This is a genomic window from Streptomyces sp. NPDC031340, from assembly GCF_055569945.1.
This window is the reverse complement of the sequence record NZ_JBVIIE010000014.1, coordinates 56,637-112,128: the sequence shown is the minus strand read 5'-3', so window position 1 is coordinate 112,128 and position 55,492 is coordinate 56,637. Positions and strand designations below refer to the sequence as shown.

The following is a 55,492-nucleotide window of genomic DNA, read 5'->3' as shown; positions in this document are numbered from 1 at the left end:
GCGAGGCCGGCCTGGAGGCCGCCGAGGAGACGACCCGGCTGGCCACCGACGACCGGCTGCGCCCCGAGGGCCTGGTCTCCTTCGGCCTCGGCGGGCCCGAGATAGGGGTGCCTCGGCCGCAGTTCAAGCCGTACTTCGACCGGGCGATCGCCGCCGGGCTGCGGTCGGTGCCGCACGCCGGCGAGACCACCGGCCCCCAGACGGTGTGGGACGCGCTGACCCACCTGCGGGCCGAGCGCATCGGGCACGGCACGAACTCCTTCCAGGACCCGGAACTGCTCGCGCACCTGGCCGAGCGGCGGATCCCGCTGGAGGTGTGCCCGACCTCCAACATCGCCACCCGCGCGGTGCGCGACCTGGACGAACACCCGATCAAGGAGTTCGCGAAGGCGGGCGTCCTGGTGACGATCAACTCCGACGACCCGCCGATGTTCGGCACCGACCTGAACAACGAGTACGCGGTCGCCGCCCGCCTGCTGGAGCTCGACGAGCGGGGTCTCGCGGCCCTCGCGAAGAACGCCGTCGACGTCTCCTTCCTCGACGAGGCGGGCAAGGCACGGATCCGGGACGAGATCGACGCGTACACCACCGCGTGGCTCGCCCCCTGATCCCGCCACAATGGGGGTCATGCAGAACGTGACCGCCGTGGCCCACCGCGGCGACCCCTACCGCGTCCGCGAGAACACCGTCGGCTCGCTGCGTTCCGCGCTCGGCCTGGGCGCGGACGCCGTCGAGATCGACGTACGGCTGACGAAGGACGGCGTGCCGGTGCTGCTGCACGACGCGACGCTGAAGCGTCTGTGGGAGCGGGACCGGCCGCTGCGGTCGCTGAAGGCCGACGAGGTGCGCGAGCTGACGGACGGCGGGGTGCCGACGCTGGCGGAGGCGCTGGCCGCGACCGACGGCACCCGGGTGATGCTGGACCTGCCCGGCGAGCCGGACGTGCGGGCGGCCCGCCGGGTGGTGGACGTGGTACGCGAGGCCGGGGCACGGGAGCGGGTGTACTACTGCGCCGGCGCGGCCGCCATGCTCGCCGTCCGCGCGGCCGACCCGTCCGCGGAGATCGCCCTGACCCGCACCACGCTGGCGCCCCCGCGGCCGGTCCTGCTGGAGGCGATCCGCCCGCGCTGGCTCAACTACCGCTTCTCCCTGGTCGACCGCACCCTCGCCGCCCGCGTCCACCGCGACGGCTACCTGCTGTCCGTCTGGACCCCGGACACCCGCCGCTCCATGCGCCGGCTGATCGGCGTCGGCGTGGACTCGATCACCACCAACCGCGTCGACGTGCTCAGTCCCCTGCGCGTCCCGCTGTAGCCGGGGCGCGACGCGACAGGCCCTAGGGGGCGATCCCTGACAACACCCTTGCAGCGGTGGGCACTTGGTCGGAGTTTCCCCGGGGTCGGGCACCCTCCTCGCCGACGATCCGGGCGCGCGCGTGCGGCCGGAGGATGATCACGGACTTCCTCCGGCCTCCTCCGGCCCCCTCCGACGATCCCTGGAGAGTCGATGCGCGCACGCAGCCGCAGCTCCGCCCTCACCGCCTGTCTCGTCCTCACCCTGGCCGCCGGCCCGCCGGCCGCCTCCGCCCTCGCCGCATCGGCCGCAGCAGCCGCGCCGTTACCTGCACCGGCCGTCGGCCATGGCACGGCGTCCTCCGGCGCTCCCGACGCCGACGCGCTGCGCGCCGCGATCGCCGGGCTCCCGGACGAGAACGCGACCGCGGCCCTGGTGCGGGTCGGCGGCAGCGACGGCGCCTGGCGGGGCAGCGCGGGCGTTCACGATCTGGCGAGCGGCCGGGCGGCGGACCCCGACGCCCGCTTCCGGGCCGGCTCGACGACGAAGGTGGTGACGGCGGCCGTCGTGCTCAGGCTGGCGGCCGAGGGCCGGATCGACCTGTCGGCGCCGGTGCAGCGCTACCTCCCCGGCCTGCTCGGCGACGCCTTCGAGCCGGTCACCGTACGGCAGTTGCTGAACCACACCAGCGGCATCCCGGCCGGTGACGGCTTCGGGGACTCCTTCGAGGAGCAGTACGCGCACCGCTTCGACATCATGACGCCGCGTCAGGTCGTCGCGTCGGCGGTGGCGAAGGGCCCGGAGTTCCGCCCCGGCAAGCGGCAGCACTACCTGAACGTCAACTACACGGTCCTCGGCCTGCTCGTGGAGAAGGTGACCGGCCGCGCGTACGCCGACGAGGCCGCCCGGCTCGTCCTGCGCCCCGCCGGCCTGCGCGACACCTACTTCCCCGGCACCGACCCGCGCATCCGCGGCCCGCACAACCACGGCTACCAGGCGGTGCGGAAGCCCGACGGCACGACCGCCTTCGTGGACGTGACCGAGTGGAACCAGGCGGACCGCTGGGCGGCCGGGGACATGATCTCCACGACCGCGGATCTGGAACGCCTGGTCACGGCGCTGTTCACGGGGCGGATCGTGCCCGGACCGCAGTTGCGGGAGATGTTCACGGTCCCGGCGGGCATCGACGGGGCGACCTACAGCGCCGGTCTGCAGCGCTTCGAGTACGGGGGCCGGGTCTACTGGCTCAAGTCGGGGGCGCGGTACGGCTACAGCACCGTGCTCGCCGCGACCCGCGACCTGAGCCGCACCCTCATCTACTGCGTCGGCGCCACCGACGCCAAGGGCGAGTCGACGAACCCGGTCGCGCGGCGGATCGCCCTGGCCGCGCTCAAGTAGCCGCCACCGGAACGCTGTCCGGAGCGAGCGCCGCCAGCCGCTTGATCTTCTCGCGTACGACGTACAGCGGGATCACCCCGAAGACGCCGAACGACATGTCGATGACGGACCACCAGAAGGGGATGCCGCGGACCGGCCCGCACACCAGCGCCAGCGGGATGATCCCGGCGCAGGCGATCATCCCGAACTCGACGACCCAGATGTTGCGGACGGGGTCCCGGTAGGGGCCGTAGAAGGCGACCGCGATCACCAGGTGGGCGAAGGCCAGCCAGTCCGTGCCGTAGAGCAGGAAGGGGTATTCGGCGTCGGCGGTGTCGACTCCGCGCCGCACGCGCTCGATCCAGTCGGTGAGCGCGGGCAGGTGGTCGGACACCGACAGCGACCGCAACAGGTCCTCGGTCCAGCGCAGTTCGTGGACGAGGGGGAAGGCCGTGGCGCCGCTGAGCACCAGGCAGACGATGAAGAGGACCAACCAGACGCGTATGCCCTTCAGCAGGGCGGCTCTGTCGCTCATGACGGCAGCGTAGCCCCGTGTTTGAACGTGTTCAAAAGCGCCCCCAGGCCAGGCCGCGCGGTCCGCGGGGCGGGTCGCTCCGCACCTCGCTCATCCCCGCGCTTCCGCCGCGGAGGATGCGGAGGATGTGAAGGACGCGGAGGAGGGGACGGAGTACCGGCTCCGGGACGCCGACGGTGCGGCGGTACGCGAGGAGAGCGACCCCGTCGAGCGGGTCGAGCCCGTCGCCGCCCCCGTCGATGCCTTCGAGGGTGCCGCCGAGGACGCCCGGGCGGTCGGGCCGGTCGGATCGCCGCGGCCGGCCCGGCGGGTGCGGCCGGACCCATCGGCCGGGGTCGGGGCGAGGGTCCTGGGGCGGGTGGTGGGGTCGGTCGCGGCCGGCCGGGGCGAGTCCGACGGGCTCGGCCCGGTCACCGGACCGCTCGCGGGCGGCGGGGCGAGCGGGACCGCGGGGGGCGCGGGCGTCCCGGGTCCGAAAGACCGCAGCGGCAGCGCCACGAGCACGGCGACGGCGCAGACGGCGCCGGCTCCGGCCGCGGCACGCAGCAGTCGGCGACGCGCCGCACCGCGGCGGATCGCCTCGTAGCGGCCCGGGGGCGGCCCGAGGTGGCCGGCCGGGGGGCGCAGCAGGACGGTCAGCGGGTCGTCGGGGTCGAAGTCCGGACCGTCGTCAGCGTGTGTGATCAAGGCTTCTCCTCAGGTGGGCGCGGAGCAGCTCGCGAGCCGTGTGCAGATCGGCCTTGACGGTCCCTTCCTTGCGCCCGGTCAGCACGGCCACCTCCCGGATCGGCATGTCAGCGTAGTAGTGCAGCAGGATCGGCACCCGCAGCCGGTCCGGCAGGGACTGCACGAGCAGGCGCACCGACGGATCGGCCTGCTCGGCGGGCGGGCGCACCGCGGCCTCGACGGTGGCCCGGCGCACCGCCCGGCGCTCGCGCTCCAGCTTGCGCCAGTGGTCGCGGACCAGGTTGGCGGCGGTCACGTAGAGGAAGCCCTGGGGCTCGGCCACGGCCGTCCAGCGGGCCCATAACCGGGTGAACGCCTCCGAGGCGATCTCGTGGGCCGTCTCGTCGTCGTCGACGAGACGGCGGCACCAGCCGGCGAGGCGCGGATAGAGGGCGGCGAACAGCTCGGACGCCGCCCTCTCACGGGACCGTGTCACCGTTCTCCCGCAGCACTCGACGCCGGTGCGGCGAAGACGATCACGTTGTCGCGGTAACCGTCGCCGCTGCGCGGTCCGCCGCACGTGACGAGACGCAACTCCGGCCGGTCCACGTTCCCGTAGACCTCATCGGTCGGGAAGTCCGCCTTGGCGACGGTGCGTACGGCGGTGACGGCGAACCGCACCGTCCCGCCGTCGGCCAGGCGCACCGCGATCCGGTCACCGCGGCGCACCTCCGCGAGGTGCCGGAACACCCCGTCCCCGTAGGCGCCGACGGTGACATGACCGAGGATCACCGAGGGGCCGGTCTGCCCCGGCGCCGGCGAGTGGCGGTACCAGCCCGCCCGGTCGTGCGCGGTGACCGGGGGGACCTGCACGCTGCCGTCGGGGGCCAGTCCCAGCCGCAGGACGGGGGTGTCGACCCCGATGGCGGGGATGCGCAGCCGCACCGGAGCCGAACGCGCGGGCGCGTGCCCTGATGCGGCGGAGCCCCCGTCGGCGCCGGTCCCGGCGGACTCCCCGGTCCTCTCGGCTCGTCCGGCCCCCTCGGTCCGCTCCGGCGAGACCGCCGCGGTCCCGGGCCCGCCGCAGCCCGCGAGCAGCACCGCCGCCGCCGAGGCGAGGAAGGCGCGCCTGGCCAGCGGGGTCACTCCCCCGTCGCCCGCCGACGCCGTACGAGGAGGACCGCGCCGCCGCCCGCGACGACCGCCGCGGCGGCGCCCCCGCCGATCAGCCCGGCCGCGCCGCCGGACTCCGTGGAAGCGGGCACCCGGCCGGTGTCCGGCGCCCCGCTGGGCACGACGGTGACCTGGTCCGAGGCCCTCCGGGACGGAGCCGGGCTCTTGCGCGTGCGCTCGGCGTCGCTCGGCGCCGTGGTGGGGGCCTCGGTAGGCCGGGTGGAGGGGGCCTCGGTAGGCCGGGTGGAGGGGGCGGTGGTGGCCGGGCGGGGCGTGGGCGAGGAGGTCGCCGCGTCGGTCGCCCCGTCGGCGAACGCGGGCACCACGCCCGCCAGGACGGCGGTGCACGCGAGTACCAGGGCACTGAAGCCGGTTCGGCGCATGGATCGCTCTCTTTCGTCGGTCCGCCCGCCGGTGGTCCGGCGGGGTGGTCATGGATCGAGCGGAGAGACGAGGCGGAGACCGGACGGGTTGTAAAGAGATGGCAAAGCCACGCGGGCCGCGGGACTGCGGGCAAATCGTGCCGACCCTGTGCGCGGGTCTTGAAGGTGTCTTGCGGCGGCTCTTGTCATGACGTAAGTACGTGAATCATGAACCTGTTCACCCGCGCCGCGCCCCCGCGCCGCCCGGCTCCCCCCACGGCACCCCAAGTCCCGGGCCGGTCAGCGGCGTTCACCCGGCCCGACGGGCCCGACCCGGCCCTGGCCGCGCTGACCGGGGAGTGGCTGATCGACCCGGCGCACAGCCGTATCGGCTTCTCCGTCCGCCACGCCATGGTGACGACGGTGCGCGGCGCCTTCATGGAGTACGAGAGCCGCCTCTACTTCGACGGCCGCGACCCTTCCCGCTCGCGGGCCGAGATCGTGCTGAACACCGCGTCCGTCGACACCGGCGTGGAACAACGCGACGCGCACCTGGTCCACCGCGACTTCCTGGACGCGGCGACCTATCCGCGGATGCGCTTCGTCAGTACGGCGGTCCGTCCGGCCGGCGGCGACGTCTACGTCATGACCGGCGACCTCACTGTCAAGAGCACCACCCGCCCCGTCGACCTGGAGCTGACCTACCTGGGCCATGTCATCGACGCGTTCGGCGACGAACGGGTGGGTTTCGACGGAACGACCACCATCAACCGTTCGGAATGGGGCCTGACCTACAACTCGCGGCTGGCGGAGGGCGGCGCCATGGTGAGCGAGAAGGTGCGCCTGCAGTTCGACATCGCCGCCCTCCGCGCGATGCCACGCCGCTGACACCGGCGTGTGACCACGTCCGGGTACGAAGCGCGCGGGCCCCGGACCGGGAATCCCGGTCCGGGGCCCGCGCCCGCGGACGACTACGCGTCCAGCGACGTCATCACGTGCTTGATCCGCGTGTAGTCCTCGAAGCCGTACGCCGACAGGTCCTTGCCGTAGCCGGACTTCTTGAAGCCACCGTGCGGCATCTCGGCGACCAGCGGGATGTGCGTGTTGATCCACACACAGCCGAAGTCCAGCTTCTTCGACATGCGCATCGCGCGGCCGTGGTCCTTGGTCCACACGGAGGAGGCCAGCGCGTACTCGACGCCGTTGGCCCACTCCACCGCCTGGTCCTCGTCCGTGAAGGACTGGACGGTGATGACCGGGCCGAAGACCTCCTTCTGGATGATCTCGTCGTCCTGCTTCAGGCCCGAGACGACGGTCGGGGCGTAGAAGTAGCCCTTGTCGCCGACCTGCCGGCCGCCGGCCTCCACCTTGGCGTGGGCGGGCAGCCGCTCGATGAAGCCGGAGACCTGCTTGAGCTGGTTGGGGTTGTTCAGCGGGCCGAAGAGGACGTCCTCGTCGTCCGGCTGACCGGTCTTCGTCTCGGACGCGGCCTTGGCGAGCGCGGCGACGAACTCGTCGTGGATGGACTCGTGCACGAGGACCCGGGTGGCCGCCGTACAGTCCTGGCCGGCGTTGAAGAAGCCCGCCACCGAGATGTCCTCGACGGCCTTGGCGATATCGGTGTCCTCGAACACCACGACCGGCGCCTTGCCGCCCAGCTCCAGGTGGACGCGCTTGACGTCCTTGGAGGCGGACTCGGCGACCTGCATGCCGGCGCGCACGGAGCCGGTGATGGAGGCCATCGCCGGGGTCGGGTGCTCGACCATCATGCGGCCGGTCTCACGGTCGCCGCAGACGACGTTGAAGACGCCCTTGGGCAGGATCGAGCCGAGGATGTCGGCGATCACCACGGTCGAGGCCGGGGTGGTGTCCGACGGCTTCAGGACGACCGTGTTGCCCGCCGCGATCGCCGGGGCGAACTTCCACACGGCCATCATCATCGGGTAGTTCCACGGCGCCACCTGCGCGCAGACGCCGACCGGCTCGCGGCGGATGATCGAGGTCATCCCGTCCATGTACTCGCCGGCCGAGCGGCCCTCGAGCATCCGGGCCGCGCCCGCGAAGAAGCGGATCTGGTCGACCATCGGCGGGATCTCCTCGGACCGCGTGAGCCCGATCGGCTTGCCCGTGTTCTCCACCTCGGCCGCGATCAGTTCCTCGGCGCGCTCCTCGAACGCGTCCGCGATCTTCAGCAGAGCCTTCTGGCGCTCGGCCGGGGTCGTGTCGCGCCAGCCCGGGAAGGCCGCGGCGGCTGCCGCCATGGCGGCGTCCACGTCCGCCTGACCGGACAGCGGGGCGGTCGCGTACGCCTCGCCCGTCGCGGGGTTGACCACCTCGGTGGTCCGTCCGTCGGCGGCGTCCCGGAACTCACCGTCGATGTAGTTGCGCAGACGACGCAGCTCGGTGCTCACTGCCGGCCTCCTGTCGGGTTTCTGGTGTCCGATTGCTGAGACCCACACACTAATCGGCGGGCCGACGTTTTCAACACCCCCGCTCGCATCATCGCTGCGAAATCCGCAGGTCTCAGACACGTAAACAACGAATTTCATTGCTTCACCCTTGCGGAACTGTCGAGACGTCGTGCACAGTGAGCTGGTGGCCAGTCGAAGCGCAGACCAGAGGGACTCCCGCGAGTCCAGGAACGGCACCCCCCATCTGGATGCCGTCTCGCTCGCCATCGTCGAGCAGCTCCAGGAGGACGGCCGCCGGCCGTACGCCGCGATCGGCAAGGCCGTCGGCCTGTCCGAGGCGGCCGTGCGCCAGCGCGTCCAGAAGCTGCTCGATCAGGGCGTGATGCAGATCGTCGCCGTCACCGACCCGCTCACCGTGGGTTTCCGGCGGCAGGCGATGGTCGGCGTCAACGTCGAGGGCGACGTCGAGTCCGTCGCCGACGCGCTGACCGACATGTCGGAAGTCGAGTACGTGGTGATGACCGCGGGCTCGTTCGACATCCTCGCGGAGATCGTCTGCGAGGACGACGACCACCTGCTGGACGTCATCAACAAACGCATCCGGGCCGTGCCCGGCGTGCGCTCCACCGAGAGCTTCGTCTACCTCAAGCTCAAGAAGCAGACCTATATGTGGGGAACCCGATAACCGTGAGCTCAAAGGACCTCAGCCGCACCGCGTACGACCACCTGTGGATGCACTTCACCCGCATGTCCTCGTACGAGAACTCGCCCGTGCCCACCATCGTGCGCGGCGAGGGCACCTACATCTACGACGACAAGGGCAAGCGCTACCTCGACGGTCTCGCGGGCCTGTTCGTGGTGCAGGCCGGTCACGGCCGCACGGAGCTCGCCGAGACCGCCTTCAAGCAGGCCCAGGAACTGGCCTTCTTCCCGGTGTGGTCCTACGCCCACCCGAAGGCCGTCGAGCTGGCCGAGCGCCTCGCCGACCACGCCCCGGGCGACCTGAACAAGGTGTTCTTCACCACCGGCGGCGGCGAGGCCGTCGAGACCGCGTGGAAGCTCGCCAAGCAGTACTTCAAGCTCGTCGGCAAGCCGACCAAGTACAAGGTCATCTCCCGCGCGGTCGCCTACCACGGCACCCCGCAGGGCGCCCTGTCGATCACCGGCCTGCCGGGCCTGAAGGCCCCCTTCGAGCCGCTCGTGCCGGGTGCGCACAAGGTCCCGAACACCAACATCTACCGCGCCCCGCTCTTCGGCGACGACCCGGAGGCCTTCGGCCGCTGGGCCGCCGACCAGATCGAGCAGCAGATCCTCTTCGAGGGCCCGGACACCGTCGCCGCGGTCTTCCTGGAGCCGGTGCAGAACGCCGGCGGCTGCTTCCCGCCGCCGCCCGGCTACTTCCAGCGGGTGCGCGAGATCTGCGACCAGTACGACGTGCTGCTGGTGTCGGACGAGGTCATCTGCGCCTTCGGCCGCCTGGGCACGATGTTCGCCTGCGACAAGTTCGACTACGTCCCGGACATGATCACCTGCGCCAAGGGCATGACGTCGGGCTACTCCCCGATCGGCGCGTGCATCATCTCCGACCGGCTGGCCGAGCCGTTCTACAAGGGCGACAACACCTTCCTGCACGGCTACACCTTCGGCGGCCACCCGGTCTCCGCCGCGGTCGGCCTCGCCAACCTCGACCTGTTCGAGCGCGAGAACCTCAACCAGCACGTGCTCGACAACGAGGGCGCGTTCCTGTCCACCCTGCAGAAGCTGCACGACCTGCCGATCGTCGGCGACGTCCGCGGCAACGGCTTCTTCTACGGCATCGAGCTCGTGAAGGACAAGGCCACCAAGCAGTCCTTCAACGACGAGGAGACCGAGCGGGTGCTGTACGGCTTCCTGTCGAAGGCCCTCTTCGACAACGGCCTGTACTGCCGCGCCGACGACCGTGGCGACCCGGTCATCCAGCTCGCCCCGCCGCTGATCTCCAACCAGGAGACGTTCGACGAGATCGAGCAGATCCTGCGCGCGACGCTGACGGAGGCGTGGACGAAGCTCTGATCGTCCGCCAAGAAGATCATCTACGGCCCCGGTGCCGCCCGTTCGAGTGAGAAACGGGCGCCCGGGGCCGCGTGCTGTCCGGCCTCCCACCGCGAGCTGCCTAGCGTGCCAGTGACCGATCGGCGCTGTCTTCGTTCCCCCGGACGGGGGATTGGCACGGCAATCACGGATCTGAACCGAGGTGTACGCCCATGGTGGCCCCGCCGGACAACGACGTGCTCTGGGCCCGCGCCCTGCACTACCAGCACAACGACGGCTCGCCCGCGCTCAGCGGTGTCTCGCTCGGCGTCCGGGAGGGCGAGATCCTCGCCCTCAGCGGCCCGCGGGGCAGCGGCAAGACGACCCTGCTGCGCTGCCTGTGCGGCCTGCTTCCGGCGCAGCGCGGCGAGGTGTGGTTCAACAGCACGCCCGTGCACACCATGGGCGCCCTGAGCCGCGAGCGACTGCGCCGGGACCGCTTCGGCTGGATCGACCCCGCTCCCGTCCTGGTGCCCGAGCTGAACGTCTGGGAGAACACCGCGCTGCCTCTGATGCTGCGCGGCACGAGCCGCCGCCGCGCCAAGACGGCCGCCCTGGAGTGGCTGGAACGCCTCGACGTCGGCGCCAAGGCGCGCAAACGGCCGCACGAGCTGCTCCAGGCGGAACGGCAGCGCGTGTGCATCGCGCGGTCGCTGGCCCCGGAGCCCACGGTGCTGTTCGCCGACGAGCCGACCGCTCCCCTGCACCGCGCCGACCGCGTGCACGTGCTGCGCACGCTCACCACCGCCGCCCGCTCGCACGGCATCACCGTGGTGCTGGCCACCGACGACCCGCGGACCGCGGCCCAGGCCGACCGCACGGTGTCGCTGCTGGACGGACGGCGCGTGAAGACCGTGCACCTGCCGCCGGTCACCGAGGCGGAAGGCCGGGCCGCGTGCTCGCTCTCCGTCTGACCCGCGGCGCCCACCCGGCCGTCCAGCTGCGCCGGCTGCTGGTGGCGGTGGCCTCGGCGGGTACGGGCTTCCTCCTGCTGTGCACCCTCGGCCACGCGCTGGGCCACCCGGACACGCCCGGCACCTCGCTGCTGCGCCTCGCCTGGTGCCTGACACCGCTGGCGGCGACCGTGCACTTCGCGGTCGCGGCGGCCCGCACCGACCCGGGCACCCGGCCCCGCCCCGGTCTCTCGGCGATCGGTCTGGGTCCGGCCCGCCTGATGGCGGTCTCGGCGACCACCACGGCCCTGTCCACCGCCCTCGGCTCGGTGCTGGCGCTGCTGGTCTTCCTGCACCTGCGCGGCGACCTCACCGGTCTGCCCTTCGACGGCGCGGCGGCGCGGTCCCTGGCCGCGGACCGGCCGTTGCCGCTGCCGGCCACGCTGACCCTGCTGGCGCTGGTGCCGGGGATCGCCTCGGTGGCCGTGGCGGTGGTGCTCAGGCCGCGGGACCTGCGGCCGCCGGCCGCCCCACCGCGCCGACGGCGACCGCCCCGGAACTCGACGCGGGACTCGACGCCGAGCTCGACGCGAGACTCCGGGCGGAACTTCACACGGCGGCCGACGCAGCGGCCGGCCCGCAGGCCGACGGCGCCCCGCAGGGGCCGGACGGCGCGGCGGGGTCACCGGCACCGGGCATCCACGCCGTCGTCCCCGCCCCGAAGCAGCCGCCCACCGGCCTGCCCTGGGGCGTCGCGGCCCTCGCCGCGGGCCTGGCCGTGGAGGCGTACGCGAGCCGGGACGAGAACACCGCCGCCTCCCTCACCGGCGCCGTGACCGGCTCGGCCCCCGCCGTGCTCGCCGGCTGGGCCCTCACCACCCTCGGCCTCGCCCTCGCCGCCCCGGCCCTCACTCACCTCACCGGCCTGCTCGTGCAGGCCGTCCGCCCCGGCGCGCTGCGTCTCCTGGCCGGCCGGGTCCTCATGGCGGAGGCCACCCGCATCGGCCGCCCCCTCGGCATCGTCTGCGCCGTCGTCTCGGGCTCGTACGCCATGTCGGCCCTGTACGGCGGCACCGGGCCGCTCGTCTTCGGCCCCCTCACCGCCCTCGGCACCGTCCTGGTGGCCGGCTGCGCCTGCGCCACGCTGCTCACCGCGGCCGCCGAGGCCAGGCACGCCCGCACCGAGATCACCGCCACGCTCCTGCGCCTGGGCGCCCCGGCCACGCTGCTGCGCGGCGCGGCGGCGCTGCGCACCGGCGCCCTGCTCGCCCTCTTCGGCCCGCTGACCCTGGCCGTCGCCGAGCTGGCGGCGCTCCCGCCGGCCCGCTGAGAGGTCCCGCGAAAAAAATCCGGGAACGCCGATGAGTTCCGCGACGGCCCCCGGTCCACCCCTGCGAACGGCACGACACCTACGGGAGAGGCCCCATGTACCAGCAGATGATCTTCGTGAACCTGGCCACCGACGACGTCGAGGCATCCAAGAAGTTCTTCACCGAGCTCGGCTACACCATCAACCCGCAGTTCAGCACGGACGACTGCGTCTCCGTGGTGATCAGCGACACGATCATCGCGATGCTGCTCAGCAAGCAGCACTACGCCACCTTCACCAAGAAGGAGATCGCCGACTCCCGGAAGACCAGCGAGGTGCTGGTGTGCCTGAGCGCCGAGAGCCGCGAGAAGGTCGACGAGCTGGTCGACCGGGCGATCGCCGCGGGCGGCAGCATCGCCGGGGAGACGCAGGACCACGGCTTCATGTACGGCCGCTCCTTCGACGACCTCGACGGCCACACCTGGGAGGTCGTGTGGATGGACCCGGCGGCGGTGCAGGGCTGAGGGACGGGGGTGCCTAGCATGGGCCGGTGCAGACGAGCCCGGCCCATGCGGCCCATCACGACCGACACGAGATAGAGACGCTCGAGGACTTCGACGCGGCCGTCGCGGCCCGCGGCACTCTCGCCGGACACCGCTTCCAGGGCGTCGATCTGACGGACCGCACGCGGGAGTTGCTCACCACCGACGCGGCGGGGGCCGTCTTCCTCGACTGCCCGATGCGGCAGGAGGCCGAGGCGAAGGTCCGCGCGGACGGCGCCCTGGTCTTCCCGCCGGTCCCGGATCTGCCCTTCGACCCCTACCGCGGGCGCCTCTACACGGCCGACGAACTGTTCGCCTCGCTGGAGCGGGGGTACGAGCGGACGCCCGACGCCCTGTCCTACGCCTGGTTCCAGCAGACCAGGGCCGACGGAGACATCTTCGCCTCGATGCTGCGCGCCGTGCACGACGACTCCGTCTCCGACGCCCTCGACGAACTCCTGCGCGGCGCCCGGGTGGTGGGCGTGATGGGCGGCCACGCCATGGCGCGCGGGACACGGGAGTACGCCGGTGCCGCCCGGCTGGGCCGCGAGCTGAGCCGCCTCGGGTTCACCGTCGCGACGGGCGGCGGCCCGGGTGCGATGGAGGCGGCGAACCTGGGCGCGTACGCGGCGCCTTACGAGGACGGCATGCTGGACGACGCCTGCGCGCTGCTCGGCAAGGTGCCGTCCTTCACGCCCTCGATCACCGACTGGGCCCGCTGCGCCTTCGAGGTGCGCACCCGCTGGCCGAAGGGCAACCACTCGATCGGCATCCCGACCTGGTTCTACGGCCACGAGCCGCCGAACCCCTTCGCCGCGCACATCGCCAAGTACTTCGCCAACGCCACCCGCGAGGACGGGCTGCTGGCCCGCTGCAACGCGGGTGTGGTCTTCCTGCCGGGCGCCGCGGGGACCGTGCAGGAGATCTTCGACAACGCGACCCCCAACTACTACGAGTCCCGCGGCGAACCGACGCCGATGGTGCTCGTCGACCGCGCCCACTGGACCGAGCGGCTGCCGGCCTGGCCCCTGTTGCAGGCACTCGCCCGGGAACGTTCGATGGAGTCCCGTATCGCCCTGGTTGACCGGATCGAGGAGGCTCCGGAGGCGTTGAAACGTCTCTGCGATTAATAAAAGCGTAAAGCCAACGCGTAGGATGGGCCTACGGATTGACACTCCTTATGGAGCGCTTATAGACCTGTGAGCCTCCTGGGGATTCTGAAGCCTCAGCCGTTGAGGCGTCATGTCTCCGCCACCCCCCGCAGTTGTGCATCCCGTGAAGGGAAAACGTGTCCATAACCCGCCGTACCGCCCGTCGTTCCGCGCGAGCCCTCGGTGTCGCCGCCGCGACCACCGCGCTCGCGCTGGGTGTCGCAGGCAACGCTCTCGCCTGCAACATCAGTGAGTTCTCGGCCGAAGCCAAGTGCGACGGCGCCAAGGGCGTCATCACCGTCACCGACAAGGACCCCTCCGGGGTGCCGGCCGTCATCACCGTGTTCCTGGAGAACAACGGCGCCGACGAGCAGAAGATCGGTGAGCAGGAGGTCAAGGGCTCCCGCGAAGGCACCGTCATCACCTTCGACGAGGACTGGAAGCCGAACGCCGAGTACCGGATCCACGTCACCGCCGGCAAGGGCGAACGCCCGATCGTCGACAAGGACATCCAGCCGAACCTGACGACTCCGTCCGAGGGTTGCTCGAAGGACGAGTCGACGCCGCCGGCCACCCCGTCGCCGTCGGAGTCCGCCTCGACCCCGGCCGAGGAGTCCCCCACCCCGACTTCGACCCCGTCGGCCACGGAGAGCAGCAGCACCGCCCCGGCCGGCACCGCCGACAACGAGCCGTCCCCGGCCACCGGTGACTCCAACCTCGCCGAGACCGGTGCGAACTCCAACACCGGCCTGATCGCCGGCATCGCGGGCGCGCTGGTCGTCATCGGCGGCGGTGCCGTGTTCTTCGGCATGCGCCGCCGCGGAGCCGACAGCAACCGCTGACGCCCCGCCAGGTATCACCGCTGTGGCCCGTCCCCGTATCCGGGGGCGGGCCACAGTCGTCCATCCGGACGTGCTCCTCCGGGCCCGACGGCCCGCGCGGATCACCCGAGCACGACGACTTCCGCCGCGTCGAACCGCACTCCCACCGTGGCCCCGGCCTCCGGCGCCTCCCGCAGCGCGCACGCCGCCTCCAGGCGCGGGGCGTCCCGCGGCTGAAGGTGCAGGGCGACGTGGGTGCCCTTGAAGGTGCGGGCTGCGACCGTGCAGCGCAGCCCCTCGTCGGCCGGCACCAGGCGCACCCCGGCGGGCCGTACCAGCAGGGTCCGGGTGCCCTGCGCAGCGCCCTCGCCCACCGGGACCTTGCCCCACGGCGTGTCCGCGGCCTGACCGCTCACGGCGGCCTCGACGACGTTCTCGAAGCCGAGGAAGCGCGCCACGAAGGCGTCCGCCGGCCGCTGCCACACCTCCAGCGGCGTGCCGGACTGCGCGATGCGCCCGTCGCGCATCACCACGACCCGGTCCGCCAGCGCGAAGGCCTCGCCCTGGTCGTGCGTCACGGCGAGCACGGTCGTGCCCAACACACCGAACAGCTCCCGCAGTTCGACGACCAGGCGCTCCCGCAGCGAGCGGTCGAGCTGGCCGAGCGGCTCGTCGAGCATCAGCAGGCTCGGCCGGGGCGCGAGCGCACGGGCCAGCGCCACGCGCTGCTGCTCGCCGCCGGAGAGCGAGGCCACGGCCCGCCCTGCGGCTCCCGGCAGCCCGACCATGTCGAGCAACTCCCTTACCCGGTCCGACTGTTCCCGCTTCGCGACGCCGTGCATCCGCAGCCCGAAGGCGACGTTGCCGCCCACGTCCCGCTGCGGGAACAGCTGATGGTCCTGGAACATCAGCCCGACCCCGCGCCGGTGCGCGGGCACCCCCGCCTGGTCCCGTCCGCCGAGCAGCACCCGCCCGGCGTCCAGCGGCTGCAGCCCCGCCACCGCCCGCAGCAGCGTCGACTTGCCGCTGCCGCTCGGCCCGAGCACGCACACGGTCTCGTGCTCGGCGACGTCCAGGTCGACCGCGTCGAGCACGGCCCGCGTCCCGAACCGCACGGTCGCGCCCCGCAGGCTCAGCAGCATCTACAACTCCCCCGCCCTCTCGATGCGCAGGCGCTCCAGCACCAGCAGCGCCGCCGCGCACACCACCATGAGAATCGTCGACAGGGCCATCGCCTGCCCGTAGTTGAGGTCGCCCGGCCGGCCCAGCAGCCGCGCCACGGCGACCGGCAGCGTCGGGTTGTCCGGCCGCGCGATGAACACGGTCGCCCCGAACTCCCCCAGCGACACCGCGAACGCGAACCCGGCCGCGACCAGCAGCGCCCGCCGCACCATCGGCAGGTCGACCTCCCGCCACACCCGCCACGGCGACGCCCCGAGCACGGCCGCCGCCTCCCGCAGCCGCGCGTCCACGGCCCGCAGCACCGGCAGCATGGTCCGCACCACGAAGGGGACGCCGACCAGGGCCTGCGCGAGCGGCACCAGGATCCACGAGCCGCGCAGGTCCAGCGGCGGCTCGTCGAGCGCGATCAGGAACCCGAACCCGACGGTCACCGCGGACACCCCGAGCGGCAGCATCAGCAGCGCGTCGAAGCCGCGGACCAGCCGGCCGGCGTCCCGGCGGGCCAGCGCGGCGGCGGCCAGGCCGCCGATCAGCACGGCGATCGCGGTGGCGGCGAGGGCGTACTGGAGGGAGTTGCCGACCGCGTCGATCGGCGGGACCAGGAAGACGTTGCCGGCCTGACCGGTCAGCGCGCGGTAGTAGCCGAAGCCGGGCGCGGTGAGGGAGCGCTGCACCAGGACGGCCGGCGGCAGCACGAGCAGGACGGCGATCGTGGCGAGGACGCCGGCCAGCAGCCCCCACTGCCCGGCGCCGCGCGGCCGCCGCGCGGTCACGGTGGCGTCCACCAGCCGCAGCGCGGTCTCCCGCCGCCGTACGGTCCAGGCGTGCACGGCGAGGATCGCGCCCACCGCCGCGAACTGGACGACGGTGAGGACGGCGGCCGTGGACAGGTCGAAGATCTCGGACGTCTGCCGGTAGATCTCCACTTCGAGGGTGGAGAAGGCCGGACCGCCCAGGATCTGCACCACGCCGAAGGAGGTGAAGGTGAACAGGAACACCATCAGCGCGGCGGCGGCCACCGCGGGCGCCAGCGCCGGCAGGGTGACCCGCCGCCAGGCCGCGAACGGGGAGGCGCCGAGCATCCGCGCCGCCTCCTCCTGCCGGGGGTCGAGCTGCGCCCACAGCCCGCCCACCGTGCGGACGACGACCGCGTAGTTGAAGAAGACGTGCGCGAGCAGGATCGCCCACACCGTGGTGTCCAGCCGCACCCCCCACCACGCGTCGAGCAGTCCGCCGCGCCCGACCAGCGCGAGGAACGCCGTGCCGACGACGACCGTCGGCAGCACGAACGGCACCGTCACCACGGCCCGCAGCACCTGCTTGCCGGGGAAGTCGAGGCGGGCGAAGACGTAGGCGCCGGGGAGCGCGACCGCCAGCGTCAGCGCGGTGGAGGCGAACGCCTGCCAGGTGGTGAACCACAGCACGTGCCGGATGCCGTCCTCCCCGAGCACGTCCGCGATCCGGCCGACGTGCCACACCCCGTCCGTCCTCAGCCCACGGGCGACGATCGCGGCGACGGGGTAGGCGAAGAACAGCGCGAAGAACGCGGCCGGCCCGGCCATCAGCGCGAGCCGCGCCGCGTTCCCCGCACGGGTCCGGCGGACCGCTGCCTCGGAGCGGACCGCTACTTCAGTACGAGCGACGTCCACGACTTGACCCACTGGTCACGGTCGGCGGCGATCTTGCCGGGGGCCAGGGTCTCCGGGTCCGCGGCCGGCTTGCCGTACGCGACGAACTCCGGCGGCACCTGCGCGCCCTTGCGCACCGGGTAGACGAACATGTTCAGCGGCATGTCCTGCTGGAACTCCCGGGTGAGCAGGAAGTCGATGAACGCCTTGCCCCCGGCAGGGTTCTTCGCGTTGCTCAGCAGCCCCGCGTACTCGGTCTGCCGGAAGCAGGTCCCGTACGACACCCCGGTCGGCGCGGTCGTCGGCTTGGGGTCGGCGAAGACGACCTCGGCGGGCGGCGAGGAGGCGTACGACACGACGAGCGGACGGTCGCCGCCCGCCTTCCGTCCGCCGGCCGACCCGGAGAACTCCTCGTTGTAGGCCTGCTCCCAGCCGTCGACGACCTTCACGCCGTTGGACTTGAGCTTCTTCCAGTAACCCTGCCAGCCCCCGTCGCCGTACTCCGCGGCGGTGCCGAGCAGGAAGCCCAGGCCCGGCGAGGAGGTGGCGGCGTTCTCGGTGACCAGGAGGTTCTTGTACGCGGGCTTGACCAGGTCGCCGAACGACGCCGGCGGGGCCAGCTTGTGCTTGCTGAAGTACGCCTTGTCGTAGTTGACGCAGATGTCGCCGTAGTCGACCGGCGTGACCCGGTGCTTGTCCTGGTCGACCCGGTGATCGGGCAGGACCTGGTCGGAGCCCTTGGCCCGGTACGGCTGGAACAGCCCGTTGTCGAGGGCCCGGGAGAGCAGGGTGTTGTCCACGCCGAAGAAGACGTCGCCCTGCGGGTTGTCCTTGGTCAGGACGGCCTTGTTGACGGCCTGGCCGGCGTCGCCGTCCTTGAGGACCCTGACCTGGTAGCCGGAGGACTTCTCGAAGTCCTTCAGCACGCTCTTGGAGACGGCCCACGAGTCATGGCTGACCAGGGTGACGGTCTTGGAGTCCGTCGCGCCCGAACCGCCGGAGCCGCCGGACGATCCGCACGCCGACAGCGCGACGAGACCGAGCCCGGCGGCGACGGCCACGAGGGTCTTGTGGTGCACTGGATTCCTCCTGGGGTTGACCAGGAAGAGACGCGGCCCTGCCCGGGACCCGCGAGGGGTGCCCGGGCAGGGCGCAACAGCTCGAGTGAAGACCGAACTTCCTACCCAGAATGACCTGGGCGAGGTTCAGAGGGTCTGCGGCCCGGTTGCCGCACTCTCAGCGCTGTGGCGCTCCCCTGTCGGAATATGAAGATGTTTTCCTACGAGTCCTTACGGGGTCACACTACCGTTCGGTGGCGGCCAGCTGACCGCACGCCCCGTCGATCTCCTGCCCGCGGGTGTCCCGGATCGTCACCGGCACCCCGTGCGCCGCGATGGCCTCGACGAACGCCTTTTCGTCCGCGGGCCGGGAGGCGGTCCACTTCGAGCCCGGCGTCGGGTTGAGCGGGATCAGGTTGACGTGCACCGGCCTGCCCTTGAGCAGCCGGCCGAGCCGGTCGCCGCGCCAGGCCTGGTCGTTGATGTCGCGGATCAGCGCGTACTCGATGGACAGCCGGCGTCCCGACTTCTCCGCGTACTCGAACCCGGCGTCGAGCACCTCGCGCACCTTCCACCGCGTGTTGACCGGGACGAGGGTGTCGCGCAGTTCGTCGTCGGGGGCGTGCAGCGAGATCGCGAGCCGGCACTTGAAGCCCTCGTCGGAGAACCGGTGGATGGCGGGCACCAGACCGACCGTGGAGACGGTGATCCCGCGCTGCGAAAGCCCGAGCCCGTCCGGCGCGGGGTCGGTGAGCGCCCGGACCGCCTGCACGACCCGCTTGTAGTTGGCGAGGGGCTCGCCCATGCCCATGAAGACGATGTTGGACAGCCGGGCGGGCCCGCCGGGGACCTCCCCGTCCCTGAGCGCCCGCATCCCGTCGACGATCTGGTGCACGATCTCGGCGGTCGACAGGTTCCGGTCCAGCCCCGCCTGCCCGGTCGCGCAGAACGGGCAGTTCATCCCGCACCCCGCCTGCGAGCTGATGCACATGGTCACCCGGTCCGGGTAGCGCATCAGCACCGACTCCACGAGCGTGCCGTCGAACAGCCGCCACAGCGTCTTGCGGGTGGTGCCCTGATCGGTCGACAGGTGCCGGACGACCGTCATCAGCTCGGGAAGCAGCGCCTCCCGCAGCCTGTCCCGCGACCCCGCGGGGATGTCGGTCCACTCCGCCGGATCGTGCGCGTACCGCGCGAAGTAGTGCTGCGAGAGCTGCTTGGCACGGAACGGCTTCTCCCCGATCTCGGCCACCGCCTCCTTGCGCTCGGCAGGCGTGAGATCGGCAAGGTGCCGCGGCGGCTTCTTGGCTCCGCGGGGCGCGACGAAAGTGAGTTCTCCGGGCTTGGGCATGGTGCTACCAGTGTCGCAGATCGGAGTCGGCCCCCCGTCCGGTCCGGAGGTGCGTGACCCCTGCGGGGTCCATGCATCCGGACGGCGCGTGCGCGAAGAAAGGGAAGTGCTGCGGGGCATTTCCCGACTTAAGGGACCAACAGCCCCTTTTCTCCTGCGGGCGGTGCCCGTTTTCTTGAAGTGACGGTTCGTGGTGATGGCGGACATGATGACAACCAGGCGCGGGGGCCGGAGGTGGGCGTAATAATGCGAAAGATCCTCGGCAGGCGGTCGCGCGCCGGCACCCGGAGGGCGCTCGTGCCCCCTGCGGTGGCGATCTCGCTCTTCCCCTTGTTTCTCCTGGTGATCGACGTGCTCAACACGCCCGCCATCCGTCTGGGACCACTGATGGTGGCGGCGCCCACGTTCGCGGCGGCGCTCTGTGCTCCGGCGGGTGTGGTCGGAGTGTCCGCGGTGACGCTGCCGTGCGTGGTCCTGGCCTCCTGGTCCAACCAGCAGCTGAGCACCGAGAACTTCCTGGTCCAGATGATCACCACCGCCCTGATCATCGTGGCCGCCGTGGCCGCCGCCTCCGTGCGGGTGCACAGGGAGCGCCAGCTGGCACGGGCCCGCTGGGTCGCGGAGGTCACCCAGCGGGTGCTGCTGCATCCGCTGCCGCGCCGGGTCGGGTCCTTCGACGTGGCCTCGCTGTACGAGTCGGCGGACGAGGAGGCCGCCGTCGGCGGGGACCTGTACGCGATGGCCCGGCACGGGGACTGTTCCCGGCTCCTGCTCGGCGACGTGCAGGGCAAGGGGCTGGCCTCGCTGGACATGGTCAGCTCGGTGCTGAACGGCTTCCGGCACTCGGTCCGGCACGGCAGTTCGCTCACGACGATGGTGCGGGAGCTGTCGGCGGGGTTCCGCGAGGACGTCCGGGAGCTGTCCGCCGCGGCCGAGGCGTCTCCCTGCGGTCCCGGTGCGTACGCGGAGGAGTCGTTCGTGACCGCTGTCGTGTGCGAGCTGCCCGACAAGGGGCCGATGCGCCTGGTGAATCTGGGGCATCCCGAGCCGCTGCTCCTGCACGACGGAAAGGTCACGGCGCTGGAGCCGACGGTACCGGTGCCGCCGTTGGGCCTCGAGGACCTCAACGGCGGGGAGGTGGTGGTGGACACCGCCGACTTCCCGCCGGGCGCCACCCTGGTGCTCTACACCGACGGCGTGACCGAGGCACGGAACCCGGCCGGCGACTTCTACCCGCTCGCCGACCGGTTGCGGAACTGGACCGATCTGCCCCCGGAAGCCCTGTTGGCCGCGGTCCGCGCCGACCTCCGCCGGTACGTGGACGGACCGCTCACCGACGACGTGGCCATGGTGGCCATCCAGCGCACCCCGGCGCCCGAGCCCACCGCCGGCCGTCCCGCGAGCGCGCGGTCGGACTCGCTCGACGGCGAGCCCGACGCGTCCCCCGTGAGGCGGACCCGGCCGGCGCCCGTCAGCCGGACCCGACGAAGGCCACCATCAGCAGCCACACCACCGGCGCCGTCGGGAGCAGGGAGTCCAGCCGGTCCATGATGCCGCCGTGCCCCGGCAGCAGCGTGCCCATGTCCTTGATGCCCAGGTCCCGCTTGATCATCGACTCGCCGAGGTCGCCCAGGGTCGCGCTGACGGCGACCGCGAGGCCCAGGACCAGGCCCTGCCACCAGGTGCCGTCGTCGATCAGGAACTGCATGCACAGCGCGCCCGCCACCATCGCGAACGACACCGCTCCGAGCAGGCCCTCGCGGGTCTTGCCGGGACTGATCCGCGGGGCCAGCTTGTGCGTGCCGAAACGCCAGCCGACGGCGTACGCGCCGGTGTCGCTGACGACGGTCAGCACCAGGAACGTCAGGACGCGCCACGGCCCGTCGGCGGCGGTCAGCAGCAGCGCGACGAACGACGCCAGGAACGGCACGTAGAACGCGGCGAACACGCCCGCCGTGACGTCCTTGAGATAGCCCTCCGGCGGCTGGGCCATGCGCCAGACCAGGACCGCCAGCGAGGTCAGCGCCATCGCCACCCACGCGCCCTCGGCGCCCCACAGGTACCCGGCGACGACCATCGCCGCGCCGCCGACCGCGAGCGGCACCAGCGGCGCCTTGATCTGCTTGCGTTCCGCCAGCCGGCTCGTCAGTTCCCACAGGCCCACCACGACGGCGGCCGCGATCACACCCACGAAGGCGGCCTTGACGACGAACAGCGACGCGATGATCACCACGCCGAGCCCGACGCCGACGCCTATCGCCGCGCTCAGGTCGCGCCCCGCGCTCTTCTTCTGCCGCCGGGGTGCGGGCTGAGGGGCGTCGGGCATGGGCTCCGGATTCTGCGGCGCCGCCGCTCGCGGCTGCGCCGACGTGGTGTCGTCGCGGAACAAAGGGCCGCTCAGCCGAGCGGCCCCCCGGTCGTCATCCTGGTGTCCGCCATGGGCGGGCAGGTCGGGCACGATGGGCATGGGGCGGGTCTGCTGCGTCTCAGGCGCATCGTACGCGGGCCCCGCCGGGGCGGCCCCCTGGGCAGGTCCCTGCTCAGAGGGCCCCCAGTACCCGGCTTGTGGCGGCGCCCCCCAGGAAGAGTCGTTCATCAGACCTCGAGCAGCTCTGCTTCCTTGTGCTTGAGGAGCTCGTCCACCTGGGCGACGTACTTGTGCGTGGTGTCGTCGAGCTCCTTCTCCGCGCGCCGGCCCTCGTCCTCGCCGATCTCGCCGTCCTTGATCAGCTTGTCGATGGCGTCCTTGGCCTTGCGGCGCACGGAGCGGATGGACACGCGCGCGTCCTCCGCCTTGTGCTTGGCGACCTTGATGTAGTCGCGGCGGCGCTCCTCGGTCAGCTCGGGGAACACCACGCGGATGATGTTGCCGTCGTTGCTGGGGTTGACGCCCAGGTCGGAGTCGCGGATCGCCTGCTCGATGTTGCGCAGCGCGGTCTTGTCGAACGGCGTCACGACCGCCATGCGCGGCTCCGGCACGGAGAACGAAGCCAGCTGGTTGATCGGCGTCGGCGCACCGTAGTAGTCGGCCACGATCTTGTTGAACATCGCCGGGTGCGCACGGCCGGTGCGGATCGCGGCGAAGTCCTCCTTGGCGACCACGACGGCCTTCTCCATCTTCTCCTCGGCCTCGAGGAGGGTCTCTTCGATCACCACTTGCTCCTGCGTGTCTTGAGTAGGCCCGGCTGCGTCCTTGGTGGGGGCGGCGGCCGGCTTCGTCGCGTCTTCTTCTGAACGGTTCCCGACCGGCGGGACATTGTCCATCCCCCGGTCAGGCTCCTCAGCCCTGGCTGCCTTGGTCACCCACCAGCGTGCCGATCTTCTCACCCTTGACGGCGCGGGCGATATTGCCCTCCGCCAGGAGCTCGAAGACGAGGATGGGGAGCTTGTTGTCGCGGCACAGCGTGATGGCGGTGGCGTCGGCGACCTTGAGCTCGCGCGTGATGACCTCGCCGTAGCCGAGGGAGTCGAACTTGACGGCGTCCGGGTTGGTCTTCGGGTCGGAGTCGTAGACCCCGTCCACGCCGTTCTTGCCCATCAGCAGCGCCTCGGCGTCGATCTCCAGGGCGCGCTGGGCGGCGGTGGTGTCGGTGGAGAAGTACGGCATGCCCATGCCGGCGCCGAAGATGACCACGCGGCCCTTCTCCAGGTGGCGCACGGCGCGCAGCGGGATGTACGGCTCGGCGACCTGGCCCATGGTGATGGCGGTCTGCACCCGGCTGTCGATGCCCTCCTTCTCCAGGAAGTCCTGGAGGGCGAGGCAGTTCATCACCGTGCCGAGCATGCCCATGTAGTCCGAGCGGGCCCGGTCCATGCCGCGCTGCTGGAGTTCGGCGCCGCGGAAGAAGTTACCGCCGCCGATGACGACCGCGATCTCCGCGCCGTCGCGCACGACGGCCGCGATCTCGCGGGCGATCTTGTGCACCACGTCGGGGTCGACGCCCAGGCCCCCGCCGCCGGAGAAGGCCTCTCCGGACAGCTTCAGCAGAAACCGGCCGCGTACTTTGCCGTCGTCGCTCTTCTGGGGCTTGGTGGTCATCGAGATCCGCCTCTTTCACGTGTTGCACATACGAAGAAGGCCACTGCCGGTGGGGGTGGTTCGCAACCCTTGCTCGGCAATGGCCTCCTCGTCAGTTCTGCTGTCCGTCACGCACGCGTACCCGACGGCGTACGCGGACGACTGCTACCGACCCTATAGGGATCGAGTACCCGTCGCGGCACGGACTCAGATGCCGACCTTGATGCGCGTGAAGCGCTTCAGGGTGACACCGGCCTCGTCCAGGACCTTCTGGACGGACTTCTTGTTGTCGAGCGCGTACGGCTGGCCGAGCAGCGTGGCGTCCTTGAAGAAGCCGTTGAGGCGACCCTCGACGATCTTGCCGATCGCGGCCTCGGGCTTGCCCTCGGCGCGGGTGGTCTCCTCGGCGATGCGGCGCTCGGACTCGACGACGTCGGCCGGGACGTCCTCCTTGGAGAGGTACTTCGGCGCGAAGGCGGCGATGTGCTGGGCGACGCCCTTGGCGACCTCGGCGTTCTCCTTGTCGAACTCGACGAGGACACCGATCTGCGGGGGCAGGTCAGGCATCGTGCGGTGCATGTACGCCGTCACGTAGCCGTCCGTGAACTGCGCGAAGCGGTCCAGGACGATCTTCTCACCGAGGTTGGCGTTGGCCTCGTCGACGAACGCCTGGACGGTCTTGCCGGCCTCGATCTCGGAGGCGAGCAGGGCCTCGATGTCGGCCGGGGAGGTCTTGGCCACGTGCTCGGCGATGGCCTTGGCCACGGCCTGGAACTTGTCGCCCTTGGCGACGAAGTCCGTCTCGCACTTCAGCTCGACCAGGACGCCGGAGGAGTTGTCGTCGGCGATGATGGAGACCACGGCGCCGTTCTCGGCGGAGCGGCCCTCGCGCTTGGCGACGCCCTTCTGGCCCTTGATGCGCAGCGCCTCGACGGCCTTGTCGACGTTGCCTTCGGCCTCGTCCAGCGCCTTCTTGCAGTCCATCATGCCGGCGCCGGTGAGCTCACGAAGCTTCTTGACGTCGGCGGCGGTGTAGTTCGCCATGAGTCTGAATCTTTCTCGAAGTCTGGAAGATCGAAGATCTGCGGGGTTCGCGGCACTCATCAAGACGGATGCCGTTGACGCTCCGCTGATCCACGGGTGAACGGCGGGGGCGGTCCGCACCACGCCGGGGGCGGTCTTCACCGCCCCGGAGGCGTACCTGATGCGGTACCGCTCCCGCCGTCACCACGGACGCTGACGGGTCAGGCCTGCTCGGCCTCGGCGGCGGGAGCCTCGGCAGCTTCCGCGGCGGGAGCCTCGGCGGCCTCCGCGGCCTCCGCGGCGGGGGCCTCGGCAGCCGGAGCCTCAGCGGCGGCCTCGGCCGGCTTCTCGGCCTCGTCCGCCTTCTTCTCGCCCTCGAGCAGGTCGCGCTCCCACTCGGCGAGCGGCTCGCCCGCGGCCTTCTCGCCCTTGTCACCGGTGGCGACGCCGGAACGGGCGATGAGGCCCTCGGCGACGGCGTCGGCGATCACACGGGTGAGCAGGGTGACGGAGCGGATGGCGTCGTCGTTGCCCGGGATCTTGTAGTCGACCTCGTCGGGGTCGCAGTTGGTGTCGAGGATCGCGACGACCGGGATGTTGAGCTTCCGGGCCTCGCCGACCGCGATGTGCTCCTTCTTGGTGTCCACGATCCAGACGGCGCTGGGCACCTTCTGCATCTCGCGGATACCGCCGAGGGTCTTCTCCAGCTTGGCCTTCTCACGCGAGAGGACCAGGAGCTCCTTCTTGGTCAGACCGGAGGACGCGACGTCCTCGAAGTCGATCTGCTCCAGCTCCTTCAGGCGCTGCAGGCGCTTGTAGACGGTGGAGAAGTTGGTGAGCATGCCGCCCAGCCAGCGCTGGTTGACGAAGGGCATGCCGACGCGGGTGGCCTGCTCGGCGATGGCCTCCTGCGCCTGCTTCTTCGTGCCGACGAACATGACCGTGCCGCCGTGGGCGACGGTCTCCTTGACGAACTCGTAGGCGCGGTCGATGTACGACAGCGACTGGAGCAGGTCGATGATGTAGATGCCGTTGCGCTCGGTGAAGATGAAGCGCTTCATCTTCGGGTTCCAGCGACGGGTCTGGTGACCGAAGTGGACGCCGCTCTCCAGCAGCTCCCGCATCGTGACGACGGCCATGGCCGTATCTCCTTGATTTTCTCGGTTGTGCCGCGGAAGCCGGACGGCTCCCGCGCCTGACGCCCGCGTGCGCCGTGCCGCAAAGGACCGAGGGGCGCTGACTCCGGCTTGTGATCACCAGGTGTCGGGGCGTGCGAAGTCGACCCGGTGACCCGGATCGCCAGAAGAAGTGTACGGGACCGGCGAGGTGCCGGGTGACGCCGCTGTCCACAACCGGGCGGTCGTCCACAGGTTCCGGCCCCGGCGGGCAGGGATGCGGGACGGTTCCGGCATGCGAGCGAAACGAGACGCGGGCCGGGCGGGCGCGGTGCTGCTGGGGGTGGTGTCGGCCGTCCTGGCGCCCTGGGCGTGGGCGGACGCCCCGGTTACGCCGACCGGGTCGGATCCTCCGGTGCCCGCCGCCGCCCGGGTCTGGCCGGTGGGCGGCCGGCCGGCGGTGCTGCGCGGCTGGGAACCCCCGGCCACGGTGTACGGCCCGGGGCACCGGGGCGTGGACCTGGCGGCGCCGGCCGGGACGCCGGTACGGGCGGTGGCGGGGGGCCGGGTGTCCTTCGCGGGCCGGGTGGCGGGCCGGGGCGTGGTCTCGGTGGCGCTGACCGGCACCGGACTGCGGACGACGTACGAGCCGGTGCGGGCGTCGGTGCGGACGGGTGACGACGTGGCGGGGGGCGAGGTGGTGGGCACGGTGGAGCCGGCGGCGCACTGCGCGGTGACGTGCGTGCACTGGGGGCTGCTCCGGGGCGGAACCTACCTCGACCCGCTGTCACTGCTGCCGCCATGGCTGCTGGGCCGGGGACCGTCCCGCCTGCTGCCGGTACTGGGCGTACCGCTGCCGTAGCCCCGGGCGGGGCGCAGCCACTGCCGCTGCCGTAACCCGGGCCGGGGCGCTGCCGCTGCCGCTGCCGCCGGGCGGGCCGTAGCCGCTGCGCGCCACGACGGTGCTCAGTGCCGCACGCCGGGTTCCGCACGCCGCGAAGCTGTCCTGCTGCCGGGAGGTGGCTGAGCCGCCGCCACGGCCGCGACCAGTGGCGAGGGCATGACCGGGCCACGCCGACGTCCGGACCGGGTACCTTCTTCTGCGGCGACCGTGTACGGCTGGTGCGGGGTCAGCCGCGTACGCCTCGCAGGGCCATCGCCACGGCCGCCTCCGTGATCGCCGCCGGGTCCTCGGCCGCCCCCAGCTCGATCCGCCGTACGGCCGCGTCCACGACGCCCTGGAGCAGCATCGCGGCCAGCCGCGGCTCGGCATGCCCCATCTCGCCGAGGGCCTCGACGATCAGCGCGACCAGGCCGCCGTGCGCGGCCCGGATCTTCTCCCGGGCGCCGGCGTCGAGTTCGCTCGCCGAGATCGCGACCACGGCCCGGTGCCGCCGGTCGCCCACCAGCGCCAGCTGCCTGCGCACATACGCCTCGACCTTGGCCTCGGGCGTGCGCTCGAGGTCCATCGCCGCCGAGACCTCCGCCGCCCAGACGGGGAAGTCGACCTCGCACAGCTCCTCGACGACCGCGGCGCGCGAGCGAAAGTACTCGTACACCGACGACCGCGCGAGGCCCGTGCGCTCGGCGAGGGCCGGGAAGGTCAGCGCCTCCGTCCCGCCCGCGGACAACAGGGACCGGGCCGCGTCCAGCAGGGCGGCTCGCTGCATCGACCTGTGCTCGGCCACGGAGGCCGCTCGAATCCTTGGCACGGCGACCACTTTACGGACGCGCCGCCGCTGGCGGGAGTGACGCGTCGTTCAGCGGCCGAAGCCCGCCAGCTTCGCCCGCAGCTGCAGCACCGACTTGGTGTGGATCTGGCTGACCCGGCTCTCGGTGACGCCAAGCACGTTGCCGATCTCGGCGAGCGTGAGCCCCTCGTAGTAGTAGAGCGTGACGACGGTCTTCTCGCGTTCGGGCAGCGTGTTGATCGCCCGCGCCAGAAACCGTCTGAGCTCCCGGTCCTCGGCGACCTCCACGGGGTCGGCGGCGGCGGTGTCCTCCAGCGTGTCCATGACGCTGAGCCCGTCCCCGCCCTCTCCCCCGACGTGCAGCAGCTCCTCCAGGGCCACCACGTTGGCCAGCGACAACTGGCTGAACACCGAATGGAGTTCCTCCACGGTGACGCCCAGTTCGGCGGCCACCTCCCCCTCGCTCGGGGTGCGCCTGAGCCGTGCCTCCAGCGCGGCGTAGGCCCGCTCCACGTTGCGCGCCTTCTGCCGTACCGACCGCGGGATCCAGTCGAGCGCCCGCAGTTCGTCGATCATCGCGCCCCTGATGCGGGTGATCGCGTACGTCTCGAACTTGGTCTCCCGGTCGACGTCGAACTTCTCGATCGCGTCGATGAGCCCGAAGACCCCGGAGGAGACGAAGTCGGCCTGTTCCACGTTGGGCGGCAGACCGACGCTCACCCGGCCCGCCACGTACTTCACCAGGGGCGAGTAGTGCAGGATCAGCTGCTCCCGCAGCCGCTCGTCTCCCGTCGCCTTGTACGACCGCCACAGCTCGTCGAGCGTCGAGGGAGCGGGCGGCCGCACGCTGCCACCGTCGCGGGCGGCTGGGGGGATCGCCGCCCGGTCGGACCCGGAGGTGTGCTGGGGCATTCGTCGCCTTGTGCCGTTCTGCCGTGAAGTGGGGATGCCTGGGGGAGCTGTCGCTTGGGTGTCGAGTGTCGAGATTGCCTGCCATGGCCGGTCTGCGCCGGAATCCTCGTGAGCGTAGCGTGACTGCGGCGTCGCGGTGCGCGAAGGGCGGAGTGCCGCGCCTCCGCAGATACGTTCCGTGAGGCGTCCGCGGGGTCGCGCCGATCGCTCTGGGTGATGACAGCAGGGTGCCAACTGCGGGAATTTCCACAGGTGTCCGGCCTCCCCCGGACGGCCGAACACGCTCGGTCAGCACCGGTCGCGGTCCGCGCGGACCGAGATCATCGCCTGGCGTGTCAACTTCCAGCCATCGCCATGTCGTTCGACGTAACCGAGTGACCGGAGTTCGTACAGTCTCGCGACGGCGTCGTCCTGCGTGGTCTGCGCGCCGCGCGCGATCTCGCCGGGCAGCGCGGCGCCGTGGCCGGGCAGCGCGGCGAGGACACGGCGGGCCGCGGGTTCGAGGAGATCGCGGGGCAGAACCGGGCCGTGGCGTGCGGGCGCCAGTTCTCCCATGTCGCCGACCAGTTCGACGACCTCCGCGACGTCGGTGACCAGGACAGCCTCGGAGCGCAGCAGTTCGTGCACGCCCGCGGAGAGGCTGCTGGTCGCCGGCCCCGGGACGCCCATCGTGTGGCGGCCCAGGCGCTGCGCGGCCCGCGCCGTGGCCAGCGAGCCGCTCCGGCAGGCGGCCTCGACGACCACGGTGCCCCGGGTCAGCGCGGCGATCACCCTGTTGCGCACGATGAACCTGCTCGGCGTCGGATGATCACCGGGCGGCAGCTCCCCGACCACGAGTCCCTGCTCCGCGATCCTGGTGATCAGCGCGGTGTGACCGCGGGGGTAGGGCCGGTCGACCCCGCAGGCGAGGACGGCGACGGTGGCGCCGCCGGCCCCGAGCGCGCCCCGGTGGGCGGCGCCGTCGACTCCGTAGGCACCGCCGGAGACCACCACCCAGCCGCGTTCGGCGAGGCCCGCGGCGAGGTCGGCGGCCATGTGCGCGCCGTACTCGGTGCAGGCGCGGGCGCCCACGACGGCGACCGATCTGAGCGCCCACATCCGCAGGCTGGGCCGCCCCCGGACCCACAGGCCCAGGGGCCGCGCGTCCCCCAGGTCGTCGAGCTGCCCCGGCCACTCCACGTCGCCGGGCGCCACGAACCGCGCTCCCACGTCAGCGGCCAGGGCCAGGTCCTGCCGGGCGTCGGCACGCTCGGCCCGGGCCCGCAGCCCGTCCCACCGCCGCCGGCTGATCCCCGGCAGCGGCGCACGGTCCCCCGCCAGGCGCCGGGCGACCTCGCGGACCCCGTACTCCCGCACCCAGCGCCCCACGGCCTCGTCGCCCGGCTCGGCGACACGGGCGAGGAAGACACGGGCGAGCAGCTCACGGTCGCGGTCGTCGCTGTCCCGGTCGTCGCTCCGCATGTCGCGTTCGCAGTGGTCGCTTTGCCGCACGTCGCTGTCCCGGTTCCGGTCGAGGTCGCGGTTGTCGCTGTCCGGGGCCCGGTCGCGGCCGGTCGGGCTGCCGGCGCCGCCGGTGCTGGTGCCGGTGTTCATGTCAGCGCCCCGATCGCCATCGGCACCCCGCGTGGCACGCCGGTGCGCAGTTGCAGTGCCAGGGCGACGTCCGCCGCGTCGGGCCGGTCGTGGCCGGACAGGTCGGCGACGGTCCAGGCGACCCGCAGTACCCGGTCGATGCCGCGTGCGGTCAGGACGCCCCGCTCCAGGTGGCGTTCCGCCTCGTCCATCGCGCCCGCCGCGGCCCGCCAGCGGCCGCGCAGTTCCCGGCCGGGCACCTCGCCGTTGGTGCGCCACGGGGTGCCCGCGAGCCGGGCCGCGGCCCGCTCCCTGGCCGCCCGCACCCGGTCGGCGACCGTCGCCGTGCTCTCGCCCCGGGCACCGCGCCCGGTGAGCTCGGCGCGGGTGACGCGGTCGACCTCGACCCGCAGGTCGACGCGGTCGAGCAGCGGTCCGGACAGCCGGGCCTGGTAGCGGCGGATCACCGAGGGCGGACACTCGCAGAAGTCGTCGGTCCGCGAGAAGCGGCCGCACGGGCAGGGATTGGCGGCGAGCACCATGAGGAACTTCGCCGGGAACCGCACCACACCGGCGCTGCGGGCGATCACCACATGCCCGGCCTCCAGGGGCTGCCGCAGCGCGTCGAGGGCCTTGCTGCTGAATTCGGGTGTCTCGTCCAAAAACAGGACGCCCCGGTGGGACAGTGACACGGCGCCGGGCCGGGCGGTGTTGGGGCCGCCTCCCACCAGGGACTGCATCGTCGCCGAGTGGTGCGGGGCGCAGTAGGGGGCCACGTCGATCAGGGGTTTGCCCGGCGGCAGCAGCCCGGCCACCGAGTGCACCGCGGTGACCTCCAGGGACTCCTGGCGGGTGAGCGGGGGCAACACGGCGGGCAGCCGCTCCGCCAGCATCGTCTTGCCGGCGCCCGGCGGACCTTCGAGGAACAGGTGGTGGCGGCCCGCCGCGGCCACCTCCACCGCCGTCCTCGCCGAGAGTTGTCCCACCACGTCGGCCAAGTCGTGGCCCTGCTCGTGCGGTGCGGCGCCCGCGGTGTGCCTCCCGGTGGCCGCGCCGGCGCCCGGCACGCGCAGGCCCGCGAGGAGCGGGTCCGGGCGCCCCTGCTCGTCCGGTTCCTCCTCGGGCACGGGTTCGTCGGCCAGGACGGCGATCAGCTGCCGCAGGGTGCGCACTCCGAGCACGGACACGCCGGGCACCAGGGACGCCTCGGCGGCGGCGCACTCCGGCACGACGACCTGCTCGTAGCCGGCGTCGGCCGCGGCGAGCACCGCCGGAAGGATGCCCCGCACCGGACGCACCCGTCCGTCCAGCCCCAGTTCCCCGATCATCACGATGTCGGCGAGCACCCGCGGGTCGATCCGCTCGGCCGCGCCGAGCACCGCGCACGCCACGGCGAGGTCGAAGCCGCTGCCGGCCTTGGGCACCGAAGCCGGGCTGAGTCCGACCGTCAGCTTCTTCTGTGGCCACTCGCCGCCCGAGTTGACCACGGCCGCCCGTACCCGGTCCCGGCTCTCCGACAGGCTCTTGTCCGGCAGCCCCACCAGCGTGAACGCCGCCACGCCCGGTTCCAGATCGGCCTGGACCTCGACCAGCACGCCCTCGACGCCGACCAGCGCCACCGAGCACGTGCGGGCGAACCCCATCACGCCACCCCCCGCGCGTGCTCGACCACGGCGGCGCCGCGGTCGGGGAGCAGGACGCCGATCAGGTCGATGCGGACGCCTCCCGGTGGAGCGCCTCCGTGCTCCTGCGCCCAGCGCTCCGCCAGCCCGCGCAGCCGGTCGGCCTTGACCGGGGTGACGGCGGCCATCGGATGCTGGAAGGAGCCCGCCCGGCGGGTCTTGACCTCGCAGATCACCAGGACGTCGCCGTCCCGGGCGACGATGTCGATCTCACCCGTCCGGCCGCACCACCAGTTGCGTCCCAGAACGGTCATCCCGGCCTCGGCCAGCCGCCGCGCGGCGAGTTCCTCGCCGTACCTGCCGAGCGCGCCTCGTGCGTTCATGTCGGCACCACCTCCGGCGCCAACCGTCACGCATCCGGCCCGACCGTGCTCGGCCCGGTGGACTACTCACCGGTTGTGGACAACTCCGTCACCCGCCGGGGAGCTCCAGGTCGCTCTTGTTCAGCTCCTCGATGTTCACGTCCTTGAACGTGAGTACGCGGACCTGCTTCACGAAACGAGCCGGCCGGTACATGTCCCACACCCAGGCATCCGCCATCGACACCTCGAAGAACACCTCTCCCTGGACCGAGTGCACCTGCATCTCGTAGTCGTTGGTCAGGTAGAAACGCCGCTCGGTCTCGATCACGTATTTGAACAGACCGACGACATCGCGGTACTCCCGGTAGAGCTTCAGCTCCATCTCGGTCTCGTACTTCTCGAGGTCCTCGGCGCTCATGGCATGTTCCCCTTCAGCCGTGCGATCCCACCATTGTGCGCCAGTCCCGCCAGCCCCTAGACGATTTCGGTGTCCAGGGTCACGGGCCCGGCCGGGGGACCTTCGTCGAGCAGCCTGCTCAGCAGCTCGGCGAGTCTGGTCGGATACACCGTCTCATGTGCCCGGGTCAGTTCCTGACACGTCCACCAGCGCGCTCCGGCGACGCTGCGCCGTTCCAGCTCCGTGAGGCCCGCGGCCTCGGTCACGGTCTGGCTCGTACGGGCCAGGTAGTACCACTCGTCCTGGTCCCAGCGGCGGCCCGCGAACGGGAACGAGCACGTCCGCCGCCACAGCACCGGACCGAGTTCCACCTCCGTGATGCCGGTCTCCTCGGCGAGTTCCCTGAGGGCGGCCTCCTCACGAGTCTCGGCGCCCTCCAGACCGCCGCCGGGCGTGAACCACCAGTCGTCGGCCGGATCGTCCGGCTCGTGGCCGTGCAGCAGCAGGATCCGGTCGTGCGGATCGAGCAGGACCACGCGTGCCACCCTGCGCAGCCCGTCCGGGCCGGGTTCCTCAGCGGGCACCCACGGGCTCCGTTCCGGTACGGGAGCGACGGCCCCCCAGCCGGTCGGCGACGGGCCCGTACGCGCCGCCGCCGAGCACGAGCACCGCGCCGACGACGATCAGGGTGACGATCGTGCGCAGCGGACCCGGCGAGGACAGCGCGCCGAGCGCCTCGAACCCGGTCGGCTTCTTCAGCATGCCGTCCATCGGCCAGACGACGGCGTCCACGCGGGCCGTCACGGCACCGCGCGCGACCGTGCCGTTGGCCGCGTCCGTGAGGTGGGCGGTGGAGTCGAGGGAACCCTGCCGCTCGTCGCCGAGCAGGAACAGCCGGCCCTTGGGGACGGTGACGCTGGGGAAGTTCTTGATCTCGGCCAGGCTGCCCTCGGGCAGGTACGGCTCGTCGATCTGCTTGCCGTTGACGGTCAGCTTGCCGTCCGTGCAGCAGGACACCCGGTCGCCGCCGACCGCGACCACGCGCTTGACCACGGCGGCGTTGGTGACCCAGCTCTTGTCCTTGAAGACGACGACGTCGCCCCGGCGGACCTCGCCGCCGTCGACCCGCTGCGCCAGCACCCGGTCCCCGGCGTCGATCGTCGGCGACATCGAACTGGTGGGCACCGTGTACGGGCGGTAGACCACCGCTCCCCAGGCGAACCCTCCGAGGAACAGCACAATGCCCAGCGCGACGGCCAGTCCGGACAGTCGCTGTCCGGTCCTGCCGCCCACCGGGCCGGTGCCTGTGCCGCCGCTGCGCGGGGCCGTACGCGTCGTGCTCTCGCCACCCATGGGTCCGCACCCTACCCGGCGGTACCTGACCCGGTCAGCCCTTCCGGAGCGAGCACGGTCACATGCTCCACCGGCGTTTCACACGGCGGCCCGCACCGCTGCCCGGGCGCGCCCCCGGCGGGCCTCAGCCGTTCTCGGCCGCCACACCGCGCCGGCGCCGCCACAGCACCACCGGCACCGCACCGGCCAGCGCCAGCGCGTCCGGGGCCGCCGTCAGGGCGGCGGACGCCGACGACCGGTCGTTCAGGCCCGGCTGGTCGAAGGTGTCCGGGACCGGGAGGGTGTCCCAGCGGTTGATCGGCCAGGCGATGACGACGGCACGTCCGACGACCTTGCTCACCGGGACCATGCCGTTGTGCTTGTCGTCCCGGTTGTAGCGGGAGTCACGCGAGTTCTGCCGGTGGTCGCCCATGACCCAGATGTAGCCCTTGGGGACCTTCACCGTGAACTGGCCGCCCTGGTCGTCGACGCTGCAGGGCGTGTTGCCCGCGTAGACGAACGACGTCTCGTTCAGCGCCTTGCCGTTGACCTTCACCGGGCCGCTGCCCTTGCAGGAGATCGTGTCGCCGCCGACGCCGATGACGCGCTTGATGAGGTCCTTCTCCTCGGCGGACGGCATCAGGCCGATCCAACTGAGCACCTTCTGCAGCGCGTTCGGGTTGGGCGTGGGCTCGCCCGCCAGCCAGTTGTCGGGGTCGTGGAAGACGACGACCTCGCCGCGCTCGGGCTCGGAACCGAACCAGGGCGTCAGCTTGTCGACGAGGACCCGGTCACCCTGCTGGAGGGTGTTCTGCATCGAGTCGGACGGGATCGAGAACGCCTGCACCAGGAAGGTCTTGATCAGCAGCGCCAGCACCAGCGCGATGCCGATCAGGATGGGCAGTTCCTTCCAGAAGGAACGCTGCTTGCGCTGCTTGGGGGTCGAGTCGCCCGGTCCGTCGTCCCGCGGCCCGGGGTTCTGCTCGCGGGCGTGCTCGTCCGTGGGGCCGTCCCCGGCCGCCCCGGCGTCACTCCCGGAGGTCACGGCGCCGTCCGCGGCCGGGGCGGCTGATTCCGCGGGGCGTCCGCGGTGCTCCTCGCCGTCGTGCCCGGACCGTGCGCCAACCGCCACATCCCCCACGCCAACTCCTTACTCTCGGCCGCTGCCTGCTCCATGCGCGGTGCAGGCCCACTACTCCCATAACGAGCGGGAGTTCCGCAGGGCTCGGGAGTCGGATCGTTCCGTTCGGTTCCTCGGAGGCAACCCTATGCGACAGCCGCGAGGACGCGGTCGTCCCCGACACTGAGTCGGACACCGAGGCGAAAGTTTTAGGTTCTTTCAAGGTGGTCCAGTGACCGAACGGCCAGGCGATGACCATGGCCCGGCCCACCACCGAGTCCTCGGAGACCGTGCCGCCGTAGTCGGTGTTCTGGTGCGCCCGGGAGTCCGCCGAATTGGCCCGGTGGTCGCCCATCACCCACAGCCGCCCCTGCGGGACGGTGATGTCGAACTGCTGGTCGGACGGGGTGTTCCCGGGGTACAGGTAGGCGCCCTCGTTCAGCGGCACGCCGTTGACGGTGACGCGTCCCTGGCTGTCGCAGCACTTGACGTGGTCGCCGCCCACGCCGACGACCCGCTTGATGAGGTCCTTGTCGTCAGCGGACGGCAGCAGGCCGATGAAGGTCAGCCCTTCCTTGACCTGCTTGACGACGACGGGGTCGTTCTTCTTCGTCGTGGTCTGCTCGTCCTGGAGCCAGCCGCCGGGGTCCTTGAAGACGACGACGTCCCCGCGCTCGGGCTTGGAGCCGAACCATGGCGTGAACTTGTCGACCAGGACGCGGTCGCCGATGCGGATCGTCTGCTCCATGGAGCCGGACGGGATCACGAACGCCTGGACCAGGAAGGTCTTCAGGACCAGTGCGATGAGGACGGCGACGCCGACGAGCAGCGGTATCTCCTTGACCGCGCCGCGCCTGCGCTTTCGTTTCACCTTGCGCTGCAGTTTGCGCCGCTCGGCGCGGCTACGGCCGCCGACGGACGGGGCGGAGGTACGGCGGGAGCCGGTGGGCAGCAGGTCCTCGGTGCCGAAAGGGCTGGTCGGCCCCGTGCGGCGCGGTTTGCCGCGGTTACCCATGGGCACCGCCCGGCGCGGGCACGCGCGCGTAGGCGCTGGGGCGGTGCAGCCGGACCCAGTGGGCGGACGGCCACACGATCCAGTCCGCCCGGCCGACGACCCGGCCGACCGGGATCATGCCGCCGCCGGGCGAGCCCAGGTGGTCGCGGGAGTCGGCGGAGTCGCTGCGGTGGTCGCCGAGGACGAAGAGGGTGCCGTTCGGCACGACGACGTCGAAGGGCACCGTGGACGGACTGTCACCGGGGTACAGGAAGGTCGACTCGTCGACCGGCCGGCCGTTCACCTCGATCCTGCCCTCCTCGTCGCAGCAGACCACGTGGTCTCCCCCCACACCCACAACGCGCTTGATGTAGTCGGCATCCCCGAAATACCCGGTTCCGTCGAACACGACCACATCGCCCCGCCGCGGCTCGGCACCGAAACGGTACGCCAACTTATTTACGAGAACGCGGTCCCCGATCCTCAATCCCTGTTCCATGGATGGGCTTGGAATCTGGAAAGGTTGCACCACGAACGTGCTGAGGAGCAGCAGGAACGCCAGGCAGGCCAGCAGGGTCAGGGTGATCCGCCCGCCGGGCAGCCAGTCGGTGATCCGCGCCGCCCACGACGAACGCGACCGCCCCTCGCGCCCTCCGGTGTCCGAGGTCTCCTCGGAATCGGAAGGGTGCGGGGAGCGGTCGCGCTCCGTCGACTGTGCTTCGGTGTCCATCGGGGTCAGATGCTATCCGCCCCCGCTGAGACCACCGGGAAGCGCTCAGTTGTCGCGCTTCTCCTTGATCTTCGCCGCCTTGCCGCGCAGCTCGCGCAGGTAGTACAGCTTGGCGCGACGCACGTCACCGCGGGTGACGAGCTCGATCTTCTCCACGATCGGGGTGTGCACCGGGAAGGTGCGCTCGACGCCGACGGAGAAGGAGACCTTGCGGACGGTGAAGGTCTCGCGCACGCCGGAACCCTGGCGGCGGATCACCACGCCCTTGAACTGCTGCACACGGGAGCGGTTGCCCTCGATGACGCGGACGTGGACGTTGACGGTGTCACCGGGGCGGAAGGCCGGGATGTCGCTGCGCAGCGACGCGGAGTCGACGGTGTCGAGCAGGTGAGACATTTCGTCTGCTTTCTTCGCTGATGCCACAGGTCATCAACGGGAACGGGGTTTTCGGAACGGGGCCGTGCGCGGTCGGGGCGGGCGTCGTGTCCCCCTGTGGCAGGGGCGCCACACCGGACGGCGCACAGCAGCGGCCTATTCTTCCACGCCCTGGGGCCTGCGCCAAAATCGGCCGTACGGCTCCCCCGCCGGGTCGGGTGACCAGCCCAGGATCGAGAGCATCTCGCGGTCCTTCTTGTCGAAGGCCTTCGGCTCGCACCGTTCGATGAGGTCGGGGCGGTTGGCCGTGGTGCGCCGCAGGGCCTCGTCACGGCGCCAGCGCGCGATCTTGCCGTGGTGGCCGCTGAGCAGCACGTCGGGTATCGCGCGGCCGCGCCACTCGGGCGGCTTGGTGTAGACGGGACCTTCGAGGAGGCTGGCCATGGCGCCGGGGGCGAAGGAGTCGTCGCGGTGGGACTCGGCGTTGCCGAGAACGCCGGGCAGCAGCCGGGCCACCGCCTCGGTGACCACGAGGACGGCCGCCTCGCCGCCCGCGAGGACGTAGTCGCCGATGGACACCTCGTAGACGGGCACGCGGGTCGCGTACTCGTCTACGACCCGGCGGTCGATGCCCTCGTAACGCGCCGGTGTGAAGACCAGCCAGGGGCGCTCGGAGAGTTCGACGGCGAGTTCCTGGGTGAAGGGCCGGCCGCTGGGGGTGGGGACGATCAGGGCGGGCGCGCGGGAGCCCGTCTCGTAGCCGTCGGCGAGGATCTCGTCGAGGGCGTCCCCCCAGGGCTCGGTCTTCATGACCATGCCGGGGCCGCCGCCGTACGGGGTGTCGTCGACAGTGTTGTGGCGGTCGTAGGTCCAGGAGCGCAGGTCGTGGACGTGCACGTCCAGCTGTCCCCGCGCGCGTGCCTTGCCGACCAGGGAGACGTTCAGCGGTTCGAGGTACTCGGGGAAGATCGTGACGACGTCGAGTCTCATGCGTCCTCGTCCCTGCTGGAGGCGGTCTCCGCCCGGTCGTCGATCAGCCCGGGGGGCGGGTCGACGACGGCCTTCTGCTCCTCGAGGTCGATCTCGGTGACGATCTCCTGGACGAACGGGATCATCACCTCGCTGCCGTCGGGCCGCTCCACGATGAACAGGTCCTGCGAGGGCAGGTGCGAGATCTCGGTGATCCGGCCCACCTCCACGCCGTCCTTCGTCACCACGTCGAGGTCGATGAGCTGGTGGTCGTAGTACTCGTCCTCCTCCTCGGGCAGCTCCTCCGGGTCGATCTCGGCGATCAGGAGGGTGTTGCGCAGGGCCTCGGCGGCGTTGCGGTCGGCGACGCCCTCGAAGCGCAGGAGCAGGCGGCCGCTGTGGACGCGGCCGGTCTCGATGGTGAGCGGTCCCACCGAGGCGGGATCCGTGAACAGGACGGCGCCGGGCGCGAGCCGCAGCTCCGGCTCGTCGGTACGGACCTCGACGGTGACCTCGCCCTTGATGCCGTGGGCGCGGCCGATCCGCGCGACTACCAGCTGCACTTGTATGGGTCTCCTGTCATACGGCTACGGGCCGGGGACGGCTCACTGGCCCTCCCCGGCCCGAGCCGGTGCTGCGTGCTGCGTTTCGGCGTCAGCGGATGTGGTCGACGTCGACGAGGTCGACGCGGACACCGCGGCCGCCGATGGCGCCCACGACGGTGCGCAGAGCGCGTGCGGTGCGGCCGTTGCGGCCGATCACCTTGCCGAGGTCGTCCGGGTGTACCCGGACCTCGAGCACGCGCCCGCGGCGCAGGTTGCGCGAGGCGACCTGCACATCGTCAGGGTTGTCGACGATGCCCTTCACGAGGTGCTCGAGAGCCTCCTCGAGCATGCTCAGGCCTCGGTCGACTCAGACGAAGAGGACGCAGCGGCTGCCTCGTCCTTCTTCTCAGCCTTCTTCTTCTGGGTGATGGCCTCACCCTTGCCCTCGTCTTCGCCACCGAGGGCCTCGAACGACGGACGCGTGGCCTTCTCGGCCGGCTGCAGCAGCGGAGCCGGGGCGGGCTCGCCCTTGAACTTCTGCCAGTCGCCGGTCTTCTTCAGGATGGCGAGAACGGGCTCGGTCGGCTGGGCGCCGACGGAGAGCCAGTACGCCACGCGCTCGGCGTCGACCTCGATGCGCGAGGGGTTCTGCACCGGGTGGTACAGGCCGATCTCCTCGATCGCACGACCGTCACGACGGGTACGGGAGTCGGCGACGACGATGCGGTAGTGAGGCGAACGGATCTTGCCCAGACGCTTCAGCTTGATCTTGACTGCCACGGGAGTGGGTTCTCCTGGATTTGACGTGGTTGGGCACGGCGAGACGGCCGCGTGGGGTTGCGGTACCCGAGTGCCCGATGGACGCGTCAGCCGGAGGAGAGAGGGGTCCTGTGCGGCTGTCGAGTACAGCTAGCCATTGTGCCATACCCGGCGGGTCCCTTCCTCCGGGGGCGGCCCGGGCCGTCCCGGGCACGCCTGATCGGCATCCGGCGCGGAGGCGGGGTCGCCGGATGCGCGGTCGGCGTGGCGAGGGGGAGCCGAGGACGGCGGCGCCCTCGGGCCGCACGCCGCACCGGCAGCCACGAGATGCCGGTACGACGCCGGGCGGTTACGCCGCTCCCGCGACCTCGGGGATCCGGAACGGCTTGCCGCACCCGCCGCACACGATCGGCGCCTGGGCCAGCACCGACGGGACGACCCGTACGTTGCGCCCGCAGTCGCAGACGGCCTTGACCCGCACGCCGCCCCCGGAGGAGCCGTGGCGGGCCGCCGGGCCGCGGAAGGTGCGGGAGGTGTCGGCGGAGGTGGCGGCCGTGTGGGCCTTCAGAGCCCGCTGCAGCCGCTCGATCGTCGGGCGGTAGCGGCTCTTGGCCTCGGGGCTGAGCGTGACCAGCGAGAAGCCGCTGCTGGGGTGCGGTTCCTCGGGGTGGTCCAGGCCCAGCTCCTCGGCGATGGCGAGGAATCTGCGGTTGTGGTAGCGGCCGGCGCGGGAGGTGTCGCGCACGCCGCGCGCGGCGGCGATGCCATGGACTGCCTCATGCAGCAGCCGCTCGAAGGAGAGCTCGTGACCGCACGCGGACGACGACTCTCCGATCAGGGACTCGGGCGCCGCCAGATCGGGCAGTTCGGGGTGGTACCGCTGAATGTCGGCCCACGCCTCTGCCAGCTCTGCGGCGAGAACAGGTGGTGTCTGTGTCGTGCTCACGTAATGACAACGAGCGGGGGTGCCGCTGTGTTCCGATTCCGGGGCATCCCAAATAATTTGCACTTACCCGTCAGTTGCCGCTGATGCGTCCTGACGAGGGCGGGTGCGCTGATCTGCGGAGAAGCCGCGCAGCTCCTACCAAGCTGGTGCGTAGTCCCCGGTACGCACCGGCTGCCGGACGGTGTCCACGCGCCGGTGCGGCCGCGATCCGTGGATGCGCAAGAGGCGTTTCGGTCGCCCGGGGGACGGAGGGCGCTGTCTCAGTAAGCGCGTGCGACGACCGCGACGTTACCGGGTGCGTCGTCGGCCGCCGGAACCGACCCGTCCTCGGCGACCAGACACCGTACGGTCACCCCGTGCTCGGCCAGCGCGGCCTCGCCCTCCTCGCCGAGGGCCGCCCACGGGATGCGCGCCCAGCCGCCGGCGCCGGCGGCCTCGACGGCCTCAGGGAGAGTCGACACCTCCGCCGTGCGGGACTCGCGGCGCTCGCGGGACTGCGCCAGCAGCAGCGCCTGGTCCTCTTCGAGGATCGCCGGGAGCAGGGCGGCGAGCGAGTCCAGCGCGACCGGCTCCTTGCCGCCCGGGATCCGGCGGACCAGCATCGCGGTGCCGGCCGCCAGGTCACGCGGGCCGACCTCGACGCGCACCGGAACGCCCTTGAGCTCCCAGTCGACGGCACGGCGCCCGAAGGGGGTGTCCGTGCGGTCGTCCACCGTCACCCGCAGGCCGGCCGCGCGCAGCCGGTCGCCGATCCCGCGGACCGCGGCGACCACCGCGTCGTCGTCCTTGACCGCCACCACGACGACCTGGGTCGGGGCGAGGCGCGGCGGGACCCGCAGGCCGTCGTCGTCGCCGTGCATCATCACCAGGGCGCCGATCATGCGGGTGGTCGAGCCCCAGGAGGTCTGCCAGACCAGTTCCTGCCGGCCGTCCTTCGACAGGTACCGGGTGTCGAAGGCCTTGGCGAAGTTCTGGCCCAGCTCGTGGCTGGTGGCCATCTGCAGGGCCTTGCCGTCGCCCATCATGCCTTCGAGGGTCAGGGTGTTGACGGCGCCGGCGAAGCGCTCCCGGGCCGTCTTGCGGCCCGGGACGACGTCCATCGCGAGGACGTTCACCATGAAGTCCTCGTAGACCCGGCGGTGGATGTGCGCGGCGAAGTCGCGGGCCTCCTCGAAGGTGGCGTGCGCGGTGTGGCCCTCCTGCCACAGGAACTCCGTCGTGCGCAGGAACAGACGCGGCCGGAGTTCCCAGCGCACCACGTTGGCCCACTGGTTGATCAGCAGCGGCAGGTCGCGGTAGCTCTGCACCCACTTCGAGAAGTAGTCGTTGACGATCATCTCGGAGGTGGGCCGGACGACTGCGGGCTCCTCCAGCTCCTTGCCGCCGCCGTGCGTGACCACGGCGAGCTCGGGCGCGAAGCCCTCGACGTGATCGGCCTCCTTGGTGAGGTACGACTGCGGGATCAGCAGCGGGAAGTACGCGTTCTGGGTGCCGGTGGCCTTGATGCGGGCGTCCATCTCGGCCTGCATCCGCTCCCACAGCCCGTAGCCGTACGGTCGGATGACCATGGTGCCGCGCACCGGTCCGTTGTCGGCCAGCTCCGCCTTGTTGATCAGATCCTGGTACCAGCGCGGGAAGTCGTCCGCCTGCGGCGTGAGAACGGGTGCCTTTGCCATGGCGCGATCGTACGGGCCCGGATTACCGGGAGGTGAAATCTCGCCACTGGCGCGCGCAGGGCGCAAGCGGGGCGCCGAGAACCCTGGACGCGGCTGCGGGTGCGGAGTTACCTGGCATACGGGGGAACGCGAGCGCATGCCACGGGGGCCACGGAAACGGGATCAGCTGCAAGACTCGGCGGATTGGGGCACTTCAGATGACACCTACGCTCGTGCGGCAGCACTCGCCCCACGCGGGCGCCGCACCCCGCGTGGACCTGTGTGCACGCGCGCGTGACTGGTCGGAGATCCAGGAGCGGATGCTGGTACCGCTCTACGAAACCGTCTACGAGCGGCTCGGAGTGGGCGCCGGCACCCGGCTGCTGGGCCTCGGCTGCGGCTCCGGGCTGGCCCTGCTGCTGGCCGCGTCGAGAGGCGCCACGGCCGTCACCGGTGTCGATTCCTCTCCCGCGCTGCTGGCCCTCGCCCGCCGGCGGCTGCTGCCGGACGGCTGGGACACCCGCCCGGACACCCGCCCGCGGCCGCGCACCCGCTTCGTCGAAGGCTCACCCGGGGACGCGGCCGACGCGGAGACGCCCGCGTACAACCTGGTGACCGCCTTCGCGCCGATCGGGTGCCTCGCGGGCGACTCCGAGGGGCTCGGCGAGACGCTGCGGGCGGCGAAACCGCTCGCCGAGCGTGGGGCGGCCGTGGTGCTCGCCGGCTGGGGTCCGCCGGAGCGATGCGCCACGTCGTCCGTGCTGCGGGTGGCCGCCGAGCTGGCGGAACCGCTGCGCGGCGCGGGCAGCTGGCGCCCCGCCCTCCGGGACGACCTGGAGGAGGTCGCCGAGCGGGCCGGGCTGCGGCCGGACGGCTCCGGGCGGGTGTCCTGCCCGTTCGGGTACGCCGATGTGGGCAGCGCACTGAAGGGCCTGCTGTCCACCGGCCTGTTCGACGCGGCGATCACCGCCACCGACCAGGCGCAGGTGGACAAGGAGCTGACCGAGGCGCTGCACCCGCATCTGCGCGGCGACGGCACGGTGTGGATGCCGAACGTGTTCCGGTACCTGATCGCCCGCGTCCCGTGACCGCCCGGCCCGGCAGATCGGCCGGAAAGGGACGGTGAAAGAAGCACGGAAGAAAGAACGAAGAAAGAAGCAGAGGGAAGAGGACACAGACACGCATGACCGGGGGCGCCTTCCGGATCCGGGAGGCGCCCCCGGTCATGCGTGCGGCGGGCGGTCAGCCCATGAACTTCTTGAACTCGTCCGGCAGCTCGAACTCCTGGCCGGGCTGCTGGCCCGGCAGGCCGAAGGCGCTGCCGCCCTGCGCGGCGGCGGCACGGCGAGCGGCCTCCTCCTGCTCCTGCTGCTTGCGCTTCATCGGGTTGCCGGAGCGCTGCTTGCCCTTGGTCTTCTTCGGCTGCTTCTTGCTGCGGCCGGGGCCGCCGCCCATGCCCGGCATCCCCGGCATGCCCGGCATGCCGCCGCCCTGGGCCATGCGGGACATCATCTTGCGGGCCTCGAAGAACCGCTCGACGAGGTTCTTGACCGCGCTCACCTCGACGCCGGAGCCCTTGGCGATGCGGGCGCGGCGCGAGCCGTTGATGATCGTGGGGTCCTGGCGCTCGATCGGGGTCATCGACTTGATGATCGCGGCCGTGCGGTCGACGTCCCGCTCGTCGAGGTTGTTGATCTGGTCCTTGATCTGGCCCATGCCCGGGAGCATGCCGAGCAGCTTGGAGATGGAGCCCATCTTCCTGACCTGCTCCATCTGGGCCAGGAAGTCGTCGAGGGTGAAGTCCTGGCCCTTCTTGGACGCCAGCTTGGAGGCCATCTTGGCGGCCTCTTCCTGGCTGAAGGTCTTCTCCGCCTGCTCGATCAGGGTGAGCAGGTCACCCATGTCGAGGATGCGGGAGGCCATCCGGTCCGGGTGGAACGCGTCGAAGTCGTCGAGCTTCTCGCCGTTCGACGCGAACATGATCGGCTTGCCGGTGATCTCGCGGATCGACAGGGCCGCACCACCGCGGGCGTCGCCGTCGAGCTTGGAGAGCACCACGCCGTCGAAGCCGACGCCGTCGCGGAAGGCCTCGGCAGTGTTGACCGCGTCCTGGCCGATCATCGCGTCGACGACGAACAGGATCTCGTCGGGGCGGACGGCGTCGCGGATGTCCGCGGCCTGCTGCATCATCTCCTGGTCGATGCCCAGGCGGCCGGCGGTGTCCACGATCACGATGTCGTGGACCTTGGACTTCGCGTAGTCGATGGAGTCGCTCGCGACCTTGACCGGGTCGCCCACGCCGTTGCCCGGCTCCGGCGCGTAGACGGCGACGCCGGCCCGCTCGGCGACCACGCTGAGCTGGTTGACGGCGTTGGGGCGCTGGAGGTCGCAGGCGACCAGCAGCGGCGAGTGGCCCTGCTCCTTCAGCCACCGGCCGAGCTTGCCCGCGAGGGTGGTCTTACCGGCACCCTGCAGACCCGCCAGCATGATCACCGTCGGCGGCTGCTTGGCGAAGCGCAGGCGCCGGGTCTCGCCGCCGAGCACGCGGACGAGCTCGTCGTTGACGATCTTGAGGACCTGCTGCGCGGGGTTGAGCGCCTTGGAGACCTCGGCGCCGAGCGCGCGCTCCTTGACGTTCTTGATGAACGTGCGGACGACCGGCAGGGCCACGTCCGCTTCGAGGAGTGCGATGCGGATCTCGCGTGCCGTGGCGTCGATGTCCGCCTCGGAAAGCCGTCCTTTGCCGCGCAGGCCCTTGAAAGTCGCTGACAAGCGGTCGGAGAGAGTGTCGAACACGGCGGCGTCGGTCCTCGGGGGTCGGGGGCGGAGCTGGGCTGCCCTCCAGGGTATCCGGCTCGGCAGGCAAATCGCCCCCGCCCGCTGTACACCAGTGGACGGGGGCGTATCCCCGCAGCGGCGGGGAACAGTTGGAGACGGTCTCCGATCGGCTCTCCGCCACCGGATCATCCCCGCGACGGCGGGGAGCTGTACTGCTGCCAACCGCCAACGAGCGCACGACCGGGAAGTCACCCCCGCAGCATGTCCTCCAGCTTCCGCGCCACCGCCTCCGCCTCCTGCGCCGGCAGCGGTGAGCCCGTGGGCGTCGTCACATAGAAGGCGTCGACGGCGTTGGCGCCGAGCGTGCTCGCGTGCGCGCTGCGCACGCGGACGGCCGCGTCCTCCAGCGACTGCCCGATCCGGAACAGCAGCCCCGGGGCGTCCTGGGCGCGGACCTCGATCACCGTGGCGAGCCGGGACGCGGCCGGCGCCACGGTCACCCGGGGCGGCGGCGCCACGACGCCCCGGCGGCGCGGGTAGGCGGCGTCCCGCTCGGCGAGGCGTCCCGTGATGTCGAGGGAGCCGTCGAGCGCGCGGACCAGGTCGGCGCGCAGCCGGGCGGCCTGGGGCAGCGAGCCGTACTCGGCGGCGACCCGCCAGTCCAGCAGCAGCACGGAGCCCTCGACTCCTTCCGGCAGCTCCAGCGCCCGCAGCTCGGCGGTGCGGACGGTGAGCCGGTGCAGCGCCAGCACGCCGGCGACGGCGGGCAGCACGCCCGGCTGGTCGGGGACGGCGATGAGCAGTTCGACGCCGAGCGGCTCCGGCTCGCCCGGCACGGCGGGCTCGTCCTGCGCCGGCGGCTCGGTCTGGGCGCGCAGCGACAGCACCGGGCTGCCGGTCGCTATCGCCTCGATGGCGAGACGTTCCTGCTCGGCGGTGGGCGCGGCGGCCGCGGGCTCGTCGAGGAGGTCCCCGGCGAGCACCGCCGAGACCCGCCTGACCAGGTCGGCGACGAGGGAGCCGCGCCAGGACGACCAGGCGGCCGGGCCGGTGGCCAGCGCGTCCGCCTCGGTGAGGGCGTGCAGCAGCTCCAGGGTGCTCTGCGTGCCGACCGCCTCGGCGACCGAGCGGACGGTGTCCGGGTCGTCCAGGTCTCGCCGGGTGGCGGTGTCGACCAGCAGCAGGTGGTGGCGTACGAGGGTGGCGAGGACGGTGACGTCCGCGTGGTCGAAGCCGATGCGGGCGGCGACGTCCTTGGCGATGATCTCGCCGGCCACCGAGTGGTCGCCGGGCCAGCCCTTGCCGATGTCGTGCAGCAGCGCGGCGACCAGGAGGAGGTCGGGGCGGCTGACGCGGCGGGTGAACTCGGAGGCGCGCACGGCGGTCTCGATCAGGTGCCGGTCGACGGTCCAGAGGTGCACGGCGTTGCGCTGGGGGCGGCAGCGCACCCGTTCCCAGTCCGGCAGCAGGCGGGTGATCAGGCCCTCGGCCTCCAGCGCCTCCCAGACCGGGACGGTGGGCTGTCCGGAGCCCAGCAGGGTGACCAGCTGCTCGCGCGCCTCGGCGGGCCAGGGCGTGGGCAGGGGGCGCGCGGTGGCCGCGAGGCGCCGTACGGCGTGCAGGGAGAGCGGGAGTCCGGCCTGCGCGGCGGCGGCCGCGGCGCGCAGCGGCAGCACCGGGTCGCGTTCGGGGCGCGCGGCGCGGGCGAGCACCACCTCGCCGTCCTGTTCCACCACGCCCTCCGCCAGCGGGGAGCGCTCGGTGGCCGGCTTGCCGCCGCCGAGGAGGGCGCGCAGGCGCGGCCGCACGGCGCGCGACCTGAGCACGCGCCCCACCTCGCGCCAGGTGACGTCGCTGGCGTACGAGATGACGCGTGCCGCCTCGTAGACCTGCCGCAGCAGCGTGTCGGCGTCCAGCAGGCCGAGCTCGGCGGCGACCTGGTCCTGCTCCTGCAGCGCGAGCCGGTCGGTGGCGCGGCCGGTGGCCAGGTGGAGGGCGTCGCGGACGTCGAGGAGGCGGCGCCGGGCGTCGTCGAGGCCCTCGCGGGGGGCGTCGGCCAGCCAGGAGGCGGCGACGGCGCGCAGCGCGGTGGCGTCGCGGAGGCCGCCGCGGGCCTCCTTGAGGTCGGGTTCGAGCAGGTACTGCAGCTCGCCCTGGCGTTCGGCCCGTTCGGCGCACAGCTCCCGCAGTTCCGGCAGGCGCCGCGGCGCCTGGTTGCGCCAGTCGGCGAGGACGGCCGTGCGCAGACCGGTGGTCAGGCCGAGGTCGCCGGCGATGTGGCGGGCGTCCAGGAGGCCGAGCTGGACCTTCAGGTCCTCGCCGGCCGTCCTGCGGGCCTCCGCGGGGGTCCGTACGGAGTGGTCGAGGGCGAGGCCCAGGTCCCAGACGGGGTACCAGAGGCGGTCGGCGAGGGCGGCGACGGCCTTGGTGTCGCCGCCGTCGTGCAGCAGGAGCAGGTCGAGGTCGCTGCGTGGCGAGAGCTCACCGCGCCCGTAGCCGCCGACGGCGACGAGGGAGACCCCGCGCGGCCGCGCGGCCGCCGCGCCGAACAGGCCCGACAGCCAGTCGTCCGTCAGCTCGGAGAGGGCCGTACGGCGCGGCGGCCCGGACCGCGCCCCCTCGGTGAGGAGGCGCAGCCGGGCCGCCGCGTAGCCGCTGGGTCCCGAGTCATCTGCTTGCTTGTGTACGTCCGTACTCGTCACCCAGCGACTCCTGTCTTTCTTTCCGTTCAGAGCGCGTCCGGGCCGCGCTCGCCGGTGCGGACCCGGACGGCCGTCTCGACCGGCAGGGACCAGACCTTGCCGTCACCGATCTTGCCGGTCCGCGCCGCCTTGACGATGACGTCGATCAGCTGTTCGGCGTCGTCGTCCTCGGCCAGGACCTCGATGCGGATCTTGGGCACCAGGTCGACCGTGTACTCGGCGCCGCGGTAGACCTCGGTGTGGCCCCTCTGACGACCGTAACCGCTCGCCTCGGTGACCGTGAGTCCGTGGACCCCGAAGGCCTGCAGGGCTTCCTTGATCTCGTCGAGCCGGTGGGGCTTGACGACAGCGGTGATGAGCTTCATGCGTCCACCTTCTCGCTCGCGGTGCCGGCGACCGGGGCCGGGGCGGTCCGGGCGGCACCGCCGCCGGCGCCGCTGAAGTCGTATGCGGTCTCGGCGTGCTCGGCCTGGTCGATGCCGGAGATCTCCTCGTCCTCACTGACCCGCATGCCGATCGTCCGGTCGAGCAGGAAGGCGAGGATCGCGGAGGCGACCAGGGAGTAGGCGAGGACGGCGAAGACACCGGCGCACTGCTTCCAGAACTGGTCCAGGCCGCCGCCGTAGAAGAGGCCCTTGACGTCGGACTGGCCCTTGCCGCTGGCGAAGAAGCCGATCAGCAGGGAGCCGGCGATACCGCCGACCATGTGGACGCCGACGACGTCCAGCGAGTCGTCGTAGCCGAACTTGTACTTCAGGCCGACGGCCATGGCGCACAGCACGCCGGCGATGACGCCGACCGCGATCGCGCCGACCGGGGTGACCGCGCCGCCGGAGGGGGTGATGGCGACCAGACCGGCGACCGCGCCGGAGGCGGCGCCCAGGGTGGTGAACGCGCCGTGGCGGATCTTCTCGTACAGCAGCCAGCCCAGCATGGCGGCGGCGGTGGCGATCTGCGTGTTGACGAACATCAGCGGGCCGACGCCGTCGTCGTTGCCGAGCCACGAGCCGGCGTTGAAGCCGAACCAGCCGAACCACAGCAGGCCGGCGCCGAGCATGACCAGCGGGAGGCTGTGCGGGCGCATCGGGTCCTTCTTGAATCCGACGCGCTTGCCGATGACGAGGATCACGCCGAGTGCCGCCGCGCCGGCGTTGATGTGCACCGCCGTACCGCCGGCGAAGTCGATCACGCCGAGTTCGAAGGCCCAGCCGCCGGTGCCCCAGACCCAGTGCGCGACCGGGAAGTACACGATCGTCGCCCACAGCACGAGGAAGATCGACCAGGCGGTGAACTTCACGCGGTCCGCGATCGCACCGCTGATCAGCGCGGGCGTGATGATCGCGAACATCATCTGGAAGACGGCGAAGACGAAGACCGGGATGGTGTAGCCGGACCAGATGTCCGCCTTGTCGATGCCGGTCCATCCGACGAAGTCGGACTCCCAGCCGATGAGCGAACCGTGGTCCGTGCCGAACGCCATGGAGAAGCCGTAGAGCACCCACAGGATGGTGACGATGCCCATGCTGATGAAGCTCATCATCAGCATGTTGAGGGTGCTCTTGACGCGGACCATGCCTCCGTAGAAGAAGGCGAGGCCCGGAGTCATGATCAGCACCAGGGCGGAACAGATGAGCATGAAGCCCGTGTTGGCGGCAGACAGTTTGTCTGCGGCAAGCGTGATGGCTGGTGCCATCGGCGTCTCCTCGTCGTTGGTACGGCCGCGTGCGGGCGAAGCCTGAGCGGATGTGAGGGGTGGGCCGGTTATGAGCCATGAGATTGGCGCAGCACCGTTTCCATGGACGCCCCTCGTTGTTTCGCCGCAGTGACGAAGGCGCCTTGCGTGTTACGCGTCGATGAACCCCCGGATGTCCCGTCGGGCGATCGTTATCGTGGCGCAATCTTCCGCGAGGGCAAGGATCCGGCCGCGGGCGGCCTTCCGATGGACCTGGCATGGGGGAGCCGAGTCGGGCAGTTCGGGAGGGCCGGCCGCGGCCGGGGTCGGGGGGATCAGACCGCCTCGGCGGTCTCCGGCAGCTCGATCGCGAGCTTCTCGGTGAGGTCGACGACCTCGGCGACGTCGCCGTAATCGCGTACGGCCGCGGCGACGGTCTTGCGGATGCGGGTGTTGACCCGTTCGGAGCGGACCTGCTTGGCGGTCCGCAGGGCCCGCTCGACCAGGATCGTGCTCTGCTCCGGCTCGCGCCGCAGCAGGTGCACCGTGGCCAGGCCGACCAGGTTCAGCGCGTACGACCTCTGGTGCTCGGTGTCGCCGGCGAACAGCTCGACGGCCCGCCGCATCAGGGGTTCGGCCAGGGAGGCGTACGCGGGGCTGCGGCCGGCGACATAGGCGAGGTCGCGGAAGGAGTGGCTGTTCTCGGCGTACAGCTCCGCCTCGGAGAAGAAGCGGATCCAGTCCGGGTCGGGCTCGTCCCACTCGCCGGCCTCGGTGAAGGTGTCCTCGGCCATCCGGACCGCCCGCTTGCACTTGCCGGGCTGGCCCATGTTGGCGTAGGCGCGGGCCTCCATCGCATACAGCATCGCCTGGGTGCGCGGGCTCGCGCAGTCCCGGCTGCCGTACTGCGCGAGGTGGATCAGTTCCAGGGCGTCGTCGGGCCGCCCGACGTGGATCATCTGACGGCTCATGCTGGAGAGGATGTAGGAGCCGAGCGGCTTGTCGCCCGCCTCCTTGGCGGCGTGCAGGGCGAGCACGAAGTACTTCTGCGCGGTCGGCTGGAGCCCGACGTCGTACGACATCCAGCCGGCCAGCTCGGCCAGCTCGGCGGCGACCTTGAACAGCCGGCGGGTGGTGGCCTCGGGCTGGGCTTCCTGCAGCAGGTCGGTCACCTCGTGCAGCTGGCCGACGACCGCCTTGCGGCGCAGGCCGCCGCCGCACTGGGCGTCCCACCGCCGGAACATCACCGTGGTGGACTCCAGCAGGTCCAGCTCCGGCTTGGACAGCCGGCCCGGGCGGCGGCTCGCCGGCGTGGGCTCGGGGTCGGGCTGCGGGATCTGGGAGGCATGGGGGCCCTGGGGGGTGGGTACGAGCCAGCGCTGCATGGGCTCGATGAGGGCCGGGCCCGCGGACAGGACCAGCGAGCTCCCGAGGAAGCCGCGCCGCGCCAGCATCAGGTCGCTGCGCGAGAACTCGCTGATCAGGGCTACTGTCTGCGGGCCCGTCCAGGGCAGGTCGACGCCGGACACGGACGGCGACTGGCGGGTGGCGCGCAGGCCGAGGTCCTCGACGGAGACGACGAGGCCGAAGCGTTCGGAGAACAGCTCGGACAGGATCCTCGGGATGGGCTCGCGGGGGTTCTCACCGTCCAGCCAGCGCCGCACGCGCGAGGTGTCCGTGGAGATGTGGTTGGCCCCGAGCTGCCGGGCTCTGCGGTTGACCTGACGGGCCAGCTCGCCCTTCGACCAGCCGCTGCGGACGAACCACGACATGAGCAGCTCGTTGGGGCGCTTCTCCGCGCCGGCCGCGGTCGTCCCGCTTCCTCCGTTGCCGCTCACTGGAACGCCCCCATTCCTGAGACCACTTGCCGCTGAGTGCGCCAAGCCCTACCAGAATGCCGGTGGGGACGGTCGCCCGTCCGGTGGTTCTCACCCGTCGAACGGGGAGCCGCCTTGCCTCCGGCATACCCGCGAGTGCATGTGCCCCCAGGACTCGTGCACTCACCGTAATCCTACGATCACCCGTCCAGCCATGGCGAACACGGAAACGCCACCATTCGCCACCCCTTCGAATGAATCCACAGCAGCCTCCGCACGATTCACTTGACACAGGACGACCGAACGCGGGTGGAGCGTTGCACTCAGGGGCGCGCGCCGCCGGGATCACCACCCACGGCGCATCAATGCGCCGCAATGAACCGTGCGAAGCCGGGGAGTCCGAAACAGAGAGTCACGTTCCGCTTCCGCGCCGTAACCACCGGCGCGTCGGACCGTTGGAGGGGGCATGGACTTCACGATCGGCGGGATCCGGGAGATCCGCTCCGGCGTGCGTCGGCGCGGCCGCTCCTCGGAGTGCACCGCCGTCGCCGAGTTCACGGGGCTGTGGGGCTGGGACGTGGTGCCGGGCGCGCGGACGGCGGGGGGCGCGTGCTCGTGCGGCCGGCCGGACTGCCGCGTGCCGGGCGCGCACCCGCTGGAGTTCGCGCCTCCGATCCCGGCCGGCGCCACGCTCGACGAGGCGACCAGGGCGTGGGCGGAGTTCCCCGGCGCCGCCGTGATGCTGCCGGTGGGCCGCGCGTTCGACGTGATCGAGGTGGCCGAGCCGGCCGGGCGTCACGCCCTGGTCCGGCTGGAGCGCATGGGCCTGCCCGTCGGCCCGGTCACCGTGACCCCCGAGGGCCGCGCCCACTTCTTCGTCGCGCCCGGCGGCGCCGCCGGGCTGCGCGGGCTGCTGTACCGCATGGGCTGGGACGACCCGGCCGCCCTCGACCTGCGCGGCCTCGGCCCCGGCGCGTACATCACCGCCCCGCCCTCCGACCGGGCGGGCCTCGGCCCGGTCCGCTGGTTGCGCTCCCCCGCCCTGGACACCGCCTCGAAGCCGCCCCCGGCCCGCCTGCTGCTGGGCACGCTGGCGTACGTGGCCCACCGGGCGCGCGCATAGGGCGCGCGATCGGCGCCCGCGCCCAGGCCCCGTACCCAGGGCCCGCGCCCAAGGCCCGTCCCCAGGGCCCGCGCTCAGCTCCAGGAGGCCCGCACAGCGAAGCGCCCGCTCCCCGACTGCACCTCGGGGGGCGGGCGCTTCTTCGCGCGTACTTCCGGCTCAGTCTCCGATGAGCGCATCCACGAACGCCTCCGGCTCGAACGGCGCCAGGTCGTCCGCGCCCTCGCCCAGGCCGACCAGCTTCACCGGCACGCCCAGCTCGCGCTGCACCGCGACCACGATGCCGCCCTTGGCCGTGCCGTCGAGCTTGGTGAGCACGATGCCGGTGATGTCGACGACCTCCGCGAACACGCGGGCCTGGACCAGGCCGTTCTGCCCGGTCGTCGCGTCCAGCACGAGCAGCACCTCGTCCAGCGGCGCGTGCTTCTCGACCACGCGCTTGACCTTGCCGAGCTCGTCCATGAGACCGGTCTTGGTGTGCAGCCGCCCGGCGGTGTCGATGAGCACGACGTCGGCGCCCATCTCCTTGCCCTCCTTCACCGCGTCGAAGGCGACGGAGGCGGGGTCGCCGCCCTCCGGCCCGCGCACGGTGTAGGCGCCCACGCGCTCGCCCCAGGTCTGCAGCTGGTCGGCGGCGGCCGCGCGGAAGGTGTCGGCGGCGCCCAGCACCACGCTGCGGCCGTCGGCCACCAGGACGCGGGCGAGCTTGCCGGTGGTGGTGGTCTTGCCGGTGCCGTTGACGCCGACGACCATCACGATGCCGGGCTTGCTGGTCGCGGGCTCGGTCCTGACCGTGCGGTCCAGGTCGGTGCCGACCAGCTTGAGCAGCTCCTCGCGCAGCAGTCCGCGCAGCTCCTCGGGGGTGCGGGTGCCGAGGACCTTCACGCGCCCGCGCAGGCCGTCCACCAGCTCCTGGGTGGGGGTCACACCGACGTCGGCGGTGAGCAGCGTGTCCTCGATCTCCTCCCAGGTGTCCTCGTCGAGGTGCTCGCGCGACAGCAGCGTGAGCAGCCCCTTGCCGAGGGCGTTCTGGGAGCGGGAGAGGCGGGCGCGCAGGCGGATCAGGCGCCCTGCGGTGGGCTCCGGGATCTCGATCGCGGGCGCCTCTGCGGCGGCGAGCGGTTCCTCGACGACGACCGGAGCCGGGCCGCCCGGAAGATCCACCTCCTCTATGGTCCGGCGAGGTTCCTCGCGCGGCGTCTCGGCCTCTTCGCCGACGTGCGGCTCGGCCGGTGGGGCGGTGATGTCGGGAGCGGCGGGCGGCGGCGGGGGCAGCGACTTCTTGCGCCGGCTGCCGACGATGAGCCCGCCGATCACGCCGAACACGACCACGGCGATGACTACAGCAAGGATGACGAATTCCATAACGGCTCCAGTATGCGCGACCTGTCCCCAGGCGGGCCGTCGCCCGGCGGCCGAACGGAGGCGTGCCGTGAAGCTGGAAAACTGACGATGCGTCAGCTAAGGTCCCGGCACCGACACCCGACCGCCCCGGCCGAGGGGACCGCCATGCCCGTCACGGTCGTACGCTTCAACCTCGTCGAACCCGGCGCCGCCCCCGCCTCCCTCGCCGCCCGCTACCGGGCGGCGCTGGAGATGGCCGCGTACGCCGACGACCGCGGGATCGACACCGTGCAGACCGAGGAGCACCACGGCGTCGCCGACAACTGGCTGCCGTCGCCGTTCACCTTCGCGGGCGCGGTGTTCGGGGCGACCCGGCGGATCGCGGTCACGGTGTCGGCCGCCATCGGCCCGCTGTACGACCCGCTGCGCCTGGCCGAGGAGATCGCGGTGCTGGACCTGCTGAGCGGCGGGCGGCTGGTGACGGTCGCCGGGATCGGCTACCGCCCCGAGGAGTACGCGCGGTCCGGCGTCGACTGGGGGCAGCGCGGCAGGCTGCAGGACGAGCTGCTGGAGACCCTGCTGAAGGCCTGGACCGGCGAGGAGTTCGTCCACCGGGGCCGTAAGGTGCGGGTCACCCCGCGCCCCTGCTCCGTGCCGCACCCGCTGCTGCTGGTCGGCGGCTCCTCGAAGGCCGCCGCCCGCCGTGCCGCGCGGCTCGGCCTGCCCTTCTTCCCCAGCGCGCACCTGCCGGAGCTGGAGGCGTACTACAAGGAGCGGCTGACCGAGTACGGCACCGAGGGCTGGACCATGATGCCTGCGGCCGAGACCCCGCTGCTGCACGTGGCCGAGGATCCCGACCGGGTCTGGGCGGCGTACGGCGAGCACTTCCTGCACGAGGCGCGGACCTACGCCTCCTGGCAGTCCGGCTCCATCCGGTCGGCGGTGCGGTCGGCGGCGACGACCGTGGACCAGCTGCGTGCGGAGGGCGTGTACCGGGTCCTCACGCCGGACGAGTGCGTGGCGCAGGGCCTGGACAGCCTGGTGCTGCACCCGCTGGTGGGCGGGATGCCGGTGGAAGAGGGGTGGCGCGGCCTCCAGCTCTTCTGCGAGGACGTACTGCCCCGGCTCGGTGCGTGAGCCGGAGCGGTACGCCCACGGGGGTTCTTCGGGAGCCGGATGGGGTCAGCCCATCTCCTCCAGTGCCTTGCCCTTGGTCTCCTTGACGTACTTGAGGACGAAGGGGATGGAGAGCGCGGCGAAGGCCGTGTAGATCACGTAGGTCGCGGACAGGTTCCAGTCGGCCAGCGACGGGAAGGTCGCGGTGATGGCCCAGTTGGCGAGCCACTGCGCGGAGGCGGCCACGCCCAGGGCGGCAGCGCGGATCCGGTTCGGGAACATCTCGCCGAGGAAGACCCAGACCACCACGCCCCAGGACAGGGCGAAGAACAGGACGAAGACGTGCGCGGCGATCAGGGCGGTCCAGCCCTGGGCGGCCGGGAGCCTGCCGTCGACCAGGTGGTGGGAGAAGGCCCAGGCCTCCAGCCCAAGGCCGACGGCCATGCCGACGGAACCGATCAGGGCCAGCGGCTTACGGCCGACGCGGTCGACGAAGATCATGGCGATGACGGTGCCGACGATGTTGATGATCGACGTCGTGAACGAGTAGAAGAACGAGTCCGTCGGGTCGACGCCGACCGACTGCCACAGCGTCGAGGAGTAGTAGAACGCGACGTTGATGCCGACGAACTGCTGGAAGACCGACAGGCCGATGCCGATCCAGACGATCGGCCTGAAGAAGAAGGAGCCGCCGAGCAGGTCCTTGAAGGTGGACTTGTCCTCCCTCTTCATCGCGAGCTCGATCTCGGCGATACGGGCGTCGAGGTCGACGTCCTTGCCCTCGACCTCCGCCAGGATCCCGCGGGCGCGGTCGTGCTTGCCGACGGAGATCAGGAAGCGCGGGGACTCGGGGATCGCGAAGGAGAGCAGGCCGTAGAGGGCGGCGGGGACGACCATGACGCCGAGCATGACCTGCCAGGCCTCCAGGCCCATCAGGCTGCCTCGCTGGTCGCCGCCGGCGGCGTTCAGCAGGCCCCAGTT

Annotated in this window: 57 protein-coding genes (2 of these 57 only partly in view); 17 read left to right on the top strand and 40 right to left on the bottom strand. The window is 71.8% G+C overall.

Going from position 1 to position 55,492, the window contains the following annotated elements; all coding sequences use genetic code 11:
- The 3 genes from ACZ5GT_RS13480 to ACZ5GT_RS13470 all read left to right on the top strand — a co-directional run.
- On the top strand, positions 1–608 hold the 3' portion of the coding sequence (locus ACZ5GT_RS13480; RefSeq protein ID WP_469020616.1) for an adenosine deaminase. Its footprint begins 556 nt before the window's first position; 608 of the gene's 1,164 nt are visible here — the last part of the coding sequence; its start codon lies beyond the left edge, outside the window; the stop codon is at positions 606–608.
- Between the two features lie 19 nt (positions 609–627).
- Complete coding sequence (locus tag ACZ5GT_RS13475) at positions 628–1,314, top strand: glycerophosphodiester phosphodiesterase (RefSeq protein WP_469020611.1); 687 nt, start codon at positions 628–630, stop codon at positions 1,312–1,314.
- Between the two features lie 192 nt (positions 1,315–1,506).
- Positions 1,507–2,691, top strand: a complete 1,185-nt coding sequence (locus ACZ5GT_RS13470; protein ID WP_469020608.1) for a serine hydrolase domain-containing protein — start codon at positions 1,507–1,509, stop codon at positions 2,689–2,691.
- Here ACZ5GT_RS13470 and ACZ5GT_RS13465 read toward each other — a convergent pair.
- The 5 genes from ACZ5GT_RS13465 to ACZ5GT_RS13445 all read right to left on the bottom strand — a co-directional run bounded on the left by ACZ5GT_RS13465 (position 2,684) and on the right by ACZ5GT_RS13445 (position 5,427).
- Complete coding sequence (locus tag ACZ5GT_RS13465; protein ID WP_469020605.1) at positions 2,684–3,205, bottom strand: hypothetical protein; 522 nt, start codon at positions 3,203–3,205, stop codon at positions 2,684–2,686. The two genes, ACZ5GT_RS13470 and ACZ5GT_RS13465, sit on opposite strands and share 8 nt — an antisense overlap.
- 90 nt (positions 3,206–3,295) lie before the next feature.
- Positions 3,296–3,892, bottom strand: coding sequence for a hypothetical protein (locus tag ACZ5GT_RS13460; RefSeq protein ID WP_469020602.1), 597 nt, complete (start codon positions 3,890–3,892; stop codon positions 3,296–3,298).
- Positions 3,876–4,367 (bottom strand): RNA polymerase sigma factor, encoded by a 492-nt coding sequence (locus tag ACZ5GT_RS13455; protein ID WP_469020599.1) that lies wholly within the window; start codon positions 4,365–4,367, stop codon positions 3,876–3,878. The genes ACZ5GT_RS13460 and ACZ5GT_RS13455 overlap by 17 nt, the downstream gene beginning before the upstream one ends.
- Positions 4,364–5,017, bottom strand: coding sequence for a class F sortase (locus ACZ5GT_RS13450; protein WP_469020596.1), 654 nt, complete (start codon positions 5,015–5,017; stop codon positions 4,364–4,366). The genes ACZ5GT_RS13455 and ACZ5GT_RS13450 overlap by 4 nt, the downstream gene beginning before the upstream one ends.
- A complete protein-coding gene (locus ACZ5GT_RS13445) occupies positions 5,014–5,427 on the bottom strand; it encodes a sortase-dependent protein (protein WP_469020593.1) in 414 nt (137 codons plus the stop codon). Before ACZ5GT_RS13445 ends, ACZ5GT_RS13450 begins: the two co-directional genes overlap by 4 nt.
- A 207-nt stretch (positions 5,428–5,634) precedes the next feature.
- Here ACZ5GT_RS13445 and ACZ5GT_RS13440 point away from each other — a divergent pair, with 207 nt between their 5' ends.
- Positions 5,635–6,294 (top strand): YceI family protein, encoded by a 660-nt coding sequence (locus tag ACZ5GT_RS13440; protein WP_469020589.1) that lies wholly within the window; start codon positions 5,635–5,637, stop codon positions 6,292–6,294.
- A gap of 83 nt (positions 6,295–6,377) precedes the next feature.
- Here ACZ5GT_RS13440 and ACZ5GT_RS13435 read toward each other — a convergent pair whose 3' ends face one another.
- Positions 6,378–7,817: a gamma-aminobutyraldehyde dehydrogenase gene (locus ACZ5GT_RS13435; protein ID WP_469020584.1), complete on the bottom strand. Its 1,440-nt coding sequence runs from the start codon at positions 7,815–7,817 to the stop codon at positions 6,378–6,380.
- Positions 7,818–7,986: 169 nt separating this feature from the next.
- Here ACZ5GT_RS13435 and ACZ5GT_RS13430 point away from each other — a divergent pair, with 169 nt between their 5' ends.
- From ACZ5GT_RS13430 to ACZ5GT_RS13395, 8 genes are all read left to right on the top strand, one after another.
- The gene (locus tag ACZ5GT_RS13430; RefSeq protein WP_469020581.1) at positions 7,987–8,502 is read left to right on the top strand and encodes an Lrp/AsnC family transcriptional regulator; all 516 of its coding nucleotides are present in this window, start codon (positions 7,987–7,989) and stop codon (positions 8,500–8,502) included.
- Positions 8,487–9,869 (top strand): aspartate aminotransferase family protein, encoded by a 1,383-nt coding sequence (locus ACZ5GT_RS13425; protein ID WP_469020578.1) that lies wholly within the window; start codon positions 8,487–8,489, stop codon positions 9,867–9,869. Before ACZ5GT_RS13430 ends, ACZ5GT_RS13425 begins: the two co-directional genes overlap by 16 nt.
- Positions 9,870–10,060: 191 nt before the next feature.
- Positions 10,061–10,801 carry an ABC transporter ATP-binding protein gene (locus ACZ5GT_RS13420; protein WP_469020575.1) on the top strand — a complete coding sequence of 247 codons (741 nt, stop codon included), beginning with the start codon at positions 10,061–10,063 and terminating at the stop codon, positions 10,799–10,801.
- Entirely contained in the window at positions 10,783–11,616 is an 834-nt protein-coding gene (locus ACZ5GT_RS13415; protein ID WP_469020573.1) for a hypothetical protein, read from the top strand. Before ACZ5GT_RS13420 ends, ACZ5GT_RS13415 begins: the two co-directional genes overlap by 19 nt.
- Positions 11,559–12,110, top strand: a complete 552-nt coding sequence (locus tag ACZ5GT_RS13410; RefSeq protein ID WP_469020570.1) for a hypothetical protein — start codon at positions 11,559–11,561, stop codon at positions 12,108–12,110. Before ACZ5GT_RS13415 ends, ACZ5GT_RS13410 begins: the two co-directional genes overlap by 58 nt.
- 95 nt (positions 12,111–12,205) lie before the next feature.
- Positions 12,206–12,613 (top strand): VOC family protein, encoded by a 408-nt coding sequence (locus ACZ5GT_RS13405; RefSeq protein ID WP_469020567.1) that lies wholly within the window; start codon positions 12,206–12,208, stop codon positions 12,611–12,613.
- A gap of 26 nt (positions 12,614–12,639) precedes the next feature.
- Positions 12,640–13,761, top strand: coding sequence for an LOG family protein (locus ACZ5GT_RS13400; RefSeq protein WP_469020564.1), 1,122 nt, complete (start codon positions 12,640–12,642; stop codon positions 13,759–13,761).
- A gap of 158 nt (positions 13,762–13,919) precedes the next feature.
- Positions 13,920–14,624 (top strand): LAETG motif-containing sortase-dependent surface protein, encoded by a 705-nt coding sequence (locus tag ACZ5GT_RS13395; protein ID WP_469020561.1) that lies wholly within the window; start codon positions 13,920–13,922, stop codon positions 14,622–14,624.
- Positions 14,625–14,725: 101 nt separating this feature from the next.
- Here ACZ5GT_RS13395 and ACZ5GT_RS13390 read toward each other — a convergent pair whose 3' ends face one another.
- The 4 genes from ACZ5GT_RS13390 to rlmN form a co-directional block, all read right to left on the bottom strand.
- On the bottom strand, positions 14,726–15,745 hold the full coding sequence (locus ACZ5GT_RS13390) for an ABC transporter ATP-binding protein (RefSeq protein ID WP_469020558.1): 1,020 nt from the start codon (positions 15,743–15,745) through the stop codon (positions 14,726–14,728).
- Complete coding sequence (locus ACZ5GT_RS13385; protein WP_469020553.1) at positions 15,746–17,347, bottom strand: ABC transporter permease; 1,602 nt, start codon at positions 17,345–17,347, stop codon at positions 15,746–15,748. It lies immediately after the preceding gene.
- A gap of 62 nt (positions 17,348–17,409) precedes the next feature.
- A complete protein-coding gene (locus ACZ5GT_RS13380; RefSeq protein WP_469020547.1) occupies positions 17,410–18,492 on the bottom strand; it encodes a thiamine ABC transporter substrate-binding protein in 1,083 nt (360 codons plus the stop codon).
- A gap of 223 nt (positions 18,493–18,715) precedes the next feature.
- Positions 18,716–19,822 carry a dual-specificity RNA methyltransferase RlmN gene (rlmN, locus tag ACZ5GT_RS13375; RefSeq protein ID WP_469020541.1) on the bottom strand — a complete coding sequence of 369 codons (1,107 nt, stop codon included), beginning with the start codon at positions 19,820–19,822 and terminating at the stop codon, positions 18,716–18,718.
- Between the two features lie 246 nt (positions 19,823–20,068).
- Here rlmN and ACZ5GT_RS13370 point away from each other — a divergent pair, with 246 nt between their 5' ends.
- Positions 20,069–21,373: a PP2C family protein-serine/threonine phosphatase gene (locus tag ACZ5GT_RS13370; protein ID WP_469020538.1), complete on the top strand. Its 1,305-nt coding sequence runs from the start codon at positions 20,069–20,071 to the stop codon at positions 21,371–21,373.
- Here ACZ5GT_RS13370 and ACZ5GT_RS13365 read toward each other — a convergent pair.
- The 5 genes from ACZ5GT_RS13365 to rpsB form a co-directional block, all read right to left on the bottom strand.
- Positions 21,294–22,418, bottom strand: coding sequence for a phosphatidate cytidylyltransferase (locus tag ACZ5GT_RS13365; protein ID WP_469020535.1), 1,125 nt, complete (start codon positions 22,416–22,418; stop codon positions 21,294–21,296). The genes ACZ5GT_RS13370 and ACZ5GT_RS13365 overlap by 80 nt on opposite strands.
- On the bottom strand, positions 22,418–22,975 hold the full coding sequence (frr, locus tag ACZ5GT_RS13360; protein ID WP_324788892.1) for a ribosome recycling factor: 558 nt from the start codon (positions 22,973–22,975) through the stop codon (positions 22,418–22,420). Before frr ends, ACZ5GT_RS13365 begins: the two co-directional genes overlap by 1 nt.
- 127 nt (positions 22,976–23,102) lie before the next feature.
- Positions 23,103–23,861 carry a UMP kinase gene (gene pyrH / locus ACZ5GT_RS13355; RefSeq protein ID WP_469020531.1) on the bottom strand — a complete coding sequence of 253 codons (759 nt, stop codon included), beginning with the start codon at positions 23,859–23,861 and terminating at the stop codon, positions 23,103–23,105.
- Between the two features lie 186 nt (positions 23,862–24,047).
- Entirely contained in the window at positions 24,048–24,884 is an 837-nt protein-coding gene (gene tsf / locus ACZ5GT_RS13350) for a translation elongation factor Ts (RefSeq protein WP_469020529.1), read from the bottom strand.
- Between the two features lie 200 nt (positions 24,885–25,084).
- Positions 25,085–26,002 (bottom strand): 30S ribosomal protein S2, encoded by a 918-nt coding sequence (gene rpsB / locus ACZ5GT_RS13345; RefSeq protein WP_469020524.1) that lies wholly within the window; start codon positions 26,000–26,002, stop codon positions 25,085–25,087.
- A 271-nt stretch (positions 26,003–26,273) separates the two neighbouring features.
- On the opposite strand from rpsB, the gene ACZ5GT_RS13340 reads away from it, so the two are divergent.
- A complete protein-coding gene (locus tag ACZ5GT_RS13340; protein WP_469020520.1) occupies positions 26,274–26,840 on the top strand; it encodes a murein hydrolase activator EnvC family protein in 567 nt (188 codons plus the stop codon).
- 268 nt (positions 26,841–27,108) lie between these two features.
- Here the strand turns inward: ACZ5GT_RS13340 and ACZ5GT_RS13335 are convergent, their stop codons facing one another.
- The 18 genes from ACZ5GT_RS13335 to proS form a co-directional block, all read right to left on the bottom strand.
- Positions 27,109–27,666: a TetR/AcrR family transcriptional regulator gene (locus tag ACZ5GT_RS13335; RefSeq protein ID WP_469020813.1), complete on the bottom strand. Its 558-nt coding sequence runs from the start codon at positions 27,664–27,666 to the stop codon at positions 27,109–27,111.
- Positions 27,667–27,738: 72 nt separating this feature from the next.
- A complete protein-coding gene (gene whiG / locus ACZ5GT_RS13330; protein ID WP_469020513.1) occupies positions 27,739–28,581 on the bottom strand; it encodes an RNA polymerase sigma factor WhiG in 843 nt (280 codons plus the stop codon).
- Positions 28,582–28,869: 288 nt separating this feature from the next.
- The gene (gene dprA / locus ACZ5GT_RS13325) at positions 28,870–30,042 is read right to left on the bottom strand and encodes a DNA-processing protein DprA (RefSeq protein WP_469020811.1); all 1,173 of its coding nucleotides are present in this window, start codon (positions 30,040–30,042) and stop codon (positions 28,870–28,872) included.
- A gap of 128 nt (positions 30,043–30,170) precedes the next feature.
- On the bottom strand, positions 30,171–31,796 hold the full coding sequence (locus ACZ5GT_RS13320) for a YifB family Mg chelatase-like AAA ATPase (protein WP_469020507.1): 1,626 nt from the start codon (positions 31,794–31,796) through the stop codon (positions 30,171–30,173).
- Entirely contained in the window at positions 31,796–32,188 is a 393-nt protein-coding gene (locus ACZ5GT_RS13315; protein ID WP_469020504.1) for a YraN family protein, read from the bottom strand. The genes ACZ5GT_RS13320 and ACZ5GT_RS13315 overlap by 1 nt, the downstream gene beginning before the upstream one ends.
- Before the next feature lie 58 nt (positions 32,189–32,246).
- On the bottom strand, positions 32,247–32,555 hold the full coding sequence (locus ACZ5GT_RS13310; protein WP_003965949.1) for a DUF2469 domain-containing protein: 309 nt from the start codon (positions 32,553–32,555) through the stop codon (positions 32,247–32,249).
- A 56-nt stretch (positions 32,556–32,611) separates the two neighbouring features.
- A complete protein-coding gene (locus ACZ5GT_RS13305) occupies positions 32,612–33,118 on the bottom strand; it encodes an NUDIX hydrolase (protein WP_469020502.1) in 507 nt (168 codons plus the stop codon).
- Positions 33,108–33,887 (bottom strand): signal peptidase I, encoded by a 780-nt coding sequence (gene lepB / locus ACZ5GT_RS13300; protein ID WP_469020499.1) that lies wholly within the window; start codon positions 33,885–33,887, stop codon positions 33,108–33,110. Before lepB (ACZ5GT_RS13300) ends, ACZ5GT_RS13305 begins: the two co-directional genes overlap by 11 nt.
- Positions 33,888–34,011: 124 nt before the next feature.
- The gene (gene lepB, locus ACZ5GT_RS13295) at positions 34,012–35,007 is read right to left on the bottom strand and encodes a signal peptidase I (RefSeq protein ID WP_469020493.1); all 996 of its coding nucleotides are present in this window, start codon (positions 35,005–35,007) and stop codon (positions 34,012–34,014) included.
- The gene (gene lepB / locus ACZ5GT_RS13290; RefSeq protein ID WP_469020490.1) at positions 34,895–36,001 is read right to left on the bottom strand and encodes a signal peptidase I; all 1,107 of its coding nucleotides are present in this window, start codon (positions 35,999–36,001) and stop codon (positions 34,895–34,897) included. Before lepB (ACZ5GT_RS13290) ends, lepB (ACZ5GT_RS13295) begins: the two co-directional genes overlap by 113 nt.
- Positions 35,994–36,710, bottom strand: coding sequence for a signal peptidase I (gene lepB / locus ACZ5GT_RS13285; protein ID WP_469020487.1), 717 nt, complete (start codon positions 36,708–36,710; stop codon positions 35,994–35,996). Before lepB (ACZ5GT_RS13285) ends, lepB (ACZ5GT_RS13290) begins: the two co-directional genes overlap by 8 nt.
- Before the next feature lie 45 nt (positions 36,711–36,755).
- Positions 36,756–37,106 carry a 50S ribosomal protein L19 gene (rplS, locus tag ACZ5GT_RS13280; RefSeq protein ID WP_360958476.1) on the bottom strand — a complete coding sequence of 117 codons (351 nt, stop codon included), beginning with the start codon at positions 37,104–37,106 and terminating at the stop codon, positions 36,756–36,758.
- Between the two features lie 135 nt (positions 37,107–37,241).
- Positions 37,242–38,075, bottom strand: a complete 834-nt coding sequence (trmD, locus tag ACZ5GT_RS13275; protein ID WP_469020484.1) for a tRNA (guanosine(37)-N1)-methyltransferase TrmD — start codon at positions 38,073–38,075, stop codon at positions 37,242–37,244.
- Complete coding sequence (rimM, locus tag ACZ5GT_RS13270; protein ID WP_469020481.1) at positions 38,072–38,617, bottom strand: ribosome maturation factor RimM; 546 nt, start codon at positions 38,615–38,617, stop codon at positions 38,072–38,074. The genes trmD and rimM overlap by 4 nt, the downstream gene beginning before the upstream one ends.
- 91 nt (positions 38,618–38,708) lie before the next feature.
- Positions 38,709–38,948: an RNA-binding protein gene (locus tag ACZ5GT_RS13265; protein ID WP_189926610.1), complete on the bottom strand. Its 240-nt coding sequence runs from the start codon at positions 38,946–38,948 to the stop codon at positions 38,709–38,711.
- A 2-nt stretch (positions 38,949–38,950) separates the two neighbouring features.
- Positions 38,951–39,379 (bottom strand): 30S ribosomal protein S16, encoded by a 429-nt coding sequence (rpsP, locus tag ACZ5GT_RS13260; protein ID WP_351887286.1) that lies wholly within the window; start codon positions 39,377–39,379, stop codon positions 38,951–38,953.
- Positions 39,380–39,707: 328 nt separating this feature from the next.
- Positions 39,708–40,304 carry a hypothetical protein gene (locus ACZ5GT_RS13255; RefSeq protein WP_360749821.1) on the bottom strand — a complete coding sequence of 199 codons (597 nt, stop codon included), beginning with the start codon at positions 40,302–40,304 and terminating at the stop codon, positions 39,708–39,710.
- A gap of 260 nt (positions 40,305–40,564) precedes the next feature.
- Positions 40,565–41,980, bottom strand: coding sequence for a proline--tRNA ligase (gene proS / locus ACZ5GT_RS13250; protein WP_469020475.1), 1,416 nt, complete (start codon positions 41,978–41,980; stop codon positions 40,565–40,567).
- Between the two features lie 197 nt (positions 41,981–42,177).
- Between proS and ACZ5GT_RS13245 the strand changes: the two genes are divergently transcribed.
- Positions 42,178–43,047, top strand: coding sequence for a methyltransferase domain-containing protein (locus ACZ5GT_RS13245; RefSeq protein WP_469020469.1), 870 nt, complete (start codon positions 42,178–42,180; stop codon positions 43,045–43,047).
- A gap of 154 nt (positions 43,048–43,201) precedes the next feature.
- Here the strand turns inward: ACZ5GT_RS13245 and ffh are convergent, their stop codons facing one another.
- From ffh to nsdA, 5 genes are all read right to left on the bottom strand, one after another.
- Positions 43,202–44,755, bottom strand: coding sequence for a signal recognition particle protein (gene ffh, locus ACZ5GT_RS13240; RefSeq protein WP_469020463.1), 1,554 nt, complete (start codon positions 44,753–44,755; stop codon positions 43,202–43,204).
- A gap of 230 nt (positions 44,756–44,985) precedes the next feature.
- Positions 44,986–47,439, bottom strand: coding sequence for a [protein-PII] uridylyltransferase (locus ACZ5GT_RS13235; protein ID WP_469020458.1), 2,454 nt, complete (start codon positions 47,437–47,439; stop codon positions 44,986–44,988).
- A gap of 26 nt (positions 47,440–47,465) precedes the next feature.
- Entirely contained in the window at positions 47,466–47,804 is a 339-nt protein-coding gene (locus ACZ5GT_RS13230; RefSeq protein WP_003997576.1) for a P-II family nitrogen regulator, read from the bottom strand.
- Positions 47,801–49,132, bottom strand: coding sequence for an ammonium transporter (locus ACZ5GT_RS13225; RefSeq protein WP_469020456.1), 1,332 nt, complete (start codon positions 49,130–49,132; stop codon positions 47,801–47,803). Before ACZ5GT_RS13225 ends, ACZ5GT_RS13230 begins: the two co-directional genes overlap by 4 nt.
- A gap of 314 nt (positions 49,133–49,446) precedes the next feature.
- Positions 49,447–50,949 (bottom strand): transcriptional repressor NsdA, encoded by a 1,503-nt coding sequence (gene nsdA, locus ACZ5GT_RS13220; RefSeq protein ID WP_469020453.1) that lies wholly within the window; start codon positions 50,947–50,949, stop codon positions 49,447–49,449.
- Positions 50,950–51,394: 445 nt separating this feature from the next.
- On the opposite strand from nsdA, the gene ACZ5GT_RS13215 reads away from it, so the two are divergent.
- Complete coding sequence (locus tag ACZ5GT_RS13215; protein WP_469020450.1) at positions 51,395–52,051, top strand: bifunctional DNA primase/polymerase; 657 nt, start codon at positions 51,395–51,397, stop codon at positions 52,049–52,051.
- Positions 52,052–52,210: 159 nt separating this feature from the next.
- Here the strand turns inward: ACZ5GT_RS13215 and ftsY are convergent, their stop codons facing one another.
- Positions 52,211–53,416, bottom strand: coding sequence for a signal recognition particle-docking protein FtsY (gene ftsY / locus ACZ5GT_RS13210; protein WP_469020447.1), 1,206 nt, complete (start codon positions 53,414–53,416; stop codon positions 52,211–52,213).
- Positions 53,417–53,560: 144 nt separating this feature from the next.
- On the opposite strand from ftsY, the gene ACZ5GT_RS13205 reads away from it, so the two are divergent.
- Positions 53,561–54,532 (top strand): LLM class flavin-dependent oxidoreductase, encoded by a 972-nt coding sequence (locus ACZ5GT_RS13205; protein ID WP_469020443.1) that lies wholly within the window; start codon positions 53,561–53,563, stop codon positions 54,530–54,532.
- A 45-nt stretch (positions 54,533–54,577) separates the two neighbouring features.
- Here the strand turns inward: ACZ5GT_RS13205 and ACZ5GT_RS13200 are convergent, their stop codons facing one another.
- A protein-coding gene (locus ACZ5GT_RS13200) for a sugar porter family MFS transporter (RefSeq protein WP_469020440.1) crosses the window boundary here: on the bottom strand, positions 54,578–55,492 show its 3' portion. 504 nt of this gene lie beyond the right edge of the window; 915 of the gene's 1,419 nt are visible here — the last part of the coding sequence; its start codon lies beyond the right edge, outside the window; the stop codon is at positions 54,578–54,580.

What these genes read in the sequence shown, in the direction of transcription:
- ACZ5GT_RS13405 (WP_469020567.1), top strand. Translation starts at nt 12,206, where the DNA reads ATGTACCAGCAGATGATCTTCGTGAACCTGGCCACCGACGACGTCGAG.
- tsf (WP_469020529.1), bottom strand. Translation starts at nt 24,884, where the DNA reads ATGGCGAACTACACCGCCGCCGACGTCAAGAAGCTTCGTGAGCTCACC.
- ACZ5GT_RS13320 (WP_469020507.1), bottom strand. Translation starts at nt 31,796, where the DNA reads ATGGGGTTCGCCCGCACGTGCTCGGTGGCGCTGGTCGGCGTCGAGGGC.
- ACZ5GT_RS13420 (WP_469020575.1), top strand. Translation starts at nt 10,061, where the DNA reads ATGGTGGCCCCGCCGGACAACGACGTGCTCTGGGCCCGCGCCCTGCAC.
- ACZ5GT_RS13440 (WP_469020589.1), top strand. Translation starts at nt 5,635, where the DNA reads ATGAACCTGTTCACCCGCGCCGCGCCCCCGCGCCGCCCGGCTCCCCCC.
- ACZ5GT_RS13465 (WP_469020605.1), bottom strand. Translation starts at nt 3,205, where the DNA reads ATGAGCGACAGAGCCGCCCTGCTGAAGGGCATACGCGTCTGGTTGGTC.
- ftsY (WP_469020447.1), bottom strand. Translation starts at nt 53,416, where the DNA reads ATGGAATTCGTCATCCTTGCTGTAGTCATCGCCGTGGTCGTGTTCGGC.
- ACZ5GT_RS13385 (WP_469020553.1), bottom strand. Translation starts at nt 17,347, where the DNA reads ATGGCCGGGCCGGCCGCGTTCTTCGCGCTGTTCTTCGCCTACCCCGTC.
- ACZ5GT_RS13365 (WP_469020535.1), bottom strand. Translation starts at nt 22,418, where the DNA reads ATGAACGACTCTTCCTGGGGGGCGCCGCCACAAGCCGGGTACTGGGGG.
- lepB (WP_469020499.1), bottom strand. Translation starts at nt 33,887, where the DNA reads ATGGGTGGCGAGAGCACGACGCGTACGGCCCCGCGCAGCGGCGGCACA.
- ACZ5GT_RS13445 (WP_469020593.1), bottom strand. Translation starts at nt 5,427, where the DNA reads ATGCGCCGAACCGGCTTCAGTGCCCTGGTACTCGCGTGCACCGCCGTC.
- lepB (WP_469020487.1), bottom strand. Translation starts at nt 36,710, where the DNA reads ATGGACACCGAAGCACAGTCGACGGAGCGCGACCGCTCCCCGCACCCT.
- lepB (WP_469020490.1), bottom strand. Translation starts at nt 36,001, where the DNA reads ATGGGTAACCGCGGCAAACCGCGCCGCACGGGGCCGACCAGCCCTTTC.
- rpsB (WP_469020524.1), bottom strand. Translation starts at nt 26,002, where the DNA reads ATGGCCGTCGTCACGATGCGGGAGCTGCTGGAGAGCGGCGTCCACTTC.
- whiG (WP_469020513.1), bottom strand. Translation starts at nt 28,581, where the DNA reads ATGCCCCAGCACACCTCCGGGTCCGACCGGGCGGCGATCCCCCCAGCC.
- trmD (WP_469020484.1), bottom strand. Translation starts at nt 38,075, where the DNA reads ATGAGACTCGACGTCGTCACGATCTTCCCCGAGTACCTCGAACCGCTG.
- rlmN (WP_469020541.1), bottom strand. Translation starts at nt 19,822, where the DNA reads ATGCCCAAGCCCGGAGAACTCACTTTCGTCGCGCCCCGCGGAGCCAAG.
- ACZ5GT_RS13470 (WP_469020608.1), top strand. Translation starts at nt 1,507, where the DNA reads ATGCGCGCACGCAGCCGCAGCTCCGCCCTCACCGCCTGTCTCGTCCTC.
- proS (WP_469020475.1), bottom strand. Translation starts at nt 41,980, where the DNA reads ATGGCAAAGGCACCCGTTCTCACGCCGCAGGCGGACGACTTCCCGCGC.
- ACZ5GT_RS13370 (WP_469020538.1), top strand. Translation starts at nt 20,069, where the DNA reads ATGCGAAAGATCCTCGGCAGGCGGTCGCGCGCCGGCACCCGGAGGGCG.
- ACZ5GT_RS13265 (WP_189926610.1), bottom strand. Translation starts at nt 38,948, where the DNA reads ATGCTCGAGGAGGCTCTCGAGCACCTCGTGAAGGGCATCGTCGACAAC.
- ACZ5GT_RS13310 (WP_003965949.1), bottom strand. Translation starts at nt 32,555, where the DNA reads ATGAGCGCCGAGGACCTCGAGAAGTACGAGACCGAGATGGAGCTGAAG.
- rplS (WP_360958476.1), bottom strand. Translation starts at nt 37,106, where the DNA reads ATGTCTCACCTGCTCGACACCGTCGACTCCGCGTCGCTGCGCAGCGAC.
- ACZ5GT_RS13340 (WP_469020520.1), top strand. Translation starts at nt 26,274, where the DNA reads ATGCGAGCGAAACGAGACGCGGGCCGGGCGGGCGCGGTGCTGCTGGGG.
- ACZ5GT_RS13245 (WP_469020469.1), top strand. Translation starts at nt 42,178, where the DNA reads ATGACACCTACGCTCGTGCGGCAGCACTCGCCCCACGCGGGCGCCGCA.
- ACZ5GT_RS13205 (WP_469020443.1), top strand. Translation starts at nt 53,561, where the DNA reads ATGCCCGTCACGGTCGTACGCTTCAACCTCGTCGAACCCGGCGCCGCC.
- ACZ5GT_RS13390 (WP_469020558.1), bottom strand. Translation starts at nt 15,745, where the DNA reads ATGCTGCTGAGCCTGCGGGGCGCGACCGTGCGGTTCGGGACGCGGGCC.
- pyrH (WP_469020531.1), bottom strand. Translation starts at nt 23,861, where the DNA reads ATGACCACCAAGCCCCAGAAGAGCGACGACGGCAAAGTACGCGGCCGG.
- ACZ5GT_RS13230 (WP_003997576.1), bottom strand. Translation starts at nt 47,804, where the DNA reads ATGAAGCTCATCACCGCTGTCGTCAAGCCCCACCGGCTCGACGAGATC.
- ACZ5GT_RS13215 (WP_469020450.1), top strand. Translation starts at nt 51,395, where the DNA reads ATGGACTTCACGATCGGCGGGATCCGGGAGATCCGCTCCGGCGTGCGT.
- ACZ5GT_RS13225 (WP_469020456.1), bottom strand. Translation starts at nt 49,132, where the DNA reads ATGGCACCAGCCATCACGCTTGCCGCAGACAAACTGTCTGCCGCCAAC.
- ACZ5GT_RS13475 (WP_469020611.1), top strand. Translation starts at nt 628, where the DNA reads ATGCAGAACGTGACCGCCGTGGCCCACCGCGGCGACCCCTACCGCGTC.
- dprA (WP_469020811.1), bottom strand. Translation starts at nt 30,042, where the DNA reads ATGCGGAGCGACGACCGGGACAGCGACGACCGCGACCGTGAGCTGCTC.